Here is a 57671-nt window from a genome sequence, read left to right as displayed (position 1 = left end):
GGGCTCTGCCGTGCCCGTTCGACGAGGAGCGCCAGGCGGGCAAGCGCCTCCCGGTTGCGCAGGTCGAGCACGGGGTCGACGAGCACCTTGGGCAGGAACGTCACCAGGCCCCTCGTCGGGTGCTCCTCCATCGTGACGAGCGTGCCCTCCCCCTCCGGCTCGAGCGTGATGAGCACCCGGCCCTCACCGGACGGCCAGGCCCGGACCGTCAGCTCGAGCAGGCGCGGGCGCTCGCACCGACGGACCGTGGTGACGTCGTCGATGAGCACCGGCCAGGAGCCGACCGAGTGGTGGATCTCCGAGCCTGGTTCCGGCCACGTCTTCGTCACGTCACGGATGCGGGAGGCCCCGACGACCCACTGGCTGTAGTTCCAGCCGTGGGACAGCACGTCGAAGACGTCGTCGGGTGGCCGGGCGATGACGCGGCTCGTGGTGCTCATGGTCGCCTCCAGGGGGCTCGGATGCGGTCGTGCCAGAGGGCGGCGCGTGCGGCGTTGGCCCCGCAGGCGCCGTGGACGCCTCCACCGGGGTGCGCCGACGCGGAGCCGAGGAACAGGCCCGCCACGGGCGTCTCGGCGCGGCCGGAACCCGCCACGGGGCGGAAGACGAGCTGCTGGTGCAGGGAGGCGGTTCCGCCGTTGAGCGCACCCCCGGCGAGGTTGCGGTTGCGCGACTCCAGCTCGTGGGGGCCGAGAACACGCCGGGCACGGATCCGGCTGCGGAAGCCCGGCGCCCGCTCCTCGAGGCGTGCCTCGACGCGCTCGGCGAAGACCTCGAGGTCGGCGTCGTCCCAGACGCCGCGCACGGGCGAGGCGCCGGACCCGGACGCGGCGTCGCCGTGGGTCCGTTGCGGAACATGGGTGTAGGCCCACAGCGACTCGGCTCCCGCGGGGGCGCGGGTGGGGTCGGTCGTCGCCATCTGGCCCACGAGGAGGAACGGCCGGTCCGGGACGAGGCCGGCGCTGATCTGCGCGCCGGTCAGCGTGATCTCGTCGAGCGAGTCCGCGAGGTGCACCGTGCCCGGCGCCACCGCGGGCGCCCCCCGCCACGGGACCGGACCGTCGAGCGCCCAGTCGACCTTGACGGTCGAGGGGTCCCACGTGAACCCGGCCATCCGGCGCCGCAGCCGGGCCGGCAGGTCGTCCCAGGCGACGAGCCCGCCGTAGAGGGCGGGGGCCGACACGTCGGCGACGACCGCGCGTCGCGCGGCCAGCTCACGCGAGCCCGTCCGCACGGCGACGGCGCGCCCGCCCTCGACCCTGATGCTCTCGGCGCGCTCCCCGAGGCAGACGGTGCCGCCGCGCGACTCCAGCCGGCGCACCATGGCCGCCGAGAGCTGCCCGGCTCCGCCCTCCGGGACCGGGAACCCCACCGTCTGGCCGAGGAGGACGAGCAGCAGGCCCATCGTTCCCGACCCCGGGGACTCCATCCCGATGTCGGCATGGGTGGCGTTGCCGGCGACGAGGAGGCTGGCGGCCTCGCCACGGAACAGCTGCTCGGTCAGGGCGCGAGCGGGCATGAGCAGCCGGCGGAACAGCTCGAACCCGCCGTTGCGGAGGGCGCGGGCGCCGAAGCCGAGTCCTCCGCGGACCGGGGGGAACGGCGTCATGAGCGACCGCACGAGGTCCTCGCCGACGCGGTCCCACGTGCGGCACAGCTCGAGCCAGGCGTCCCCGTCACCGGGTGCGTCCTCCTCGAGTGCGGCGGCTGTCTGCTCACGGTCGCGGTACAGCACGGCCCAGCGGCCGTCCGGGAAGGAGTGGCCGACGACGGACGGCGCGTGGACCCACTGCAACCCGTGCTGCTCGAGCTCGAGACCGCGGATCGTCGGCGAACCGACTGCGAGCGGGTAGAACGAGCTGAACGTGTCGTGGACGTAGCCGGGGGCGACGGTGTCGTCGCTGCGGACGGCACCGCCGGGTGTGTCCTGCTCCTCGAGCACGACGACGGACCAGCCCGCGTCGGCGAGCAGGTTGGCAGCCACGAGCCCGTTGGGGCCGCTGCCGATGACGACGGCGTCGGTCGCCGCCACGGTCGTCGTCACGCGCTCTCCTCTCGACGCCTTGCCTCGCCTCTACCCGTCACGGCCGCGACGAAAACGTCGCCACCGACGCGCAGGCGCCGACGCGCAGGCGCCGACGCGCAGGCGCCGGTCAGGTGAGCGCGCGCCGCGAGACCGGGCCGTTCACGAGCCCGCGTCGCACGCCGTCCAGGACGCTCCGGGGGCGCAGGGCACCGGAGCGGCAGCCGCCGGCGCCGTCGGCCATCCCCCGGAGCAGCTCGCCGAGGACGTCGACGCCGGAGTGCAGCGGCCGCCAGCCCAGCGCCTCGCGCGCCCGGCGGGTGTCGACCCACGGCGCCTGCAGCGCCATGTCGACCCAGCCGGGGTCGAGAGGGTGCAGGTGCGCGTGCCACGCGGCGGCGACGGCCGAGCGGGCGACCTCCTGCCTGACCCGCACGGGCCGGGCCCGCAGCGCGGCCGCGACGTCCGCTCCGCGCACGAGCCCGTCTGCGGCGAGGTTGTAGGACCCGTGGGCGCGCTGCTCGACGACGCGCAACACGGCGTCGGCGACGTCGTCGGCATGGACCATCTGCAGGCCGAACCGCTCGTCCACGGGCACCACGGGAACGTGCCGCAGCAGCCCCCCGGGCAGCCACGCCGGCGCACCGCATCGCAGCATCGGACCGCCGGCGTCGTACTGGCCCACGAGGCACGGCCGCAGGACGGCGACGCGACCGGCAGCGTGCCACTGACCGGTCCGCGCCGCGAGGGCGCGCTCGGCCTCGACCTTGAGCCGGCTGTAGGTCGCGCCGGGGATGCCGTCGCGGGGCCAGTCCTCGTCGACGAGCTCCTCGGTGCGCCGTGGGGAGTAGGCCGCGACCGACGACACGTGCACGAACCGGGCGTCGCTGTGCGCCAAGGTGGTCCGCGCCACGAGGTCGAGCACGCCGACGCAGGCGCGCGCGAGGTAGCGCGGGCGCCGCATCGGCTGGAAGGCCCAGGCGAGGTGCACGACCGCGTCGGCGTGGGCCACGAGTGAGCGCAGGAGCGGCTCGCACTGCGGGTGGTCGAGGTCGGCCGTCTCCCAGGTGACCGGTGGCGTCGCCGCCGTCGTCCGGGCCGGTGGACGACGCGCCAGACCCACGACGTCGTGGCCGCGGCCCTGCAGCGCGCGCACGACGGCGCTGCCGATGTTGCCGGTGGCCCCCGTGACGACGACCCGGCTCACGGCTGCTGCCGCACCCGGGCCTCGTGCGGCACCGAGGCGCTCATACGACCAGCGCCTGGGTGGAGCACTCCTTGATCTTGGCGTTGGCCCACTGCGCCTGGCGCTTGGCCTCGGCACCGCAACGTGCCGCCAGCTCCATGAGGCCGTCGTGCACGATCGCCTGGGCGGCCTGGCCGATCATCTCCCAGTCGGCGAGGACGCCCGACGCGCGGAGGTACACGTCGCGCAGGTCGCGGACCATGACCAGCTCGGTGGCCGACGAGCGTCCGGCCCGCGCGGACATCCAACGCCTGGCCTGGTCCACGATGGTCGGCGTCCCGTCCGGTGCCGGGTCCAGGTTCTCGCCGAACTCCTCTGCGGCCGTGGCGATCTGACGGACGTGGCGGCTGGACCACTCCGCGAGGTCACGCGCGACGTGGTAGACCTCGTGGTCCACACGGTGCTCGTCGGACAGGCGCAGCAGGGCGCGGACCAGCTCGTTCTCGTCGTGGTGCAGGTCCTTCAGGACCGTCCCGATCCTCATCGGACCACTCCTTCCCTCGCGGCGTGGCCCGCCGCGGCCGCGGCACCCTCGACCCTGCTGACCACGCACGCCGCCGTCTTGAACAGGGGCTGCTTGGACGCCGGGTCCCAGTCGGTGCGCGTGAGCTCGTTGGCCGCCCGGCCGTGCTCCCCGGGCCGCCACCCCTCGGGCGTGTCCCAGTACCCGTAGTGGAAGGGCAGGAAGACGACGCCCGGACGGATGCCGCCCACCCTGGCCCGTGCCCGCACCGCTCCGCGCGCGGTGCGGACCTCCGCGAGGTCACCGTCGGCCACACCGAGCGCCGACGCGTCGACGTCGGACAGCTCGACCCACACCTCGGGTGCGGCCGCCTGGAAGCGGGGGCCCGGGCCGTCCGCGTCCGCGTGTGGAAGTGGTAGACCGTGCGCCCGGTGATGAGCTGGAGCGGGTGGTCCTCGTCCGGCATCTCGTGCGGCGGGCGGTACTCGGCCGCCTTGACGACGGCCCGGCCGTACGGGTTGAGGGCCCGGTACTCCTGGGCCTCCATCGGCGCCCCCGTCTCGAGGTCGCGGCCGTAGGACTCGCACTCGTCCGGGCCGGCCCAGAAGACGCCGCCGGCGTACAGTCGCTCGGTCCCGTCGGGGCTCTCCTCCGTGCACGGCCACTGGATGCCACCACCGCGGAGCCGGTCGTAGGTCAGGGCGCTGTAGTCGCACGGACGGCCGCGGCTGCACTCACGCCACGCGTCGAACGCCTCCTCCGGTGTCCGGAACGTGACGAGGGGTCCACCGTCCTTGTCCTCCAACCCCATCCGCGTCGCGAAGTCGACGAAGATGTCGAGGTCCGGCCGCGCCTCGCCCGGCGGCTCGACGGCCTTCTCGGACAGGTGCACGGTCCGGTCGGCGTTCGTGAAGGTGCCGGTCTTCTCCCCCGACGCCGCCGCGGGCAGCACGACGTCGGCCAGCTGGGCGGTCTCGCTGAGGAAGATGTCCTGGACGACGAGGAACAGCCGTTCCTGGGACAGGATCGAGCGCATCCGGTCGAGCTCGGGCATCGAGACGACCGGGTTGGTGCCCGACACCCACAGCAGGCGGATCGACCCGTCCTCGACGTACCGCATGATCTGCATCGCGTGGGTCGGCGGGGTGGCGTGCGGGATCTTCTTCGGCTCGAGGTTCCACACGCGGGCCAGGTCGGCGACGTGGTCCGGGTTGCTCCAGTTGCGGAAGCCGGCCATGTCGCCGTCGGCACCGCACTCGCGGGTGTTCTCGGCCGTGGGCTGTCCGTTCATCTGCAGGATGCCGCATCCCGGACGACCGAGCATCCCGCGCAGCAGGTGCACGTTGTTGACCTGCACCGCCGCCGCGGTGGCCTGATGCGACTGGTAGAAGCCCTGAAGCACCGTCGACAGCAGCGCCTCGGCCTCGCCGAGCAGCCGGGCCGCCGCCCTGATGTCCTCGGCGGGCAGGTCGCAGATCGTGCTGACGACGTCCGGCGAGTAGCGCTCGACCGTCGTGGCGAGGTCCTCGTAGCCGACCGTGTGCGCCGCGACCCACGCCTCGTCGACGTACCCCTGCTCGATGATCTCGTGGAGCAGCGCGTTCATCAGCGCGACGTTGGTGCCCGGGCGCGGGGCCAGGTGGACCGTCGCGGCCTGCGCCACCGGTGTGCGCCGCGGGTCCACGCAGAGGAGCCTCGGCGGGTCGTCGCCGGCGAGCCGGTCGAGGATGCGCATCCACAGCACGGTCTGCGTCTCGGCGACGTTGTGCCCGAAGAGCGCGATCGTGTCGGCGTGGTCGACGTCGGTGTAGGACCCGGGCTGCCCGTCGCAGCCGAAGGACTCCTTGAGCGCCTCCGCGGCGGTGGCCGTGCACAGGCGGGTGTTGCCGTCGACGTGGTTGGTGCGGATGCCTCCGTGCGCGACGAGCGCCAGCGCGTAGTACTCCTCGAGGTAGAGCTGCCCGGTCGTGTAGAAGCCGATGGCGCTCGGTCCCTGCTCGTCGAGCAGCTCGCGCGTCCGGCCCACGACGGCCTCCATCGCCTCGTCCCACGAGCACTCGACGAGGCGTCCGTCGCGGCGCAGGAGCGGACGAGTCAGGCGGTCCGGGGACTGGATGGCCTGCCAGCCGTACAGGTCCTTGGGCCCGAGCCGTCCGCGGTTGACGCGGTCGTCGGCCCGGCCGCGGACGCCGACGACGGCGCCCGCGCGCACGGCCAGGTCGAAGGCGTCACCGTTGGAGTGCAGCGTCGACGCCGTGCGCACCCAGCGCTCGACGTCCTGCTCCTGCACGCCGTCGGCCAGGTGCGTGTCGACCCGCTCCGGCCAGCGGCCGCCGCGCGGGTACGGTGTCCGGTCCCCCCAGACGTCGGTGATGCGGTCCTGGGCAGGCATGTCGTCCTCCTCGGGAAGCGGGCCGTCGGCGAGCGGCAGGGCGCGGGCCCGGCGGCCCATCCGTCGCGGGCCCCCTACCCACCCGCGGTCGTGGCGATCACCCGGGCCTCCGCGGCGCGCTCGGTCAACCGGCGCAGCGAGTGTGCCGCGGTGGGCAGCCGGCGTCCGTGGTACCGGACGCCGCCCCGGACCCTGGTGCCGACGGCGAGCCAGACGCACACGCCGCGCTCGAGCAGCCAGAGCGGGGCGGCGAGCGGGACGAGCGCCGGCACGTGGTGACGCCCGATGCGGCGGCGCCCGACCTCGGCGAGGACGACGGAGGCCAGGGCGCCGAGGAGCAGGGGGCGACGTCCGCGTCGTGCCCCCACGACGACGGCCGGCAGCACGAGGAGCTCTGCCGCGAGGCGTCCGGGCTGGGCGAGGTCGTCATAGGCCTGGCGCACGCGCTGGGCCCGGAAGTGTGCCGCCGTCGGCGGCAGCCGCCGGACGACGATGTCGGTGGCCGACCTGGTGCGGGCCCCGTGGGCCTGCATCGTGCGCCAGAGCTCGAGGTTCTCGAAGAGCACCTCGGGGCTCCACCCACCGGCTGCGAGGACCGTCGAGCGGCGCAGTCCGAACACACCGGGCCAGTCGTCGGCCAGGGCGGTGTTGAGCAGCGTGCGCGCGCCGTCCCAGCAGGCGTGCCACGGCCACCGGTCGAAGACGTTGACCGGCTTGACGAGGTCGCAGTCCTCGAGCCGGTGCGCCAGCGCGGCGAGGTCGTCCACGGTGAGGCGGACGTCGTCGTCGGCGATGACCACGCGCTCGCAGCGGGACATCCGGATGCCGGTCATGGCGCCGAGGACCTTGCCGTTGACCGGCCGGTCGGCGGCGGACCCCGGCTCCCCGGCGGGGACGGGACGCCACGCCTCCGCCGGTTCGGGACGGACGTGGCGCACCCCACTCGGCCAGGTCGCGCGATGGCGCCGGAACTGCTCCGGCGCACTGCCGTCTACGACGGTGACGTGGGGGGTCGCCGTGAGCAGCGACGCGAGGTAGGCACCCATCTCGGTCGCCCGCCGCAGGCCGGGACGACCGCCGTCCGACCAGCGCAGCGGGACGACCACCTCCACGTCGACAGGCCCCGTCGGGTGGCCTCCACGCCCGTCCACGACCGCCGCACTACCCCGGCGCCGGGGACCGAAACGGTCCGGGCGACAGCCCTCTCCGGCCGGCGCCGCGTCTGCGGACCCCGTCTGCGGGTACGTCCCCGCCACACGCCCGACCGAGAGGAGGCCCCATGACGACGACCCACCCGCCACCATCCGGTGCCCCCTCCGGAGGCGATCTGGAGGCGACGCTGGCCGCGCTCGCCGGCCTGGACCTGCGACGCCGGCCCGGGCGCGACGTGCGACGCGCCGTCGAGCAGATGGTCACCCACGCCGAGTACCCCTGTCTCGGAGCGAAGTCGGTGTTCCGCCGACGGGGCATGCTGCACCTCGTCCTCGACGACATGGACGAGCCCGAGACCGCCGACGTCCTGCTGCGACACCTCGAGGTCTTCGCCGACGACGAGGTGCCCACCGACGGCTTCCACTCCTTCATCGCCTCGTTCCGGGCTCCCGTGCACCGCGACGAGGCAGCGTTCGAGCGATCCCTGTTCGGACTGCTCCAGCGCCTGCACGACGCCGACGACGCGCCGTGGGCCGACGGCGTCGGCTCCGATCCCGCCGACCCGCACTTCGCCTTCAGCGTCCGCGGGACTGCCTACTTCGTCGTCGGGCTGCACCCCGCCGCCTCCCGCGTGGCCCGGCGTGCGCCACTGCCCACGGTCGTGTTCAACCCGCACGAGCAGTTCGAGCAGCTGCGCGACGAGGGCCGGTACGAGGGGATGCGCTCGCGGATCCGCGCCCGGGACGAGACACTGCAGGGCAGCATCAACCCCATGGTCGCCGACCACGGCGAGTCCAGCGAGGCCCGACAGTACTCGGGGCGGTTCCATGGCCCCGGGTGGGTCCCGCCACTCGACGTCCGGCTCGCCGAGACCCACGAGGAGGACACCGCGTCATGACCGAGAGCGCCACCAGCACCAGCAGCAGCCGAGCACCTGGGATCGCCTCTGCCGCAGACGGATTCGAGCGCCTAGATCCGGAGACCGGGGTCGCCTTCCTGCTGCCCGCCGGCGCCCGTCTCACCGTCGCGGACCCTGCCGGCGAGCAGGTGAGCGACTTCTTCTGCGTCATGGCCGACACCCTCGGCGAGTGGTTCTCCTCGGGCCGCACCATCGACTACGCCAACTCGGTCGCGGTGACGACGGGCACCGTCCTCTACAGCAACCGCAGCCGACCGATGGCCGTGGTCGAGGAGGACACGTGCGGGCGGCACGACATCCTCCTGACGCCGTGCTCGCAGCAGACCTTCGACATCCTCTACCCCCACCTGCAGGGCGCCTCCCACCCGAGCTGTTTCGAGAACCTCGCGACGTCGATGGCGGCCTTCGGGGTCAGGCCCGACACGATCTCCACGACGCTCAACATCTTCATGAACGTGTGGACCGAACGCGACGGCACGCTGCACATCGACCCACCCACCTCGCGCCCCGGCGACCGGATCACGCTGCGGGCGGAGGCCGACCTCGTCGTCGGTCTCACGGCGTGCTCGGCCGAGAAGTCGAACAACGGCACGTGCAAGCCGATCGACTTCCGCGTGGTGCTGGCCGGCTCCGACGCGGCGTGACGCCACCGCCGCCCCCGCTCGAGGGCACGGCGTGCGGACCGCTCGTCGTCGTCGTGCCCGGGCTCGGGCTGACCCACTACGTGCGTCGGCTCGTTCGCGAGGTCGAACGACGTGGTGCATCCGCCGTCGTCCTCGACCTGCCCGGCTACGGCTCGCCGGGTCCGCGCACGACGGCCCCCGACGTCCGGGACGTGGGGCGCGCCGCCGCCTCCTGGCTCGTGCACCACGGGACCGCCCGACCGGTCGTCCTCGTCGGGCACTCGACGGGCGCGCAGGCCGCGCTCGTGGCGGGGCTCGAGGTACAGGCGTCACGCGACGACGTCACCGTCGTGCTCGCCGGGCCGACGTTCGCGCCGGGACAACGCACCCTGCCGGGCGTGCTCGCCCGTGTCCCCCTCGCCTACCGCCACGACGGGCCGTGGCAGCTGGACCCCCGTGAGCTGCTGCGCGCCGGGCCGCGTGACCTCCTCGCACTCGTGCGCTCGGGGCAGCGGGACCGGCCGGAGGACGGTGTCGCCGGCCTCCGCCTGCCGCTCGTGCTCACCGCGGGGCGGCACGACGCGTTCGCGCCCGTCGAGTGGCTCGAGCTGCTGCGCGGGCGCGCGGTCCGCTCCCCCGACGTCAGGGTCCGCATCCTGGGCGGGTCGCACAACAACCCGTGGACGCATGCCGCCGAGCTCGCGACGCTGCTCCTGGGCGGCGTCGCGCACGCCGGCCCCCCGATGTGAGGAGGCGCCGCCGCCCCTGCTGGTTGAAGGGCGACGGCGCCGGTCGGAAGGTCGGTGCGGGCTCCGTGCGCGGCACACACGCCGCGACGCCGGGCAGGCGCGGCCGCAGCGGGCGCGGCGTGACGCAGGCGGCTGCCACGATGTCGGCGACGCCCCTGCTGGGACCCGGCAGGGGCGTCGACGCAGGCCTGGGGCCGCTCGAGGGTCGAAGCCCCGCGTCACGTCGGGCCGCCTGAGGCGAGGGCATGGGTCCTCCTGTCGCTGGAGAGGGCCCCCCGGCCCTCCCCTCACAGGACCGTTACCCCACTCCGAGGCCGCGAGACGACGCGAACCGCCGTGGCGGGTCCGCTGAGGGTCTACGCGCGACCGGTCATTCGCGGACGACGCGGAACGTCGCCAGCTCGGGGTCCGACGCGTCCGGGATCGTCGCGCCGGCCGCCTTGGCCGCCCGCAGGTAGGTGACGACCGGTTCGGTCCAGCGCTCGCCCGGCAGGACCGTCGGCACACCGGGCGGGTAGGGGCTGACCATCTCGGCACTGACGCGTCCGGCCGGGTCGGACACCTGCTCGGTCTCGGCGAAGAAGGCGTCACGGGGGCTCATGACCTGCTCGAGCTGCAGCTGCTCGAGCGGCGGGATCTGCGGGGCAGGCGCCTGCCCGACCGGCGGGTCGGCGGCCAGCGCCTCCATCGCCGAGACGAGCCGGTCCGCCGCCGCCTGGTCGTCGGCGTAGGTGAGCGAGAAGACGAGCCGGCGCGCGTCGCCCAGCTGTGCCGCGATCTGTCGCTCCTCCCGCAGCCACGTCTTGGCGGTGTAGCCGGTGATGCCGAGGCCGCTGACGTCGACGCAGAGCTTGAGCGGGTCCCACTCGTGGACGCCCTCGACGTCCAGGAGGCGCTCGTCGTCGACCCGCAGCCCGTCGACCTTCCCGAGCCGACGGCGCAGCTCGGAGGCCAGCTGCAGCGCGCCGTCGATGAGCTCCTTGCCCTCGAGGGCCAGGTGGCGGCGCCACCCGTCGATGGAGCCGTAGACGAGGGCCGAGGGGCTCGTCGTCGTGATGAGGTCGAGCCGCAGGCGCAGGTCGACCGGATCGACGATGTCGCCGCCGACGAGAATCATCGACGCCTGGCACAGCCCGCCGTCGGCCTTGTGGAGGCTCTGGACGGACAGGTCCGCGCCGGCCTTGACCGCAGCGGTCGGCGGGTCCGGGTGGAACCCGAAGTGCCCGCCCCAGGCCTCGTCGACCATGAGGGGGATGCCGCGCTCGTGGCACAGGTCGGCGACGCCCGCGACGTCGGCCCCGGTGCCGTACTCGGTGGGCGTGATGAGCAGCACCGCCGTGGCCTCGGGGTGGTCCCGCAGGGCCCGTTCCACGGCGGCCGTCGTGGCGGGGTGGGCCACCTGCCGCTCCTCGTCCCAGGCCGGCTCGAGCCACACCGGGTTCGCGCCGGACAGGATGAGCGAGGCGACGACGGACTTGTGGACGTTGCGGTCGACGACGACCGTGCGGCCCGGACCGGTGATGGTCAGCAGCCCGACGTGGATCGAGATGCTCGAGCCGCACGTCGTGAAGACGGCCTGCCTGGCCCCGACGGCCGCAGCGTAGAGCTCCTCGGCCTCCCCCACGGAGGACTTGGCCATGATGACGTCCGCGCCGAACGTGTCACGTGACAGGACGCGGGCCGTGCCCTCGTCGACGCACGCCCCGAACCGGTGGCCCGGCAGGGAGAAGGTGTACGTGTCGATGGCGCGGAGGTGCTCGATCGTCTCGAGCACCGGGGCCCTGGTCTGGTCGACGTCCATGTCGTAGCCCTACCCCCAGGCAGCCCGCTCCACTCGGGTGCCACCACGCACGAACGCGCGAGGGCCCGCGGTCCGAAGCGTTTGGTGGCGGACCGGCCGGGTACCCCGCCGCCGTGGACCACGACCCGGACCGGACGCCCGCGAGGACCGGCGCGCGGCGCGCCGTCGTCACGGGCGGGGCCGGCTTCCTCGGCGGGTGGCTCTGTCGCCGCCTGCTCGGTCGGGGCTGGGAGGTCGTCGCGGTCGACAACCTCCTGACCGGCTCGCGCTCGGTCGTCGAGGAGCTGTCCGCGCACGAGGGGTTCACGTTCCTCGACGCCGATGTCACGCACGTCCTCGACGTACCGGGCGAGGTGGACCTCGTCATGCACCTGGCCTCCCCCGCCTCCCCGGTGCACTACGCCGCGCTGCCCGTCGAGACGATGCTCGTCGGGAGCCAGGGCACCATGCACGCCCTCGACCTGGCGCAGGCCCGCGGGGCGCGTTTCGTCCTCGCGTCGACGTCGGAGGTGTACGGCGACCCACTCGTGCACCCGCAGCCGGAGACGTACTGGGGCAACGTCAACCCCATCGGTCCACGCAGCGTCTACGACGAGTCCAAGCGGTTCGCCGAGGCGCTCACGACGGCCTACCGCACGAGTCGCGGCGTCGACACCGCCATCGCGCGCATCTTCAACACCTACGGGCCGGGGATGCGCACCGACGACGGGCGGATGATCCCCTCGTTCACGACCCAGGCGCTGCGCGGCGAGCCGATCACCGTGGCCGGCGACGGCAGCCAGACGAGGTCGCTGTGCTACGTCACGGACACGACCGACGGCCTGTGCGCGCTTGCCGAGAGCGACCATCCCGGACCGGTCAACCTCGGCGGGCAGGACGAGGTGACGGTCCTCGAGCTCGCCGAGACGGTGCGCCGCTTGACGGGTTCCCGCTCGCGCATCCGGTTCGTGGACCTGCCCGAGGACGACCCTCGGGTGCGACGGCCCGACACCTCACGGGCCGAGCAGCTGCTCGGCTGGCGTCCGACCGTCGGCATCGAGGAGGGCCTGCGCCGCACCATCGACTGGTTCCGGGACCGCCTGCGGGTCGAGACCCACCCGCCGGCTCACCACCTCCGCAGTGTGGCGGCACCCCACGTGGGATCCTGAGCACCGGTGTCCTGCAGGCGATCCCGCACGGCGTCGATGACGTCGGCGACGTCGGTGGCCACCAACGCGGCATCGAGCTCGGTCCCGTGAGGGTCTCCTCGGCCACCACGCGCCTCCCGCGTGCTGCCGCGCCACACGACGGTGTGCGGGCCTGCGGCGGGTGGCCCCCACAGGGCCGGCGCCACCGGGCCGAAGACGACGACGGACGGCGTGCGGTGCGCCGAGGCCAGGTGGGCGACGCCGGTGTCGCCGCAGACCACGAGCTCGGCGCCGGCGACGAGTGCCGACAGGGCCGGTAGGTCCGTGCGCCCCGCCAGCACGCAGCTGCCCGGCAGGCCGGCCGCCTCGGCGACCTCACGGGCGAGCGCGACCTCCTCGGCGGAGCCCGTGACGACGACGTCGTGTCCCTCCGTGCGGAGCCAGTCCGCTACGGCCGCAAAGCGTTCCGCGGGCCAGCGGCGAGACGGGTAGGCCGCGCCCGGGTGGACGACGACCACCCCGGGGGCCGGGTTGGCGACGTCCGCCGGCGGCAGGTGCAGCTCGTCCGGGTCCGCCGGCCAGCCCGCGTCGGCGACGAGGCGGCACCACCGGCGGACCTCGTGCTCGTCGTCGACCCAGGCCGGGCCGTCGACCCTCACCTCTGCGCAGGCATACGCGACGAGCCGGCCGGGCCCCAGCGACGCGAGCAGGCGATGGCTCTGCGGACCCGAGCCGTGGAGGTCGACGGCCACCTCGGGCGCCGGACCCTGCCACGCGAGGGGTCCGAGACCCTCGGTGGGCAGGACCCGGTCGACGAGCCCACCACCGGTGACGAGCGCCCCGATGCCCGCAGGTGCCGCGAGGACGAGCTCGTGGTCGGGCAGCCCCCGCCGCACCGCCCGGAGGGCCGGCACCGCGGTCAGCACGTCGCCGAGACCGAGGGCGCGCAGGACCAGCGCCCGCGGTGTCACGGCCAGGAGCCCTCGACCGACGGCGTGACGACGAGCTCGCGCACCTCGCAGCCACGTGGCTGGCGCAACGCGAACAGCACGGTGGCGGCGACGTCCTCGGGCCGGTTGAGCTTGGCGTCGGGGGCCGGACGGTACTGCTCGGGCCGGCCGTCGAAGAAGGCGGTGTGCATGCCTCCGGGCACCAGCGTCGTGACCCCGATCCGTCCCTGCGTCTCGACCGCGAGGGCGCGGGAGAAGCCGATGACGCCGAACTTGGACGCGCAGTAGGCGGTCGCGTCGCTGAGCACCCGCAGGCCCAGCGTCGAGGCGACGGTGACGACGCGTCCCCCGCGCTCGAGCAGAAACGGGAGCGCGGCGCGGACGACGGCGGCCGTGCCGATGAGGTTGACGTGGACGACCCGGTCCCAGTCGGCCCCGTCCACCTCGTCGAACCGCCCGCACGCGTCCGTGCCGGCACACGTCACGACCGCATCCACGCCGCCGGCGCGGTCCACGAGCCGGCGCACGGCCGCCTCGGCGGCGCGCGCGTCGGCGAGGTCGACGACCTCGAGGTCCGAGTCGGGGACGCCGACCACGTCGGCGTCGGGGGCACGCCGGTCCAGCACGAGCGGCCTCCCGCCCTCCGCCGCCACGGCGCGGGCGACGGCGGCGCCCAGGCCCGAGGCGGCGCCGGTGACGAGGACGGTCCCGGGTGTCGAGGTCGTCATGTGTCTGTCCCTTCGTCGGTTCCAACGGTCTGCGCGGCCGCGGCGGCGCTCGCTCCCACGGCGTGGTGGGAGCCGGACCGGCCGGCCGCCGCCTCGACGAGGGCCGTCGTCGAACGGCCCTCGACGTACGGCAGGACGACCGCCTGCCCGTCCCACTCCTCGAGGACGGCGAGTTCGGGCACGTCCGCACCCGCGTAGTCGCCGCCCTTGGTCCAGATGTCCGGGCGGAGGCGGCGCAGGACCTCGACCGGGGTGTCCTCGTCGAACAGCACCACCTCGTCGACGAACTCGAGTGCCAGGAGCACCTGCGCCCGGTCGCTCGCGGGCACGATCGGACGACCGGGCCCCTTGAGCCGGCGCACCGACGCGTCCGAGTTGAGGCACACGACGAGCCGGTCGCCGAGGGCCCGGGCCGCGCGCAGCGTCTCGACGTGGCCGGCGTGCAGCAGGTCGAAGCAGCCGCCGGTGGCCACGACCACCGGGCGGCGGGTGGTCGCGGGTCCTCCTCCGGTCTCCGGCACCGACCACCGGGAGCGTCCGGCGTCGGCGTCGAGCGCGGCGGGCCCACCGGCGGCGACGAACTCCGCGGCCCGACGGACGCCGTCGCCCACGGCCTCCGCGATGACCCGGCCCTCCCCCAGCGCCAGCGCAGCCGACACCGCGAGCCGGTCGCCGGCCCCGCACGGGTCGATGCACCGGACGTCGGGGGCCGGCACGAGCACGGGCGTGCCCGCGCCGTAGGTCAGCAGGGCTCCGCGGTCCCCCAGCGTCACGGCGACGGCCCGCGCCCGCCACACGCGGGCCAGGGCCTCGGCACGGCGCCGGATGCTGACGAGCGAGTGCCGGGGCCCGTCGACCTCGAACCCCCGCCGGGCGGCCAGCACGGCCGCCTCGTCCTCGTTGGGGGTGACGAGGCGCGCGCCCCGGACCGGCTCACCGCCGCGCGGGTGGGGGTCCCACGTGACGGGCACGTCCCCGGCGGCCGAACCGAGCGCGTCCCTCAGGCCCTCGGCCTCGACGGTGCCCCGACCGTAGTCCGCGACGAGGACGGCGCCCGCCCCACGGACCGCGTCCAGCGCGCGCGCCGGCGCCGGGCCCACCCCGCCGGGCGGCCCACCGGTGTCGAGGCGCACCAGGGACTGTCCCTCCGCGCGCACGCGTCGCTTGACCGGGGTCGCACCCCGCGCGGGGAGGGCGATGACCTCGACGCCGTGCAGCAGCTCGCGCACGCGGGCCGCGGACGCGTCGTCGCCGAGCGCGCTCACCAGGACGACGTCCGCGCCGTCCGCGCGGGCCAGCGCCGCCGCCATCCCCGCACCCCCGGGCCGCGCCCGTTCGACGAGCTCGTCGAGGACGGGCACCGGGGCGTCCGGACACAGCCGGTCGGCGCGACCGTCGAGGTCGACGTCGAGCAGGGCGTCACCGACGACGACGAGCGGACCCTTCATGCCGGCCTCCTCACGGCAGGCACGTCCTCGGTCGTGCGCGCCGGGTGCACGCCGAGCGCGCGGTCGAGGCCGGCGCAGAGGATGTGCACGGCGACGAGGTGCAGCTCCTGGACGGTGGCGGTGTACTCGGCGTCGACGGCGAGCGCCTCGTGGGCGACCGCGGCGAGGGGGTTGGGCGCCGGACCCGTCAGGGCCCAGACGGTGGCGCCGCACTCGCGGCCACGACGCGCGGCCTCGACGACGTTCGGGCTGCGGCCGCTCGTGGAGAGCAGGACGAGCACGTCACCCTCCCGGGCGTGGGCCTCGACCTGCCGCGCGAACAGCTCCTCGCCCGGGTAGTCGTTGCAGATCGCCGTGAGGCTCGACGTCTCGGCGCTCAGGCAGATGGCCGAGAAGGGCCGCCGGTCGAGGCGGTACCTGCCGACGAGCTCGGCGGTGAGGTGCTGCGCCTGGGCGGCGCTGCCGCCGTTGCCGGCGGCGAGCAACCGACCTCCGCGGTCGAGGACGGTCGCGAGCGTGCGTCCCCACCGGTCGGCGAGGTCGACGCACGGCTCGAAGGCGCGGGCCGCGGTGACGAGGGCGTCGAGGTGGGCGTGGTCGCACGGCGTGACGGAGGTCGCCGCGGCGCCCCGACGCGGGTCCACGGCGCCGGTCACGGTGCCACCGCCCGGGTCGCGGCGGCGACGAGCCGGCCGTAGACCTCCTCCGTGGCCTCGGCCACGCAGGACCAGCGGTAGAGGGCGAGGGCCCGGTCGCGGCCGGCCCGGCCGTACGCCGCCCGGCGCTCGGGGTCCCCGAGCAGGCGGTGGACGGCTGCGGCGACCTCGTCGGGCCGCCGCGGCGGCACGAGCTCGCCGGTCACCCCTGGCAGGACGGTGTCGAGGAGCCCACCGACGGCCGAACCGACGACCGGTCGCCCGCACGCCATGGCCTCGACGGGCACGATGCCGAACGGCTCGTACCATGGCACCGCCACGACGACGTCGGCCTCGTTCATCAGCCGGGGCACCTCGGCGCGGCCGACGCCGCCGAGGAAGCGGACGCGCTCCGCGACACCGACGCGTCCGGCCACGTCGCGCAGGCGGCGCACCTCCGGGTCCGTGTCGAGCCGGGCGGGGTCCGGCCCGCCCGCGACGACGAGGTCCACGCCGGGCAGGGACGCGAGGGCCTCGATGACGTTGCCGACGCCCTTGCGCTCGACGAGGCGGCCGATGGACAGCAGCCGGGGGCCGGCGCCGTCCCCGACCGCGAGCGGCCGGAACAGGTCGGTGTCGACGCCGCACGGGACGACGGTCGCCCGCCGCGCGGGCAGGCCCATGGCGCGTAGCTCGTCCACCTCGTCGGTGCACGTGGCGACGACGTGGTCGACGTCCCGGCACAGCCGCCGCTCCAGGCCCAGGCGCTCGGGTGGGCTGGTGTCACGGACGCCCTGCTGGCGCCGCTTGACCGTGCCGAGCGCGTGGAAGGTCTGCACGACCGGGACCCCGACCCGGCGGGCGGCCCGCGTGCTCGCGACCCCGCTCATCCAGAAGTGGGCGTGCACGATGTCGACGGGCTGCTCGGACCACCGAGCCTCGAGGTAGCGCGCGAACGCCGGCATGTACTGCAGCAGGTCGTCCTTGGGGACGTCCTCGGGGGGTCCGACCGGCACGTGCTCGACGACGTACCCCTCGGCCGTCGTGACGCGGGTCGGCACGTCCGCGGCCGTCCACCGGCTGTAGACCGTGACGTCGTGCCCGCGGGCAGCCAGCTGCCCCGCCAGGGCACCGACGTGCACGTTCTGGCCGCCCGCGTCCGCGCCCCCGAGCACGGCGAGGGGGTTGGCGTGCTCGGACACCATCGCGATCCTCATGTGACACCTCCTGGGACTGGGCGGGCGCAGGCCTCGGGTTGGCGACCCTGCTCGGGCTCGACGGGTTGCGTGCCGGCGCGCGGCAGCAGGGACTCGACGGCCGTCACGACCTCCTCGGCCGTGACGGTGGACAGGCACGGGTGCCCCGGCACGGGGCAGGTCGTGGCCCGGCTGCCGCGGCAGGGGGCATCGCCCCGGCCGAGGGCGACGACCGGCACGCCCCAGGGCCGCCAGCACTCGAACGGCACGGTCGGGGCGAAGAGCGACACGACGGGCGTGCCCACCGCGGCGGCGAGGTGCGCCGGACCGGTGTTGGCGGCCACGACGACGGACGCTCCTGCGAGGACCCCGGCCAGGCCGGGGAGCGTGGTGGCGCCACCGAGGTCGAGGACGCGGCCGGCCGGGGCGCCGCCGGACCCGCGGGCCGCCGCGGTCACCGACGCCGTCAGCCTCCGCTCGTCCGGGCCGCCCGTCACGACGACGTGGTGACCGCGCGCCACGAGGGCCGTGGCCAGGGACCTCCAGCCGGGCTCGGGCCAGGCGCGCGCCGGCACCGACGCGCCCGGGTGCAGGGCGACGTAGGGCGGTGGCTGCGAGGACGCCGCGCCGGGCCAGGGCAGCCACCGGCGTGCCTGCGGGCGCACGGCCAGGCGTCCGTCGTCACCGGGGGGCAGCTCGTGCCCGGCAGCCCGGACCAGCGACAGGGCGCGCTCCACCTCGTGCACCCGCGTCGGCACGTGGTGTCGCAGGTCCAGGAGGCTGCCGGGGTAGTCCTCGCTGGCGGCCCCGACCCAGGGGATACCGGCCAGGCGCAGGACGAGTGCCGTCGGCAGGGCCGACTGGTGGAACGACGTGAGCACCAGGGCACGGTCCGGCGCCAGGTCGCGCAGCGTCGAGACGATCCGGCCCACGTCCTCGGCGCCGACCGCCTCGGGGCTCGGGTCGACCCAGGGGCAGCGCCACGTCACGACGGCGTCGACGCCGGGCAGCAGGCGTGCCGCGTCGGCACCCCGGGGCCCGCAGAGCAGGGTCACCCGGTGGCTGCCCGCGGCGACGGCCCGGACGGCGGGCCCCGCGAGGAGCACGTCTCCGGCGCTGTCGAGGCGCACGACGAGAGAGTGGGTCACCAGCGTCCTCCCAGGAGGTCGTCGACGACCGTGCCGAGGTCACGCCCGACCCGCCGGGCGGCGGCCACCTCCTCGGGCCGGGTTGCGCCGTTCGGGACGAGGACGCCGTGGGCCCCGGCCCTCTCGGCGGCTGTGACGTCCGAGCCGATGTCGCCGACGAGGACGGTCCGCGAAGGGTCGACGCCGAGCCGGTCACAGGCCTCGAGGACGAGCTGCGGGCTCGGCTTGCGGCATCCACAGCCCTCCTCCGGAGCGTGCAGGCACTGGCACCACACGTCGAAAGGGCCGAGCAGGTCGGACACGCGCCGGTTGACGGCGTCCAGCTGTGCCGGTGAGATCAGACCACGGCCCACGCCCGACTGGTTGGTCACGACGCCGACGCGGATCCCGTTGCCGCGCAGGCGGTCCAGGGACTCCCGTGCGCCCTCGAACGGTCGCACCGCGGCGGGGTCGGCGTTGTAGGGCACGTCGTGGACGATCGTCCCGTCACGGTCGAGCAGGACGAGGTCCGGCGGTCCGGTCCACGGCGTGGCGCGCCGATGACGCAGGTGGCCACGAGCGCTGTGGACGACGGCCGCGAACGGGATGACCGCGCTCGTGGCGAGCATCGCGCCGATCTCAGAGGTGTCCCGTGGACCGGGCAGCACCCGGGCGAGGGTGAGCTGTGCCGTCAGCCCTGCCCAGGCGAGCGCGGCGACCCCGCCGGCGCGTCGGTGCCTCGTCGCCACCGCTCCCGCCGCCACCACGGCGGTGGCGACCGTGACCGCGTGAAGCCGCAGCCGCCCCCGCGGGGCGTGCGCCCGCGCGCGCCAGTCGGACCCGTGCAGCCGGCGCATCAGCGCGTCGTCGGCGTTGCCGGCCTGGCGACGGACGCTGACCCAGGCGTCCGCGGGACGGACCGGGTGCTCGACGCGGCGACGCCCCCACTCGATGCGCCCACCGGCGGCGCTGACGCGCAGTCCGAGGTCGACGTCCTCTCGGTAGGCGCGCGGGAACCGCTCGTCGAAGCCGCCCACCGCGACGAGGGCCGAACGACGGTAGGACAGGTCGGCCGTGATCCAGCGGGCGCCCTCTAGCCCCCCGGTCGACCGCTCCCAGTCGGTGGGGCGACGGTCCGCCGGAAGCGGCACGGACAGCCGTCCCTGGCTGCCCACGACCTCGGAGGGCGCGTCGCCCAGGTCGACGAGCAGGTCCGCGTACCAGTCCTGCCCGGGCAGCACGTCGTCGTCGAGGAACGACACCCACCCCGTCCGGGCATGGCGCCAGCCGAGGTTGCGGGCCGCCGCCGGTCCGCGTCCACCACTGCGCAGCACCGTCGTCGCGTAGGGCAGCTCCTCGAGCCACCCGGGCAGGCCGCCGGTGCCCCGGCCGCTGTCGTCGACGACGAGGACGGGGGCCGTGACGTGCGTCGACTGCCCGGCCAGGCGCTCGAGGAGCCTGACGAGGCAGGCGCGGCCGACGGTCGGCACGACGATCGTCGTCGGCGCGACGACGGCGTCGGGGCGCCCGGCCACGGCAGCGGTTGCGGTCACGCCGGCCTCTTGACGACGAACGGTCCGAGGGTGAGCAGGTCGACGGGAGCGGAGCCGAAGCACTCCAGGGCGTCACGAGGGCTGTCGACCATCGGCCGCCCGGCGGTGTTGAGACTCGTGTTGACGACGACGGGCAGGCCGGTGCGCTCCTCGAAGGCCGACAGCATCCGGGCCACGAGCGGCTCCTGGACAGGGTCCACCGTCTGCACCCGGGCGGTCCCGTCGACGTGGACGACGGCCGGGATGCGGTCGCGCCACGGCGGCGCGATGTCGTGGACGAAGAGCATGTACGGCGACGGCACGGGCCCGCGCCCGAAGATCTCGTTCGCCCGTTCGAGGAGGACCATCGGGGCGACGGGCCGGAACTGCTCGCGTCCCTTGACGTCGTTGAGGCGCTCGAGGTTCTCGGCCCGACCGGGGTGGGCGAGCAGCGACCGGTGACCGAGGGCTCGCGGCCCGTACTCGCTGCGGCCCTGGAACCAGGCGACGACGCCGTCGGCGGCGAGGCAGGCGGCCGCATCCTGCGCCACGTCGCCCGCCCGCTCGTAGGGCAGGCGCGCCGTGCGCAGCACCTGTTCGAGCTCGGCATCGGTCCACTCGCGCCCGAGGTCGGCACCGGGCATCGGCGTGCACCGGTCGCCGCCGTCGGTGGCGACGGTCAGCGCGGCCCCGAGGGCCGTCCCGGCGTCCCCGGCCGCGGGCTGCACCCAGATGTCCTCGTAGGGGCCGTCGGCGTGCAGCCGGGTGTTGGCCACGCAGTTGAGGGCGACACCGCCGGCGAGGGCGAGCCGTCGCGAACCGGTGCGCTCGTGCAGCCAGTGGACGAGCTCGAGCAGCACCTCCTCGAGACGCTGCTGCACGCTGGCGGCCAGGTCCGCGTGGTCCTGCGTCCACGGGTCGTGCGCGGCGCGACGCTTGGCCAGCGCTGCCCACTCGACCGGGTCGGTGCGGAAGCCGCCGTCCGCCGACGCGACCACGGCCCGGCGCAGCTCGTCGGCGAACTGGGGGGTCCCGTAGGACGCCAGGGCCATCACCTTGTACTCGTCACTGCTGCGGAGGAACCCGAGGTGATCGGTGACCTCCTCGTAGAGGAGGCCGAGCGAGTGCGGAAGCCGTTGTGCCGCAAGGGTCTCCAGCACGCCGCCGGTGTAGGTGCCGGCGAGGTGGCTGGCGCGTTCGCCGCGCCCGTCGAGCACGAGGACGTCGGTGTCGGGTCCGGGCGAGGCGAGGGCTGCCGACGCCGCATGGGCGACGTGGTGCGGGACGAACCGCACGGACGCGGGATCGAGGCCGGGCAGGGCCGAGGCGATGAAGCCCGGGGCGTGTCGTGCGTACGTCTGGCGCAGGTGGTCCCACGGGTCGTCGAGGCCCAGCTGGTCGGCGGGCTCGGCCAGCCGAGGGTCGTAGGAGTAGGCCACCGCGTCGAGGTCGGACGCCTCCAGGCCCGCCCGCTCGAGGCACCACCGGGCGGCCAGCTCGGGCAGCTCCCAGGCGGCGAACGGCACGGGGCGGTGCCCGTGCTTGCGGCGCGTGAGCCGCTCCTCCTCGAGGGCCGCGACCGTGACCCCGTCGACGACGAGCGCGGCCGCAGGGTCGTGGAACAGCGCGTTGACGCCGAGAACCTTCACGAGACCTCCGATGCCGTGGGTGCCTGCTGGACGGAGCGGGAACGGGCCCCTCTGCGAGGCGATGCCCACTTCTCCGCCCGTCAAACGGCTCGGCGTCGGAGAAGTGCTTCCCGGCGCGTGAAATGCCCTGTCTGCGTGCCCCGTCCGGGTGGCCGGGCCTGGTCCGGCCGCGGCCGGCCCGTTTGACGAGCCGGTTCCGGGGCATGGGAGGAGCCGTGCGCACCTCCGTCCTCGGAACCGGCTATCTCGGCGCGACGCATGCCGTGGCGCTGGCCCACTGGGGTCATGACGTCGTCGGCGTCGACGTCGACCCCGGCAGGGTGCAGCGCCTCGCCGCCGCCCTGCCACCGTTCCACGAACCGGGGTTCGCCGACCTCCTCGAGCGGGGGGTGGCTTCGGGGCGCCTCGTCTTCACCACCCAGCCCGGCGCGGCCGCCGACGCCGACGTCCACTTCCTCTGCGTCGGCACGCCCCAGGTCGACGGCGGACGCGGCGCCGACCTGGGTGCCGTCTGGTCGGCGGTCGACGCGATCGCGCCGCGCCTGCGCCCCGGTGCACTCGTCGTGGGGCGCTCGACGGTACCCGTCGGCACGGCGGCGCAGGTGCAGGACCGCCTCGACGCCGCACACGGTGGCCGGCGGGTGGAGGTGGCGTGGAACCCCGAGTTCCTCCGCGAGGCGCACGCCGTCGAGGACTCGCTCCGTCCGGACCGGCTCCTCCTGGGCGTCAGCTCGGACGTGGCCGAGGGGCGTCTCCGGGAGGTCTACGCCGCCCTCGTCGAGGCCGGTGTGCCGGTCGTGCGCACCGACCCCCGCACCGCCGAGCTCGCCAAGGCCTCGGCCAACGTCGTCCTCGCGAGCCGCATCTCGGTCGTCAACGTCCTGGCCGAGGTCTGCGAGGCCGCCGGCGCCGACATCGAGCGTCTCACCGAGGTGCTCGGGCTCGACCCGCGGATCGGCCCGCACTACCTGTCCCCCGGCCTCGGCTTCGGCGGCGGTTGCCTGCCCAAGGACCTGCGCGCCTTCGCGACGCGGGCCGCCGAGCTCGGCGTCGACGCCGCGGCTTCGCTGCTCGCCGCGGTCGACGACGTCAACACCCACCAGCGCACGCGCACCGTCGAGCTGGCGGCGGCGCTGCTGGGCGGCAGCCCCCGGGGACGACGCATCGCGGTGCTCGGGGCCGCCTTCAAGGCCGGTTCGGACGACGTGCGCGACTCGCCGGCGCTCGCCGTCGCGTCGACCCTGGCGGCCCGGGGCGCCCACGTCCGCGTGCACGACCCCGAGGCCGGCCACCACCTGGCCCACCGTCCGGACCTGGAGCTCGCAGACGGTGTCGAATCCGCTTGTGCCGCAGCCGAGCTCACCATGGTCCTCACCGACTGGCCCACGTTCGCCCGCATCGACCCGGGCGCGCTCGCCGGCGTCGTGCGGCGCCGCACCGTCCTCGACGCACGCCTCGTCCTCGACCCCGACACGTGGCGTCGGGCCGGCTGGGACCTCCACGCCCTCGGGCGCACGCGCCGCGCGCCTGAGACGGACCTCGACACCGACCTCGGCCCGGCGTCCGAGGCCGGACGCCGGGCCGGGTGACCGGCGTGCGCGTCCTCCTCTGGCACGTCCACGGCTCGTGGACCACCGGCTTCGTCCAGGGCCCGCACGAGTACCTCCTCCCGGTGCTGCCGGGTCGGGGGCCCGACGGCGTCGGGCGGGCCACGTCGTGGGACTGGCCGGACTCGGTCCGGGAGCGGTCGCCCGACCAGCTGCGCGAGGAGCCGTTCGACGTCGTCGTCCTCCAGCGCCCGCACGAGGGCGAGCTGGTGCACGAGTGGACGGGTCGCCGGCCCGGGCTCGACGTGCCCGCGGTCTACCTCGAGCACAACGTGCCGGGAGGACGGGTCCCGTTCGACCGGCACCCGATGGCCGACCAGACCCGCGTCCTCGTCGTCCACGTGACGCCCTTCAACGCCCTCATGTGGGACACCGGGTCGGCGCCCACCACCGTCGTCGACCACGGGGTCGTCGACCCGGGCCACCGGTACACGGGCGAGCTGGAGCGGGCCGCCGTCGTCGTCAACGAGCCGCTGCGGCGAGGGCGGGCGGTGGGTACCGACCTCGTCCTCCACCTGGCGGAGGCCGTCCCGGTCGACGTCTTCGGCATCGACGCCCACGCCCTGCGCTCGCTGCCGGCGGTGCCCCGCGGCCTGCGCACGGTGGAGGGTCTGGACCAGGAGCGCCTGCACCGGCAGATGGCCCGGCGCCGGGTCTACCTGCACCCGAACCGCTGGACGTCGCTCGGGCTCTCGCTCGTCGAGGCGATGCTGCTCGGCCTGCCCGTCGTCGCCGTCGCCAGCACCGAGGTGCCCCTGGCCGTACCGCCCGAGGCCGGTGTCGTCTCGACCCGACCGGACCGGCTCGCCGACGCCGTCCGGGAGCTCTGCGCGGACGGTGACCGTGCCCGCGCCGCCGGCGAGGCCGCCCGCGCGCACGCGCTGCGCCGGTTCGGTCTGCAGCGGTTCCTCGACGACTGGGACGCGGTGCTCGAGCGCGCCGTCGCCGAGCACGCGCCGGCGCCCAAGGTGGCCGGGGCGTGAGCGGGGCGCCCGACCGCGCGGAGCGCGTGACCGTCGTCGTCATGACGCGCGACCGCTGGCCCGACCTCGAGCGCTCGCTTCCACGGCACCCCCGGCCGGTGGTCCTGGTGGACAACGCGTCCCGCGACGGGACCCCAGCGCGGGTGTCCGCCACCTTCCCGGACGTCGAGGTCGTCCCGCTGCGCCGCAACGTCGGGGCGGCGGCCCGCAACGTGGGCGTCCGCCGGGCCGGTACCCCCTACGTGGCCTTCGCCGACGACGACTCGTGGTGGGAGGCGGGTGCCCTCGACCGCGCCGCCGACCTGCTCGATGCCCATCCGCGGCTCGGTCTCGTGGCCGGGAGCGTCCTCGTCGGTGAGGAGGGCACCCTTGACGGGGTCTGCCTCGAGATGGCCCGCTCACCGCTCGGGACCCGGCCCGGTGAGCCCGGACCGCGCGTCCTCGGGTTCATCGCCTGCGGCGCGGTCGTGCGCCGGTCGGCGTTCCTCGAGGCGGGGGGCTTCGACCCGGTCGTCTTCTTCCCCGGCGAGGAGGAGCGCCTCGCCCTCGACCTCGCGGCCCGCGGCTGGGCGCTGTGCTACGTGCCCGAGGTCGTCGCACGGCACGTGCCCTCGAGGTCACGCGAGCACAGCGAGGCGCGTCGGGTCCTCATCGCCCGCAACCGGCTCCTCACGGCAGTGCTGCGGCGCCCGACGCGCGCGGTGCTGGTCACGGCCTGCCACCTGGCCGCGGACCCGGCAGGCCGGCGCGGGATCCTGGCGGCGGTGCCACGGCTCGTCGCGGCGGTCCGGGCCCGCCGGGTCGTGCCCGCCCCCGTCGAGGCCGAGCGCCGGCTCCTCGACGCCCCGTGACCGCGAGGCCTCATCGGCGCGGTCACCGATGCCGATGGTGTCGCGCCGGGTTTGAATGGGCCGGCCGTGGGCACGGGATCGCCACAGCCCGGGCACCGGGCGGAGAGGAGCACCGATGTCCACCCGACCGGATCGACCCACGACCGACCGTGCACCGACGCGCCGCAGGACGGCCGTACAGGGCGCGGCGCTCGTCGTCGGGCTCGTCTTCCTCCTCGTCGGCATCGCCGGCTTCGTGCCGGGCGTGACGTCCGACTACTCCGACCTCGGCGTGGCCGGCCACCACTCCGGCGCGATGCTGCTCGGGCTCTTCCAGGTCTCGGTGCTGCACAACGTCGTGCACCTGCTCTACGGGGCCGCCGGTCTGCTCGCGGCCCGGACGTGGGGAGCCTCGAGGGCCTTCCTCGTCGGCGGCGGCGTCGTCTACCTCGTCCTGTGGCTCTACGGGCTGCTCGTGGACAAGACGTCCGCCGCCAACTTCGTGCCGGTCAACCGTGCCGACGACTGGCTGCACCTGGTGCTCGGCCTCGGCATGGTCCTGCTCGGCATCGTCCTCGGCCGGCACCGCGAAGCCCAGGGGCCCGCCGGTCACGACGCCGCGTTCGGCGACTGGCGTCGCGACAGCGCGTCCTCCTGAACCGCAGCGGCTCGGTCCGCGCGCCGCAGGACACCGTTGGCCCTGACCGCCTCGACCGACAGCGTCCGGTAGCCGAAGCGCTCGAACAGCACGGTCACCCGGTCCTCCTCCACGTCCATGACGGTCCCGGGGCCCCACTCGTCGTGCTCGACCGCTGCGCCGAGCCGGAAGCCACCACGTCGGGTCGGACGGGTGCGCGCGGTCCCCGCCTCGCACGTGTCGCAGTTGCCGCACGGCTCGGCGAGGCGCTCCCCGAAGTAGCCGAGCAGCAGCTGCCGCCGGCACCCGGTGGACTCGGCGTAGGTGCGGACCATCTCGACGCGGGACCGGATCAGCTGCTGGTGCTCCTCGGAGCGCTCCACGGCGGCGGCCACGGCGTCCTCAGGGGTGACGCCGTCCCTGAGCCCGACGCGTCCGCGGCGCACCAGGCGGACGGCACCGACCTGTTCGAGGAGGTTGAGCACCCTCGTGCGCCGCGCGCGGGAGAGCCCGAGCTCGGCGTCGAGGGCCGTCGCACGGACCGGTCCGGAGGCCGCGTGCAGTGCGGCCGTCACGGCATGGAGGTCCTCCTCGGGGGCGCTCACGGCGGTGAGGAAGGTCTGCAGGTGCAGGTCCTCGGGCCGGTGCACGAGGAGCGCCTCGGCAGGGTCACCGTCCCGGCCGGCACGCCCGACCTGCTGGTAGTAGGAGTCGAGCGACTCGGGCGCGGCCGCGTGCACGACGAACCGGATGTCCGGCTTGTCGATGCCCATGCCGAACGCCGAGGTGGCGACGACGACGTGCAGGCCCCCGTCACGGAAGGCCCGGTGCACCTCGTCACGCCGGGCCCCGCGCACCCCGGCGTGGTAGGCCGCGCACCGGACCCCCGACCCCGCGAGCGGCGCGGCCACCTCGTCGGCCGCCCGGCGGCTCGCGGTGTAGACGAGACCGGCAGCGCTGTCGCCGTGCAGCTCCGCGGCGCGCTCGAGGACGGTCCGACGCTGGTCCTGTGCGTCGGTGGCCCGTCGCACCTCGAGGTGGATGTTCGGGCGGTCGAAGCTCGTCACGACCGATGCAGGCTCGCGCAGGCCCAGTCTGGCCACGATGTCGTCGCGCACGGGAGGTGCGGCGGTGGCCGTCAACGCTGCGACGGGTGGGTGGCCGAGGCGCTCGACGACCTGCCGCAGCCTGAGGTAGTCGGGCCGGAAGTCATGGCCCCACGAGGAGACGCAGTGCGCCTCGTCGATGACGAGCAGCCCCACCCCGGCGTCCGCCAGCCGCCGCAGCGCGTCCTCGTTCGCCAGCTGCTCCGGCGACGTGAAAACGTACCTGGCCTCGCCCCGACGGACCAGCTCCCAGGCCTCCTTCCGTTGCCTCGTCGTCTGCTGCGAGTTGACGAGGACGCCGGTCGGCGCGCCCGCCTGCCGCAGCCCGTCGAGCTGGTCGCGCTGCAGGGCGAGCAACGGCGAGACGACGAGCGTGGGGCCGGGCACGAGCAACGCCGGCACCTGGTAGATGGCCGACTTGCCCGCACCGGTCGGCAGCACCGCCAGCACGTCCCGGCCCTCGAGCAGGTGCTCCATCGCCGCGAGCTGGTACGGGTGCAACGGGTGCCACCCGAAGGTGGTACGCGCCACCTCCTCGAGTCTCGCCGTCAGCTGCGTGGACACGAGCCTCACCTACCCCGGGCGAACCCGCGTGCACCGCCCGCAGACCTCGACCCGTCCCCGGTGAGCCCGGTCAGGGGTGGGTAGGGGCCGGAGGCAGCGCACCGACGACGGGAGGAGGCCGACATGCGACGGGTGGCGACGGCCCAGGGGATGTTCAACGTGGCGGGCGGGCTGTGGCCGCTGGTCAGCGTCCGCAGCTTCGAGGCCGTCTACGGCCGGAAGACGGACCGCTGGCTGCAGCTCACCGTCGCAGGGCTGCTGACGACCGTGGGCGCCGCCCAGCTGCTGTGCCGCGACGAGTCGCGCCTGCCGGTCGCGCGCGCCCTGGGCGTCGGCACGGCGGCGACGCTGCTGGCCGTCGACGCCGTCAACGTGCCGCGCGGTCGCATCAGCCGCAGGTACCTGCAGGACGCGGCGTGCGAGGCTGCGTTCCTGGCCGCCTGGGCGTGGGTGTCCCGTCCCGGGACGGCATCGTCGTCGGACACCGACGAGGTCGTGCCGCGCGCCGCGGCGGACCCGGCCGGGGCCCCGTCGCCCGCGGGGCCCCTCAACCCGGCCTGACGACTCGGTCGCGCGACGCACCGCGCGAGCGGGTAGGAGCCGGATGTCCTCGATCGAAGGAGCCACCACCATGAGCGGAACGTTGACCCGCATCGCCGTCGTGACCGGAGCCGACTCCGGCATCGGGCGCGCCACCGCCCTGCTGCTCGCCGACGAGGGGTTCGACGTCGGCATCACCATGCACGAGGACTCCGAGGGCGCAGAACGAACGGCCGACGACATCCGGCAACGCGGGCAACGTTGTGCCATCGAGAGGTTCGACGCCTCATCGCCCGACGCCGGGTCCGTCGTCGACCGGCTCGCCGACGCGCTGGGCGGCATCGGCGTGCTCGTCAACGTGGCCGGCACCGGCCACTCGACCCCCGCCCTCGACCTCGACCTCGAGACGTGGAACGGCGTCGTGGGCACGGACCTCACCGGGCCGTTCCTCTGCTCGAGGCAGGCCGCTCGTCGCATGGTCGCGGCGGGACAGGGGGGACGCATCGTCAACGTCACGAGCGTCCACGAGCACGTGCCACGCGTCGGCTCCGCCGCCTACTGCGCGGCGAAGGCCGGTCTGGGGATGCTGACGAAGGTCCTCGCCCTCGAGCTGGCCGAGCACGGCATCACGGTCAACGCCGTCGCGCCCGGCGAGATCGCCACCGAGATGACCGGGCAGGACGAGCAGGCCGCGTACCGGACCGACCGACCCGGCAACCCGCTCGGGCGACCGGGCCACGTCAATGAGGTGGCCTCCGTGATCGCCTTCCTCGCCTCGCCGCGAGCCTCGTACGTCACCGGGTCGTCGTACGCCGTCGACGGTGGCCTGATGCTCATGAGCGCCCACGGCCACGACGACGCCGGCCCCTCGTGGCGCCGGCCGTGACCGGACCCCGGGAGACCGCACGGAGAGCGGCCCCCGTGGTCCGGGTGGTCGCCGCCGGGGCGAGGGAGTGACGGCGTGCCGATCTGGGTCCAGGCCGGTCTCTGGGGGCTGCTCGCGGGTGCGGCGCTCGTCGTCGGTGCGGCGGTGGCGTGGCGGGTCTCCGTGCCACGCCGCGTCGTCGCGGGCGTCATGGCGTTCGGCGCCGGCGTCCTCATCTCGGCCCTCGCCTTCGACCTCATCGACGAGGCGGAGTCGACCGGAGGCCTGCTGCCCACGCTCGTCGGTGCGCTGGGCGGCTCGCTCGTCTACGTGGCCGCCAACATCGCGCTCGCGCGCCGGGGTGCCCGGCACCGCAAGCGTTCCGGGGACCAACAGCCCTCGGAGTCCGAGCAGCAGGGCAGCGGTGCGGCCATCGCGGTCGGGGCCCTGCTCGACGGCGTCCCCGAGTCGGTGGTCCTCGGCCTGTCCCTGCTGTCCGGCAACGGCGTCGGCGTCGCCGTGCTCGCCGCGATCTTCATCTCCAACGTGCCCGAGGGACTGTCGAGCGCGGCGGGCATGAAGCGTGCCGGACGGCCCGCCGCGTACGTCTTCGGCGTGTGGGTCGGGATAGCGGTGGTCAGCGGGCTCGCCGGCCTGCTCGGCTGCCTGCTGCTGCAGGGTGCCTCCCCGGAGGTGGTCGCCGTCATCACCGCCACCGCAGCGGGCGCGATCCTCGCCATGATCGCCGACACGATGATCCCCGAGGCCTTCGAGCAGACCCACCTCTACGCAGGGCTGCTCGCGACGCTCGGCTTCCTCACCGCGTTCACCATCTCGCGCGCGGGCGGGTGAGGCGTCCTGCGCCGTCGACGCCGCGCCCGCTCGCCGGTCGGCGTGCCGACCACTGCCGCCCGGACGCTCAGCCGCGTCGGTCCACCGCCCAACGGGAGGCGTCCGCGTGCAGTCGCAGGCCGTGACCGGGCAGGTCGTCGCGCAGCGGCAGGCCACCGTCGACGAGGTCGGGCACACCGTCGAGGAGCCGGCTCTCGACCCGCACGTGGTCATGGAAGTACTCGAGGTGGCGCAGGCCCGGGACGGCCGAGAACGCCGACGCGCTGAGGTGCGGGGCGCAGTGCGCGGACACCTCGAGGTAGTGGGCCTGGGCGACGGCGGCCGCGCGGTAGAGCGCCGTGATGCCGCCGACCCGGGTGACGTCGAGCTGCAGGCAGTCGACCGAGCAGGCCACGCAGAGCGCGCGCACGGCGTCGAGCGAGTCGGCGTACTCCCCCGCGGCGACGTCCGCGCGGACCCGCTCGCGCACCGTGCGCAGGCCCGACAGGTCGTCGCTGCTCACCGGTTCCTCGAACCACGTGACCCCGAGCGCGTCGAGCTGCTGCCCGACGCGCACCGCCTGGCCGACCGAGTACGCGCCGTTGGCGTCGACGAACACCTCGACCTCCGGTCCCACCGCCTCGGTCACCCGGGCGGTGCGGGCGAGGTCCCGGTCGACGCACGTGCCCCGGGACTCGCCGATCTTCAGCTTGACCCAGCGCGCACCGCGGGCCGCCCAACCGGTCAGCTGCTCGACGGTCCGCTCCTCGGTGTAGGTGGTGAACCCGCCTGAGCCGTAGACGGGTACGGTGTCGCGCCCCGACCCGAGGAGGCGGTGCAGGGGCAGGCCGAGCAGGCGGGCCCGCAGGTCCCACAGGGCCGTGTCGACCGCCGAGAGCGCCATGGCCCCACCGCTGCGGGCGCCGACGTTGCGCAGCGCCCGGACCTGGTCGCGCCAGCGGTCGGCGACCGCGAGGGCATCGCCGCCCCGGACGACCGGCCCGAGGACACCGCGCACGAGGTCGGCCAGCGACGCCGCGCCGTAGGTCCAGCCGGTCCCCGTCACGCCGTCGGCGTCGACCTCGACGACGACGCACGTCGTCGAGTCCCAGGCGATGGTGCCGTCGGCCTCGGGACCGTCGGTCGGCACGGTGAACGCGGTGGCCCGGACCGCCTCGACCGAGGCGGCGCCGGAGCGGTCCCGGGAGCGCTCCCCGTCGGGCATGCCCGGGTCACCCCTCGTGGCCGGGGAGCACCTCGGCGAGCTTGCTGCGGATCCCCTCCTTGACGACGTCGGCCCGGTCGGGGTCGCCGCGCAGCACCGACTCGGCCGCCTTCTTCAGCTGGTCCCACGTCGCGTGCGGCGGGATCGGCGGCACCGCCGGGTCAGTCTCGAAGACGATGACGCACGGCCGGTCGCAGGCCAGCGCTCGCTGCCACGACGCCGCGACGTCGGCAGGGTCGTCGACGTGGATGCCCTCGAGGCCGAGGCTGCGGGCGAACCCGGCGAAGTCGACGACGGGCAGGTGCTGCGAGGGCAGGAACTGCGGCGAGCCGCCCATGGCGCGCAGCTCCCACGTGACCTGGTTGAGGTCACCGTTCTGCAGGACCATGACGACGAGCCGGGGGTCGGCCCAGTCCTCCCAGTACTTGGCGATGGTGACGAGCTCGCCCATGCCGTTCATCTGCATCGCGCCGTCGCCGACGGTCGCGAGGACCGGACGGTCGGGGTGCGCGAACTTCGCGCCGATGGCGTACGGCACGCCGCACCCCATCGTCGCCAGGGTGCCCGACAGGGTGCCGCGCATCGTGCCGCGCATCCTGATGTGACGGGCGTACCAGTTGGTGCCCGACCCGGAGTCGGCCGTGATGATCGAGTCCTCCGGCAGCAGCGGCGACAGCTCCTCGAAGACGTGCTCGGGGTTGATCGGGTCCGCCTCGACCCGGCCGCGGGCCGCCATCACCTCCCACCACCGCTGCACGTTCGACTCCACGGTCTCGCGCCAGCCGCGGTCGGTCTTGCGGGTCAGCAGCGGCAGCAGCGCACGGAGCGTCCGTGCCGCATCGCCGACGAGGTTGACCTCGAAGGGGTAGCGCAGGCCAACCATGGTGGGGTCGGCGTCGACCTGCACCGCGCGCACCGCGGGCCTGCCCTCCTCGAAACCCGGCAGGAACTGGGTGTACGGGAAGTTCGAGCCCACGACGAGCAGCGTGTCGGAGTCGGTCATCAGCTCGTAGGACGGACGCGTCCCGAGCAGCCCGATGGAGCCGGTCACCCACGGCAGCTCGTCGGAGAGCACGTCCTTGCCGAGCAGCGCCTTGGCCACTCCCGCCCCGAGCGCGTCGGCGACCTCGGTGACCTCTGCGACCGCGGCCCGGGCCCCCTGCCCGACGAGCATCGCGACCCTCTCCCCCGCGTTGAGCACCTCGGCCGCCCGCTGCAGGTCCGCGTCACCGGGCACCGGCAGGGCGAAGGTCTGGTCGAGGCTGGAGGGCACCATCTTGAAGGCGTGCTGCGGCGGTGCGTACTCGAGCTCCTGCACGTCGCTCGGGATGATGACGGCGGTCACAGTGCGCCGGGAGGCGGCGATGCGGATCGCGCGGTCGAGGACGTTGGGCAGCTGCTCGGGCACCGTCACCATCTGGCAGTACTCGTTGGCGACGTCCTTGAAGAGGCTGAGCAGGTCGACCTCCTGCTGGTAGCTGCCGCCCATGGCCGAACGGGCCGTCTGGCCGACGATCGCGACGACCGGGACGTGGTCGAGCTTGGCGTCGTAGAGGCCGTTGAGCAGGTGGATGGCGCCCGGGCCGCTCGTGGCCGTGCAGACGCCGACGCGTCCGCTCATCTTGGCGTAGCCGACGGCCTCGAAGGCGGCCATCTCCTCGTGCCGGGCCTGGATGAAGCGGGGCTGGTCCTCGGCGCGCTCCCACGCGGCGAGCAGGCCGTTGATGCCGTCACCGGCGTAGCCGAACACCTGCTCGACGCCCCACTCGCGCAGTCGCTCGAGGACGTGGTCACCGACGGTCATGGTCGTCATCTCAGTTCTCCTCGGATCGGGGATGGTCGTGCCGGTCGGGGTGCGCGCCGTCGTGCGGCGGGCGGTCGTCCAGGCCGCGGGCGAGCAGCTCGGCGAGGTGCACGGCGTGGCGCCCGGTCTCCTGCTCCACCTGGGTGCGGCAGGAGAAACCGTCGGCGAGCACCACCGTCGACGCGTCCGCGTCCCGTACCCGCGGTAGGAGCACCCGCTCGCCCGCCCCGACGGACACCTCGTAGTGCCCGCGCTCGAAGCCGAAGTTGCCGGCGAGGCCGCAGCAGCCGGAGCCGAGCCGGTCGGCACGGACCCCGGCGGCCTCGAGCAGCTCGTCGTCGGGCGCCGTTCCCATGACGGCGTGCTGGTGGCAGTGCGTCTGGACGATGGCCTCGACGTCGACCCGCGGCGGCGTCCAGTCCGGTGCGCGGGTGCGCAGGAGCTCGGCGAGCGTCATCGTCTGGTGCGCCAGGCGTCGGACGTCCTCGTCGCCGGTGAGCAGCTCCGGGCCGTCGGACCGGAACACCGCGGTGCACGACGGCTCGAGGCCGACGACCGGGGTCCCGGCGCGCAGCTCGTCGCGCAGCACCGACACGGTGTGCCGCAGCATGCGCTTGGCCGTGCGCAGCTGCCCGGTCGAGATCCACGTCAGACCGCAGCAGACCGGTTCGGGTGGGAGCGCGACCGTGAAGCCGGCGTCCTCGAGCACCTGGACCGCCGAGCCCAGGACGGCGGGGTGGAAGTAGTTGGAGAAGGTGTCCGGCCAGAGGACGACGCGGCCCCGGCCGCCCGCGCGACCCGGTGCGTCGCCGGTCGGGCTCGGGCCCAGCATCCGCGACCGCCCCGGCTCGGACGCCGTGAACGGCTCCTCGGCGAAGGCCGGCAGACGGCGTTCGGGCGCGATGCCACCGAGGCGCTTGAGCACCGGCGCGGTGAGGCGGGACTGCGTCAACCGGTTCACCGCGCGCGGGGCACGTGCCGCCGCCCTCGCCGTCAGCGGGAGCCAGCCCATCGAGTAGTGCGCCGCGGGTCGGACGCGGTGCCGGTAGTGGTGGGAGAGGAACTCCACCTTGTACGTCGCCATGTCGACGCCGACCGGGCAGTCGGACTTGCAGCCCTTGCACGCCAGGCAGAGGTCGAGCGCGTCGCGCACCTCCGTGGACCGCCAGCCGTCGGTGATCGCGTCGCCGCGCATCATCTCGAAGAGCAGCCGGGACCGGCCGCGCGTCGAGTGCACCTCGTCGCGGGTCACCATGTACGACGGGCACATCACCTGGTTCTCGCTCGAGGAGCTGCGGCAGCTGCCGATGCCGGCGCACCGCAGGACGGCCCGGGAGAAGCGGCCGTCGTCGTGCGGGAAGCCGAACTCGGTGCGGGGCTCCGGGTGCGCGTAGTCGGTGCCGAGCCGCAGGTGGGTGTCGCGCGGGTTCGGGCGCACGACCTTGCCCGGGTTCATCCGGTTGTCCGGGTCGAACAGGTCCTTGACCTCCTCGAAGAGACCGACGACCTCGTCGCCGAACATGATCCGCAGCAGGTCGCCGCGCGCCTGTCCGTCACCGTGCTCGCCGGACAGCGACCCGCCGTACCGCACCACGAGCCTCGCTGCCCGAGAGGTGAACTCGTGGTAGTTCGCGATTCCGTCGGCCGTGCGCAGCTCGAAGGGGATGCTGCAGTGGACGCAGCCCTGGCCGAAGTGTCCGTAGATCGACGTCTCGTCCTCGCGGTAGCCGTACTCGTCGAAGAGCCGGCGCAGGTCGCGAAGGTAGTCCCCGAGCCGGTCGGGCGGCACGGCCGAGTCCTCCCAACCGGGCCACGTGTCGTGCCGTGCCGACGGGTGGGCGGTGGCGCCGAGCCCCGCCTCGCGGACCCGGACCAGCTCCTCGATGTGGCTCGAGTCGTCGTAGAAGCGGGTCGTCGGGGGGTGCTCGTTGCGCTCGACGTCGTGCACGAGCCCCTTGGCGCGCTCGTCCGCCTCCTGCCTGGTGTCGGCCGCGAACTGGACGACGAGCCAGCCGCGGCCCCTGGGCAGGTCGTCGACGGCGTCACCGGCCAGGGCCGTCTCGCGCTCGAGGTTGATGAGCACGTCGTCGAGCCCCTCGAGCAGCCAGGGCTCGTGCGCGACGACCTGCGGGACGGCGTCTCCGGCGTCGGCGATGTCGGGGAACCCGAGGACGACCATCGCCGTGGCCTTGGGCACCTCGACGAGCACGAGCTCCGCGCGCAGCACGGTGACGAGGGTGCCCTCGGAACCGACGAGCGCCCTGGCGAGGTCGAAGTGGTCCTCGGGCAGCAGGGAGTCGAGGTTGTAGCCCGAGACCCGGCGCGGGATCTTCGGGTAGCGGGTGCGCAGGAGCTCCAGGTTCTCGTCGCGCAGGCCGCGCAGCGCCCGGTGGATCTCGCCGCGCCGGCCGCCGGCGTCGAGGGCTGCGGCGTACTCCTCCTCGCTCGTCGGCCCCACCCACATCCGCTCACCGTCGAACGTGAGCACCTCGAGCCGGGCGACGTTGTCGACGGTCTTGCCGTAGGCCTGCGCCGTCGAGCCGCACGAGTTGTTGCCGATCATCCCGCCGATGGTGCAGGTGCGGTGCGTCGACGGCTTGGGCCCGAACATCAGGCCGTACCGCGAGAGCTCGCGGTTGAGGTCGTCGAGCGCGATGCCCGGCTGGACGACGCAGCGGCGTCGGGCGACGTCGACCGACTCCACCCGGGTGCAGTGGCGCGACCAGTCGAGGACCACGCCCGGCCCGGTGGTCTGGCCCGCCAGGCTGGTCCCACCGCCGCGGGAGACGATCGACGCGTCGTGCTCCCGGCAGACCGCCACGGCCGCCTCCGCGTCGTCGGGGTCGAGCGGGTTGACGACCACCGTGGGGACGTACCGGTAGTTGGAGGAGTCGACGGCGTAGGCTCCCCGGCTCGCCAGGTCGGGGCGGACCTCGCCGCGTACCCGGGAGCGCAGAGCCGTGACGAGCCGGGCCTCCGACGTCGGGGCCGGCGCAAGGTTCTCCGTCAGGGTCATCGCGATCTCCTCTCCTTCCGGGCGCGCCTCTCAGGTGCCGCTGCCCGTGTCGGTGTCGGGCTCGCCGCCGAGACGCTGGGCGCACTCGAGCAGGAGGGCGTGGACGAAGCCCTGGGGCAGGTTGCCGCGCAGCTGCTGCTGCTCGACGTCGAACTCCTCGGCGAACAGTCCCGCCGGCCCGGCGGCGGCGCGCTGGCGCTCGAACCACCGGAAGGCCTCGACGTCGTGGCCCGCACCCCAGTGGGCGAGGCTCATCGCGAAGCCGCAGAGGAGGAAGGCACCCTCGGCCTGCCCGAGGGGCCGGTCGTCGGGCCGGTTGCGGTAGAGGTAGCCGTCGGCGGACAGGTCCTTCTCGAGGGCGGCGATCGTCGCGAGGGTGCGGGGGTCCTGCGGCGACAGGGCGCCGCGGACGCCGGGAAGCAGCAGCGACGCGTCGAGCTCGTGCCGCCCGGGTCGGCGCTGCCACACGCCCTCGGGCGAGAGGCACCGTCGGCTCGTCTCGGCGAGGATCACGTCGGCGAGGTGGTCGGCCCGGTCGGCGACCGGACCGGACAGCTGCTCCGCGGTGCGACGCAGCCCGCCGACGCAGGCCAGCCGGGAGTGGGTCCACCAGTCGGGGTCGAGCTCCCAGATCCCGGCGTCCGGCTCCTGCCAGCGACGGGCGATGACGTCGACGAGCAGGTCGGCGGCGCGCGCGTCGTCGGCCGTCAGGAGGTCGTGACGCGCAGCGGCGGCGTAGAGCTGGAGGATCTCACCGGGCGTGTCGAGCTGGAACTGTCCCCGGACCCAGTTGCCCACGACGTCGGCCCCACCCGGATACGCCGGCAGGTCCAGCGTGCTCTCGTGCGGAGGCAGGGCCCCGGTCACCGAGTACGCCGGCGCGAGGTCACCACCGTGCTCGAGGACGCGGGCCGTCGTCACGTCGACGAACTCCGACAGCAGCGGGAGCGGTTCGCGCACCGAGACGGCGAGGCCGGCGTAGGCCTGGTCGCGCAGCCAGACGTAGCGGTAGTCGTAGTTGCGTCCGGCCTCCGCGCGCTCGGGCAGCCCGAGCGTCGGCGCGGCGACCATCCCGCCGCCCGGAGCCGTGAGGCCGCGCAGGACCGCGTACGCCACGCGGGCGTCACGCCGGCCGACGACGTCCTCGAAGTCGGGCACCTGCTCGTGCCACCACTGTTCGGTCAGGCGCCAGGCGGCATCGGGGTCCACGGGGTCACCGAGCGGGTGGTCCGACACCTCGAGGACGAGGTCGCGGTGCGCGCCCCGGCCGAGGTAGAGCTCGGCCCGCAGGACGCCGTCGGAGTCCACGGTCGCCTCGGGCACGCCGCTCCACCGGGCCCGCACGTCTCCGGCGTCGAGGAGCCAGTGACCGGCCTCGTCGCGTCGCACGTCCGCGGCTCTGCGCCCGAAGTCCGGGCGCAGGTCGAGGGAGACGGCCACGCGCGCCCCGTCGTCCTCCGGCATCTCGACCCGTCGCAGCAGCACCGCGCGATGCGGGTCGGCCGGGACGGCGAGGGCCTCCCGACACTCGACCGTCGTGGTGTTCGTCACCCAGTGGCTGCGCCAGACGAGGCTGCCGGGCTCGTACGCGCCGCCCCACACGTACGGGTCGACCGGGGTGACCGTGTAGCCGCCCCGGCCCCCGATGAGGGTGGCGAAGGCCGCCGGCGAGTCCCAGCGCGGTACGCACAGCCACGCGACGTCACCGCGTGGCCCGATGAGGGCGCCCCGGTGGCCGTCCGCCACGAAGGAGTAGTCGCGCAGGACGTGGAACGGCTGGCCCGTCGAGGTGCTCGTCGCCGCCGAGGTGGAGGCCGCTCGATCCGTCATGTCCGTTCCCGGCGGATGCCGGTGAGCACGGCTGCCGCCAGTGCCACGGCGGTGGAGGTGAGGGCGGGGCGCGCGTAGCGGGGTCGCCAGCCGGCGAGGGCGACCATCGACAGACCGTGGGTCAGGTCGGTGGCGACGGCAGGGCCACGCACCGCTCCCGGTGCGGCCACCAGCGCGAGCCCCTGGACGACGTGCCGCAAGCCGAGGAGCTGGGTCACCAGCTGCTCGTCCGCGTCGCAGGCGCGACCCAGCATCCGTTGCCAGACCGTCTCAGGGTAGGTGAACAACATTGCACCCCAAACGATCCCGGTGACCCCGGCCAGTCGGGCCCGGCGCCGTGAGCTCATCGCCGTCGCCCCGCCAGCGCCGCCGCGAGGCCCGCCGCCGCGACGCCGGCGACACCTGCCAGCTGCGGGTACCGGTGCGCCAGCCACTGCTGCCTGCTCGTCGACTTCGACCGGCTGTCGAAGGCCCCGTGCGCACCGAAGTCGCGGCCGCCGTCACCGTCCGCGGGCTCCCAGAGGTTGGCGGGCTGGTCCTCGGGACGGGGCTCGCTCGTCTGCTGCGAGTCGAAGCCGGTGCGGGCGAGGTACCGGTCGAGCAGCCCCGGGGCCACGGCGTTGGCCAGGAGCGTCGCGGCCGTCGTGGCCCCGACCCAGTACTCCCGTCGGCGCGGGTGCTCGGACGCGTAGACGATCGCCCGTGCCGCGACCTCGGGCTGGTAGATGGGCGGCACCGGCTGCGCCTTGCGGGGCAGGCGCGACAGGACCCACGAGAACTGCGGCGTGTTGAGGGCCGGCATCTGGACCATCGTCACGTGGACGTTGCTCTTCTCGTGGAGCAGCTCGACCCGCAGCGCCTCGTGGAAGCCCTGGATCGCGTGCTTGGCGCCGCAGTAGGCGGTCTGGAGCGGGATGCCCCGGTAGGCGAGCGCCGACCCGACCTGCACGATGGTGCCGGCGTCTCGCTCGCGCATCCGGGCGAGGACCGCACGGGTCGCGTAGACGAACCCGAGGTAGCTGACCTCGGTGACCCGCTTGAACTCCTCGGGCGCGATGTCCTCGAAGCGCGCGAACACCGACGTGAAGGCGTCGTTGACCCAGACGGAGATCGGTCCGAGCTCGCGCTCGATCCGGGCGACCGCGGCCTCCACGGCGTCGGCGTCGGCGACGTCGACCGGCACGACGAGGGCCCGCCGCCCGTGCGCCCGGACCTCCTCGGCCGCCGCCTCGAGCCCTCGGGTCCCGCGGGCGATGAGCGCGACATCGCTTCCGCGGCGGGCGAACTCGCGGGCGGTGGCTCTGCCGATGCCCCCGCTGGCGCCGGTGATGGCGACGACTGGTCCATGCGTCCTCCTCGATCGCTCTCTTACGTGTATAACTGCAACAGTTGCAGCAATGCAAGAGTCGCCTACGCTGTTCACGTGGCGACGACACCGGATTCGTACCCTCAGCCGCGCACCTCGGACGTCGAGTCCCTGCTGCGGGCCTCGCGCGTCGTCACGGCCGTCGTCACCAGCTCGCTCCCCGAAGCCGGCGAGGGGTCTCTGACGCTCCCCCAGCTGCGCGGTCTCGTCCTGGTCGCGAGCGGACGCGCAACGTCGACGACCGAGCTCGCCGCAGCCCTCGAGGTCCACGCGTCCTCGGCAAGCCGCCTCGTCGACCGCCTCGTGGCGGCGGGGCTCGTGCGTCGCGCCCCGAGCCCGCGGGACCGCAGGCAGGTGGTGCTCGCGACGACCGCCGCCGGCCGGCGCACCCTCGATGCGGTCATGGAGCACCGCAGGCAGCGCTTCCGCGCACTGCTCGCGCGGCTGGACGAGCCGACGCGTCGGTCACTGTCCGCCGCCCTCGACGCGCTCTCGGACGCTGCCGGCGAGCCCGAGGGCGTGCCGCACCTGCCCTGACCCGATACGTGGGTCGTCCCTCGGCGATAGCCCGGCCCGCCTCGTGGGTACGAGGCTGCCGTCCGCCCCGGCGGCGCCGTGGAGGGAGCCGGCGGGGCGGACGATCCCAGGACCGGCTGCAGGCCGGTACGTCAGTACGGTCCGCCGCGCCCCCGGGTCGCCCGGGACGACGGGCTCAGTCCAGCTCGGGCAGCGTCCCGGTCCGGACGACCTCCGCAGCCAGGTCCCGCACCTTGACGTTGCGGTTCTGCGAGGCGCGGCTCAGCGCCGCGAACGCCTCGTCGGCCGTCAGGACGAACCGGCTCATGAGGATGCCGCAGGCCTGGCCGATGCGTTCCCGGCTCGCCACGGCGACGGTGAGGTCCGCGACGAGCCGGTGCTGCTCCACCACGAGCGCGGCCTGTGCGGCCAGGGCCTCCGCGAGCTCCAGCATCGACAGGTCGACCTCCGTGTCGACCGTCGTGCACACGCTCAGCGCGCCGACGGCCTGACCACCCTGCAGCAGCGGCACGGCCAGCTGGGTGCGGACCCCGAGCACCGTCGCGGCCGCGAGGACCTCGGGGAAGCGGTCGGCGCGATCGGCAGCGGCGACGATGACGGGCAGACCGGTGCGCACCGCCTCGTACAGCGCGCCCCCGTGGACGCTCAGCTGCTCCCGAGCCATCCTCGAGGCGAGCCGGCTCGACGCGGCCAGCGGTTGGTCCTGGTCGAGGTGCAGGTGGGCGACGGCGACGTGCCGGAACCTGGGCTCGACCGCGGCGACGGCGGCGAGCAGCGTCTGCAGCGTGTCCGACGGCCCCGACGGGGCGCTCGGGACCTCGACCGGGTTCGTGAAGGGAGCGACGCGGGCGCTCGGCGGGATCGGGCGCGTGACGGACATGGAACCTCCAGCACGTTTCGCCGGCGGGAGACCCTCACTGTCGAAGGTGGGGGCCCGGTGGCGACCCCCACCACACGAGCCGACCTGACCGGTTGTCGTATCCCCAAGGTACAACGCGGCTCCGTCCGCCGAGTCTTTGGGAACCTGCGGGTTTCACCTCGGCGTCGGCGGCCGGCGCCGGGGGCGTAACGACGCCGGTGGCGGCGCCGATGTAAGGGTCGGCGTGGTGGTGGTCGGTCCCCCGAGCGACTGCCACCACGCTCCTTCCTCGCGGCGCCGAGAGCAGGCGCCGAGCCCAGGGTGCACCGGCTACTCGGGCGCCTCGCCGGTGGCACCGTCGATCAGCTCCCGTGCGATGTCCAGGTGGCCGGCGTGCCGCGCATACTCCTGGATGAGGTGCAGCAGGATCCACTGCAGCTGTGGGGCCGAGGAGGCGACGGTGAACCGACCTCCGACCCGCGCGGGCTCGGCCAGGTCATGGGCCTCGACGACGGCTCGGGTGCGGCGCCCGGCCGCCGCGAGCAGGGCGGTGAGCCGGTCGGCCGGCAGGTCGGGTGACACCCATCCGGTCCCTTCGCTGTCGGCCCAGGGGTCCGTGAGCTCTTCGGCCATGAATCCCCAACGGATCCAACGCCGCTCGACGTTGGCGAGGTGGTTGACCAGTCCAGCGGGCGTCCAGCCGGACGGCACCGTCGCCCGCTGGAGGTCATCAGGCGCCAGCCCGTCAAGCTTGCTGGCGATCACGGCCCGGTAGTAGTCCAGGTACTGCAGCAGCAGGGCGCGCAGGTCGGGTGTCGAGGACGGTTCGGGAAACGCTGAGGTCGGCATGACCGGCATCCTCCCGGTAGGACGCGTCCCGCGCACGAGGTGGGGCATGCGGGTCCGGGGGCCCACCTCAGCGGCGTCGGTCCTCAGCGGCGTCGGGCAAGGAGCACGTACGTGCCGCGCGCCACGGTCACCGTGCCGCCGTGTCGCCCGATGACGTCGGCGAGGGCGGAGGTCAGGCGCCCCAGGTGTTCCGGTCCGAGGCGTCGATGGTCGCCGAAGGTACCGACGAGACCTGCCCACTGGGCGCCTGTCAGGCGCCGGTGCCACCGGTAGGTCCGCGGGCGCGAGACCGTGAAGTCACCGTGCACGGCGAACGGGTCCGGGGCGTCGGCGGCGGTGCTCGGGTCGCGCCCGATGACGGTGAGCCCGGGGGCGATGTCGGCGTAGACGGCCTCGAGCTCCGCGAGCACGTCCGCCGGCACGGCGTGGTAGTTCCAGAACCTGGCGATCCGGCCGCCCGGCTCGAGCAGCCGGGCGGCCTTGTCGGGACCTGTGGCGGGATCCACCCAGTGCCAGGCGTGCCCGCAGGTGATGAGCTCGAAGCGGCGCCCGGCGTCGTCCCAGCTCTCGAACCGGTCGACCTCGACGTCGACACCGTGCGCCCGGGCCACGGCAGCCATCCGCGGGTCGGGGTCGACGCCGAGCGTCGCGACCCCACGACGTGCCAGCTCGACGGCCACCTTGCCGGTCCCGCAGCCGACGTCCAGGGCGGAGCGGACGGGGTGGGCGAGCAGGTCGTCGAACAGTGCCGCAGGGTAGCCCGGGCGAAACCGGTCGTACGCCTCGGCGCCCGACCCGAACGACTCCGCCCGTTCGCGATCCGGCTGCAGATGCTCCAGTGGCACGAGGCAAGTATGAGCCGGCCCGCCCCCCAGCCGCCCTTCCGGCCCGGAGTCGGTGCCGGCGTGCCACCGCGGGACGTGCGGCCGCTCGAGCAGGTGGTCACCCGGCGAGGTGGCCCCACCGCGGGGAGAGCTCGCGCCAGGGTGCGGTCTCGACGACGCGACCCCCGTCGAGCACGACGACGCGGTCGGCCTGCGCCAGCGCGGCTGCCTTGCTCGTGGCGCCGATGACGGTCGCCCCGCCCGAGCGAAGCGCGGCCCACAGCTCGATCTCGGTGGCCGCATCGAGCGCCGAGGACACGTCGTCGGCCAGCAGCAGGTCGGCCTCGCAGGCGAGCGCGCGGGCCAGGGCGAGCCGCTGGACCTGCCCGCCGGAGAGCCGGACCCCACGGTGGCCGACCAGCGCGTCGGGTCCGCCCGCCTCGGCGACGTCGCGCTCCATCCGGGCGGTGGCCAGGGCCGGCTCGACCTGCCGGCCCGCGTGGTCCAGGGCGACGTTGCCGGTGAAGGTGCCCGACAGCACGCGCGGCACCTGGGCGATGTGGGAGACGCGACCCGGCCGGAGCTCGACCTCGGGCTCCGTCAGCGCCCGGCCGTTCCACAGCACCTGACCGGTGTGGTGCGTCAGCCCGGCCAGCGAGGAGAGCAGGCTGGACTTGCCGGAGCCGACCTGGCCGAGCAGGAGCACGAGCTCCCCGCGTGGACCGTCAGGTCGACGTCCTGGACACCGATGGTGCCGTCGTCGTGGACGGCCGTCAGGCCGCGGAGGCTGAGGGTTCGCAGGGGTTCCCGAGCGCCGGCCTGCGGGTCGTCGGCGGTGCCGTGGACGAGGTCCATGCCCGGCGGCACCTCCATGAGGTCACCGCCGCCCGCGAGCCGGCTCGTGGCGTTCATCCACGCCCGCACGCCCGGCGCCTCGGTGACGACCGAGCCGGCGACACGGCCGAACCAGTCGAAGCCGCTGACCGCGTTTGCGACGAGCAGGGTGATGGCGAGCGGCCACGTGCCGTGGAGGAAGCCGGCCCAGGCGGCCACGACGCCGCACTGGACCATGACGATCGGCACGCCGTCGAGCAGGGCCTGGACACGGTGTTCGCGCACGGCCGCGTCCACCCGGCCGCCGTCCACGCGACGCAGGTGCGCGTGGACCTGTGGGGTCGCGGCGGCGAGCTTGACCGTGCGGATCGACTCGAGGGCCGACACCAGCGACCGCCCGAAGCTGGCCCGCGCCGTCGAGGCAGCCGCGGCCGAGCGCCCCGCCACCGGCCGTCCGAGCGTGGAGGCCAGCGCCGAGGTCACCATCACGACGAGCAGGACCGCGCCCGCGAGCCAGGTGCCCGCGATGAGGGCCGTCATCGAGGCGACGACGAGGCCGTTGACGAAGTCGACCCACCGGTCGGTGTAGCGCGCCAGGCGGTCGGCGTCCATCGTGCGGGCCACGACCTCGCCGGGCGGGGTGCGGACCAGGCGTCGTTGTGCGGTCTGTCCGGCCAGCACCGCGGCGCGGACCCGCAGGCGCACCTCCACCCACCAGTGGGGGTAGGTGCGGAAGGCCTGGGACAGGACGATCGGACCGGTCACGAGCGAGACGACGAGGGCCGCGGTGAGCGGTCCGGGGTTCTGCCCGGCCTCCAGGTCGGTCACGACGAGGCCCCAGATCCAGCCGGTGACGGCGCCGAACGCGCCCGTCAGCGAGGCCAGCAGGAACAGCGCGGCGCCGAGCAGGCCCCACTGCGGCTGGATGCGGACGGTGTGGAACACCTGGCGCGCCAGGCTCGGGGTGGGCGCGAGGACCGGGGGCGGCGGCGGGGTGGTGCTGCGGCGCACCGAGCCGATCGCGGCGTCCTCGTGGTGGTGCTGCTCCACGGCCACCTCGTGGGCCGCTGCCTCGAGCAACCGGCGGAACGGACCGTCGACGGCGGCCAGCCGGCCGCGCGGACCCTGCTGCACGACGCGACCGGACTCGAGCACGGCCACCTGCTCGGCGCGCTCGGTCGTCGAGAGGCGGTGGGCGACGAGGATGCCGGTACGCCCGGAGATGAGCCGGTCGGCGGCCCGGACCACCCGCGCCTCGGTGACGGGATCCATCCGGGCGGTGGCCTCGTCGAGCACGACGACACGCACGTCGCGCACGAGCAGCCGGGCGAACGCGACCAGCTGCTCCTCCCCCGCCGAGAGGGTGGTGCCGCCCGGACCGAGCATCGTGTCGAGCCCGTCGGGCAGGCCGGCCACCCACTCGGTGAGACCGAGCTCGGCGACCGCGGCCTCGACCCGCGCTCGCGGAACGGCGCCGAAGAGCGTCATGTTCTCGGCGAGGGTTCCGGCGAGCACCTCGGTGCGCTGGGTGACCACGCCGACCGCCGCCCGCAGCTGTTGCAGGTCGAGGTCGCGCACGTCGGTACCACCGAGCAGCACGGTGCCCGGCGGCGGCTCGACCGCCCGGGACAGGAGCGAGGCCAGCGTGGACTTGCCGGAGCCGGTGCGTCCGACGAGGGCGCAGGTGTGGCCGGCGGGAACGACGAGGTTGACCTCGCGCAGTGCGAAGGTGCCTGTGCCGTAGGTGAACTCGAGGTCGCGGAACTCGACGTCGAGGGGCCCGTCGCGCAGCGGCAGCCCACCGGTCGGCTCGGCCGGGGAGTCGAGCATGGCCCGCAGCCGAAGGACCGCACCGAAGCCCTCCTGCAGGTCCGGCAGGTGGCGTGCCAGCATGTCGACGCCGCCGACGAACATCGTCGTGACGAGGAAGAGGGTGACCAGCCGCGCGGTCGACAGGTCGCCGGCGAGCACCAGGGCGGCGCCGACGACGGCGACGGCGGCCAGCGCGCCGTGCAGGAGCCCTCCGCTGCGTCGCGTGATCCGGGCCTCGACCTCGAGCACCCGGTCCAGCGCCGCGTGGACGCGGGCGGCCATCCGGGCGTTGCGGCGCAGCACGTGCGCCTGGCCGAGCGCCGTGCGCAGGTCGTCGCGGGCGGCGACGCCCTCCTCGGTGGACGCCGCGTGGTCGGTCCACGCGGCTTCCTCGACGACCTTGCGCTCGGCGACCTGCGGCAGGAGTCTGCGGACCACCCAGTAGGTCGCGAACCCGGTCAGCGGGAAGAGGACGGCGGCGGGCCACCACGCGAGGCTCGCGACCACCCACAGCGGCCCCGACGCGAGGAGCGTGCGCACGGCCTGCCACACGCCCCAGCGCATCAGCTGGCCGACCTCCCACGTGTCGTCGTCGATGCGGTCGAGCACCTCCCCGACGGCCTGCTCGGACAGCTCGGACAGCGGCTGGGCCATCGCGGCGTCGAGCAGGTCGGCCCGCAGCCGGCCCTCCGCCCGGTCGCAGACCGTCGCCCAGATCATCTTGGCGACCGTGTCGATGACGGCACCGCCGACGACGCACAGGGCGAGCAGCATCACCAGCGTCGAGGTGGCGTGCTCGGCGAGCCGGCCGGCGACCATCGAGCCGAGGGACGCCGCGACGGCACCGAGCAACGACATCGAGAAGCACACGACCGTGAGCGGGCGACGGATCCGGCGCCAGTCGACGGGGACGCGGTCCGCGGGCACGCCGGAGCGGCGAGAGGACGCGCCCTGCCCCGTGCCACGCGCCTCGTCGTACCCCAGCCTCGTCATCGTCACAGTCACCAAACGCTACCGACGACCACCGACGGTCCGCCTCCGGTTTTCCGGGCCCCGGGGCCCCTGGTCGACCCGCGGAGCGGAGAACGGGTGAGGGCGGGCGCGGAGCGGGACCTGTACGGGCACGGGCACCTCGTCACCGATGACACCGGAGCCTTCGTCGACGTCGTCACGCAGGTGCTCGACGGCGAGGTGCACGCCCGCGTCGTGACCGAGGACGGCTCGATCGGCCACGGTGAGATCACCGCCGGCGACACCGTCGTCCCGGCCTTCGACCGCAGGCCGGAGTGGCCGGTGATGCCGGGCCTGCTGCGCGTGTTCGTCCCCGACGCCGACGTCGCCTTCGCCGGGGCTGCCGCTGCGCGTGCCTCGTGGTCACCGAGCTCGCCGACAGCGCCCTCGGGCAACATGGGGCCGCATCGAGGACCCGCTCGGCACCATCTCGTGGGTCGTCAGCCACGTCGAGGACGTCCCCGCGTGGACGCGGCACGCACCGGTCCGCTGAACCGGCGCTCGAGACCTGCCGGAGGCACCGGGCCACGGAGGTGGCGCCCGTAGGTCTCTTCATGGGTCACGCGCCTCGCCGGCGGGTATGCAGCCGGGGACAGGGAGCACCACGCGAGGAGGACACATGACCAACCCAGCTGGCACCTCCGGCAGCGGCGGCATTCCCGTCGCAGGCGCTGCGGCGGCATCCGGCGCCTTCGACGACCGCGGCGACGAGCAGCAGACCGACCAGGGCGTGCCCGTCGGCCGCGCGGACGTCGAGGCGGACCGTGAGCGCGCCGCCGGCGACGGCGATGCGGATGACGGCGAGGACGCAACCGACGGCCTGACGGGCGTCGCGGGCAGCACGGACGCCGAGACGGACGACGGGGTGCCCGTCGGCAGCGCGGACGCCGAGGAGGACCGACGCCGCGCGGCGGCAGCCGGTGACGAGCCCGACGACGCCCCATGAGCCCAAGGCTCCTGTAGGCCCGCCGGGGAACGGGCCGGCGTCAGCGGCTGCCCGTCACCGAATCGTGAGGCCGGTCGAGGGCCGACTTCACGCGAACCGCTGAGCCGGCACCCGACCTGCTGCCACGCTCTAGTCACCGCCGCGCGTGACCCCAGCCTGCGCGTCGAGGCCTCGGTCCCCCACGAGGCGGCTGAGGTCAGGCCGTCGCTCCAACCTTCCCTCGAGTGGCGGCCTGACTTCACGGCTCCGGCCCGGCCGCGCCAGCCGGCTTGCCCGGCAGGCCCCGCTCGGCCGCGTGCGCCGTTCCTTTCCGTGAGATGAATGTCCCGACTTCCGCCGAGGCCGCCAGAATGACTGTCGACAGACGACAGTCGGTAAGCGGAGGTGCGCAGCTCATGTCGAAGAACGGGCCCGTTGATGCGGCCGCTCTCCCCCCGGCGGCCGACAACCGCTGGTCGAGGAGCCTGTGGCTCGACGGGGTGGTCCAGGACCTGACCCCGCGACAGCAGCTGTCCGGTGACCACACCTGCGACGTCGCGATCGTCGGAGCGGGGTTCGCCGGCCTGTGGACGGCGTACTACCTCAAGAAGGCCGACCCGTCCCTGCGGGTCACGGTCGTCGAGGCCGAGATCGCGGGGTTCGGCGCTGCCGGTCGCAACGGCGGCTTCGTGTCCGCCGGGATCGCCGGCAGCGGCGCACGCTACGCCCGCGACCACGGGTGGGACAACGTCCTGCGGGCCGAGCGCGAGACCCAGCACGGGGTCGACGAGATCGGCCGCGTCGTGGCGGCCGAAGGCATCGACTGCGGCTACCGGAAGGAGGGGGCGCTGAACCTCGCGACGACCGATCCGCAGGTGCAGCGTCTGCGCGCCAGGGCCGAGGCGAAGCACCGCTTCGGGCTCGGGACCGAGGACTACCGGATGCTGACGCCCGAGGAGTGCGCCGAGCTCGTCCGGGGGGCGGAAGGCGTCCTCGCCGGGTCGTTCACGCCGCACTGCGCGCGCGTCGACCCCGCCCGGCTGGCCCGCGGACTGGCCGATGCCTGCGAGCGCCTCGGGGTGACGATCTACGAGCAGAGTGCAGCGGAACGCTTGGGCCCCAAGGTGGTCCAGTGCCGGAACGGACGAGTGCTGGCCGATGTCGTGGTTCGGGCCACGGAGTCCTACACGATCCGCGAGCGCGGACAGCGACGCAGGTTCCTGCCCCTCTACTCCCTGATGATCGCCACCGAACCCCTCCCCCAGCAGACCTGGGACGACCTCGGTTGGCGGGACGGTCTCGGGGTCTCGGACGTGAGGCACCTGTACTTCTACGCCCAGCGCACGGTCGACGGCCGGGTCGCCCTGGGCGGCCGAGGGGCGCCGTACCGGCTGACCAACCCCATCTCCCCCGAGAACGAGCGCGACGCCGGGGTCTTCCAGAGGCTCACCGAGACCCTGCGCGAGGCGTTCCCGGCGGTGTCGCAGGCTCGCATCACCCACCACTGGGGCGGGCCCCTGGCGGTCCCGCGCGACTGGTGCATGCGGACGACGTTCGACCGCACGACGGGACTCGGGTTCGTCGGTGCCTTCGGTGGCCACGGCGTCACGGCCGCCAACATCTCCGGCCGCACCATGCGCGACCTGATCCTGGGCGACAGCACGGACCTGACCACGCTGCCGTGGGTCGGGCACCACACCCGCAACTGGGAACCCGAGCCCATCCGGTTCATCGCCTCGAGGCTCATCGCCAAGACGCTCGACGCGTCCGACGCCTACGAGGAGCGGACCGGCAAGCCGGCGAAGCGGGCCCGGCTGGTCGCACCGTTCCTGCCACCGAGCTAGGCGAGCCGTCGGGCGCGTCCAGCTCGGTGGCCGACCGGCGGACCGGGCCCGGACGGCCGCTGCCTCGGCTCCGTCACCCAGGTGCGGTGCTGGGCTCGAGCCTGACGACGACGGACTTGGACGTGGGCGTGTTGCTGTGCTCGGCGACGGACGCGAGCGGCACCAGCGGGTTGGTCTCGGGGTAGTACGCCGCGGCGGACCCCCGCGGGGTGTCGTACTCGACGACCCGGAAGTTGCGGACGCGGCGGTCGACGTCGTCGCCGGCCCAGTGCGCCACGATGTCGACGTGGTCGCCCGCCCGCAACCCGTGGGCCTCGATGTCGCGACGGTTGAGCAGGACCACCTGACGCCCGCCCTCGATGCCGCGGTAGCGGTCGGACAGGCCGTAGATCGTGGTGTTGAACTGGTCGTGGCTGCGCATCGTCTGCAGCACGAGGTGGCCCGCCGGCACCTCGAGCAGGTCGAGGTCCGACGTCGTGAACTGGGCCCGGCCCGACGGGGTGTCGAACGCGCGCCGGTCGCGCGGCGGGTGCGGCAGCACGAAGCCGGTCCTGGTCAGGACCCGGGCCTCGTAGTCGTCGAAGCCCGGGACGACGCGCTCGATGTGCGCGCGGATCCGTCCGTAGTCAGCCCGCAACGCCGCCCAGTCGATGCTCGTGCCGTCGGCGTGGCTCGTCCCCGCGCCCAGGGTGGCCTCGGCCAGCCCGCAGACGATGGCCACCTCCGAGCGCAGCTGCTCGCCGGCGGGTGCCAGGCGGCCACGCGAGGCGTGGACCACCGACATCGAGTCCTCGACCGTCACGAACTGCGGCCCGCTCTCCCGGTCGTCGCGCTCGGTGCGCCCGAGCGTGGGCAGGATGAGGGCGGTCTCCCCGGTCACGAGGTGGGAGCGGTTGAGCTTGGTCGACACCTGCACGGTCAGCGCCGTACGCCGCAGCGCCTCCGCCGTGACGCCGGTGTCCGGCGCGGCGTGGAGGAAGTTGCCGCCGAGCCCGACGAAGACCCCGACCTTGCCGGCGAGCATGGCTTCGATCGTCTCCACGGTGTCGTAGCCGTGCCGCCGCGGCGGCTCGAACCCGAACTCGGCCGCCAGGGCGTCCAGGAAGGAGGCCGGCGGCTTCTCCCAGATGCCCATGGTTCGGTCGCCCTGCACGTTGGAGTGGCCCCGGACCGGGCACAGGCCCGCCCCCGGCTTGCCGATGTCGCCGCGGGCCAGCGCGAGGTTGACGACCTCCTTGATGGTGGCCACCGAGTTGCGGTGCTGGGTCAGGCCCATCGCCCAGCACCAGACCGTGGCGCCGGAGCTTCGCGACCATCCTGGCCGCCTCGACGACCAGGTCGCGCTCGAGGCCGGTCGCCTGCCCGACCCGCTCCCAGTCGACGTCGGCCACGTGTTCCCGCCACGCGGCGAACCCGTCGGTGTGGGCGTCGACGAAGGCGTGGTCGATCGCATCCCACTCGACGAGCAGCGACCCGATCGCCTGGAAGAGTGCCTGGTCCCCGCCGAGACGGATCGGCAGGTGCAGGTCGGTCAGGTCGGTGCCGTGGCCCACGACGCCGCGGGCGTGCTGCGGGTTGCGGAAGTTGACCAGGCCCGCTTCGCGCAGCGGGTTGATGCTGATGATCCGCGCCCCGCGCCGCTTCGCGGTCTCGAGCGCCGAGAGCATCCGCGGATGGTTCGTGCCCGGGTTCTGCCCGGCCAGCACGATGAGCTCGGCCCGGTACAGGTCCTCGAGGCTGACGCTGCCCTTGCCGATGCCGATCGTGTCGATGAGCGCCACGCCGCTCGACTCGTGGCACATGTTCGAGCAGTCCGGGAGGTTGTTGGTCCCGAACGCGCGGACGAACAGCTGGTAGACGAACGCCGCCTCGTTCGAGGCGCGCCCGGACGTGTAGAACGCCGCCTCGTCCGGCGTCCCCAACCCGTTCAGGTGCGACGCGGCCAGCGTGAACGCCTCGTCCCACGCGATCGGCTCGTAGTGCGTGCCACCCGGACGGCGCACCATCGGGTGGGTCAGCCGCCCCTGCTTGCCCAGCCAGTGGTCCGGGCGCGCAGCCAGCTCGGCGATGCTGTGCCGAGCGAAGAACTCCGGCCCCACCCGGGCCGTCGTCGCCTCCTCGGCCACGGCCTTGGCGCCGTTCTCGCAGAACTCGGCGGTGTGGCGATGATCGGGATCCGGGTCGGGCCACGCGCAGGACATGCAGTCGAACCCGTCGACCTGGTTGAGGCGCAGCAGCGTCCGGGCGGCGCGCGAGGGTCCCATCTCCCCCAGGGCCCGGCCCATGGCCACCGCCACCGCCTCGACACCCGCCGCGTGTTCGCGTGGGGTCCGGACCCTCAGGCGAGACTCGTCGGGCGTCCCCAGCAACTCGTGCTCGGCCATGGCGTGTGATAGCTCCTCGGTCACGGGACGCGGACGCCCCTTCGGTTCGTTTCAGGGCCGGGCGGCCCGGCGGCCCACGCCTTCATGGCAGCCGATGTCCCCGGTCGTGCCGGCCGCACGCCAGGACATCGGCGTGCGACCGGCCACCGTCGGGTTCCGGGGGCCCGGTTCACGGGTCAGGGCGTGGGGCGCTGCCTCGGGACGATCATGACCGGGACCGGTGCGTGCCGCAGGATCTTCGCGGCCGCCGAACCGAGGAAGACCTGCGCCATCGGGCCGGCCGCCCCGGATCCGAGCACGAGCAGGTCACCGCGCCTCCACGGGATGTTCTCCACTGCTTCGCGCCACTCGGTGCCGATCCCGGTCACCACGTCCACGTTCGAGACAGGGTCGTGCACCTCGCCCAGCTGCTTGACCGCCTCGTCCATGGTCCTGCGCCTCCATCGCTCGACGACCAGGTCCTCGGCAGACCGCTCGATCGAGCCGCCGAACATGGTGAACGGCCGCGACGTGAAGGATGCGATCCGCAGCCGCACCTTCCACCGGTCGGCCAGCCGGGCACTGGTCGCGATGAGGCCTCCGTCGTCCGGGGCGCCGCCGAAGGCCGCCGTCAGCCGCCCGATCGGAATGCGACCCGGTGGGTAGCCACGGGGGGCGATCGCGACCGGCACCTTCGAGGTGTGCACGAGACGCTCGGTCACACTACCCAGGTCGACCCTGCCGAGCAGACCCGCCGACGACGACCCGACCACCACGAGGTCGGCGTCGTGCTCGCCCACCAGCTCCATCAGACCGTTGGGTGTCGAGGTCGACGGGTGGACCTTCACGCAGATGTCGACGTCGCTGCACGCCTGCTCGACTACCCGCTCGAGGGACGCTGTCACCTGGGACACGAGGTGGCGCCGGTACTCGTCCTCGATCCGGTCGGCGCCCGCGCGCGGCCCCCGCTCCACGACCGCCGCGGCGACGATCTTCTGCCCGGTCGTCCGCGCCAGCTGAGCGGCCAGGTTGAGCGGAGCGCTGCCCTGCCTGCTCGAGCTGAACCCAGCGATGATCGTCATGCGACCGTCGCTCCGACGGGCACGGGAGCCGCCACGACATGGGTGACCGGCAGCTCGGGGTACTCCGCCCGCGCTCGGTCGACGACCTCGAAGCGGTGCCACACGGAGCTTCTCGAGCGGCAGGGTCGCGATGACGATCTGGTCCGGACGGAAGGTGGCGACACCGTTCGCCAGTGCTCGCAGCGGCCGGTAGTCCCCCAGCGCGCCGTCGGCGTCCAGACCCTCCGAGCGAAGCGTCCCCAGGGTGTGGTCGAGCCGTGCCGTGGCGGCCTCGCGGGTCGCCTGCATCACGTCCAGCGGGCCGTGCGTGGCCGCCACACCGGTCTCGACGGGGCTGGCGGGCACGACGACGTAGTAGCTGGCGTCGTGCTCGGCGCCGATGCCGCGCAGCTCGTCGAGCAGCTCGGTGGAGTTGGCCGTCTCGTTGGCCAGCACGAGGACCCGGTGCGGAGCCACCGTCCGAGCAGGTGCCTCGGCCACGGGACGACGGGCGATGAACCACCGGTTCGCGAAGAAGAACGCGATGACGACGGCCCACGACAGCAGGCTGAGGATCAGCTGCGACCGGGAGTCCTCCTTGATGCCCATCTGCGCCAGGATCGCGGCGATCGCCAGGACCGTCCCGATCGACAGGAACGGGAAGAGCCACATCTTCACCTTCAACGACTGGCTCCCTGAGCGGAACCGCAGCACCACCTGCGAGATGCCGATGAGGCAGTAGACGAACAGGATGATCGCGCCGCTGGAGTTCAACAGGAAGGCGAAGACCGTGTCGGGCGAGACGGCGGCGGCGATGACGCACAGGAAGCCGACGACGGACGACGCCAGGATCGCCACGGCGGGCACCCCGCGGCTGGTCACGCTGACCAGCTGCAGCGGAGCCTCACGGCGCGCGGCGAGCACGAAGAGCATGCGGGAGGCGGTGTACATCCCGGAGTTCAGACAGCTCAGCACCGCCGTGAGCACGACCGCGTTCATGATGTGGTCGGCGTAGGGAATCCCCATCTGGGTGAACGCGGCGACGAACGGCGAAGCGGCCACCGTCTTGTCGTTCCACGGCAGGATGACGGTCAGCAGGAAGATCGAGCCGATGAAGAAGACCGCGATGCGCATGATCACCGAGTTCGCGGCCTTGGCCACCGCCCTCTCAGGGTCCTTCGACTCGGCGGCGGCGATGGTGGCGACCTCGGCGCCGGTCATCGAGAAGATCACCGTCACGATCGCGGCGGTGACGCCGAGCGCGCCATGGGGCAGGAACCCCCCATGAGCCGTCAGGTTGGAGAAGTCCATCGACTTGCCGGGCCAGAATCCGAACGCGTACGCCGCACCGAGAGCCAGGAAGATGATGATGGCCGCCACCTTGATGCCGGCGAACCAGAACTCGAACTCCCCGAAGGAGGACACCGAGAACAGGTTCGTGGCGGTCATCGCGCTGAGCAGGATCAGCGAGACCAGCCACAGCGGGGCGTTCGGCACCCAGTACTGGACGATCTTCGCGCCCGCGATCGCCTCGAACCCGACGATGATCACCCAGAAGTACCAGTACAGCCATCCGACCGAGAACCCGGCCCAACCGCCGAGGGCGTTGCGCGCGTAGTCCGCGAACGAGCCTGTCGAAGGGTTCGCGACCGCCATCTCGGCCAGCATGCGCATGACCATGATGACCACGAAGCCGCACAGGGCGTACGCGATGAACGATCCGGGCCCCGTGCTGCCGATGACCACGCCCGAGCCGACGAACAGGCCCGCTCCGATCACGCCGCCGATGGCGATCATCCTCAGCTGACGGTCGCTGAGACCCTTTTGTAACGTCGTTGAAGCCATGCCGTTTCCTTTCAGACGTGAACCGGGAGGTGCTCACCGTTCTGTGGGGTTGCTGTGCTCGAACGTCATCGCGGCAGCATCGGCGCAGGACCCTTCGTCGGGTCCGGCACGCCGATCACGGGCCTCCGAGGGTCTCGGCCATCTCCACGACGTTGGTGAGCAGCATCGCTCGCGTCATGGGCCCGACCCCCCCGGTTGCTCCGCTGACCTTGCCTGCCACGCTGTCCACGGCCGGATGCACGTCGCCCAAGATGCCTTCGATGGTGCGGGTGATGCCGACGGACAGCACCGTCGCACCTGGCCTGACCCAGTCCGGCTGCACGAGGTGTGCCACGCCTGCGGCCGCGACGACGACGTCGGCGACGCGCGTGTGCGCCGCGACGTCGACGGTCGCCTCGTGGCACAGCGTCACCGTCGCATGCTCACTGCGCCGCGTCAGCATCAGTCCCAGCGGACGGCCGACGGTCAGGCCGCAGCCGATGACGCAGAAGCGTGCCCCGGTGATGGGGACGTCATGGTGTCGCAGCAGCTCGATGATCCCCCTCGGCGTGCACGGCAGCGGGGCCGGCATGCCGAGGACCAACCGCCCGAGGTTGACCGGATGGAGGCCGTCGGCGTCCTTGTCCGGGTCGATGAGCTCGAGCACGCGGTGGGTGTCGATGTGCGCCGGCAGCGGCAGCTGGACGATGAACCCGGTACAGGCCGGGTCCGCGTTCAGCCGGAGGACGGCCGCCTCGATCTCCTCCTGGGAGGCGGTCTGCGGCAGCTCGACCCGGATGGAGTGCAGCCCGACCTCGCGGCAGTCCCGGTGCTTGCCGTTGACGTAGGAACGGCTCCCCGGGTCGTCTCCGACGAGGATCGTCCCCAGACCCGGCCGGATGTCCTGCAGCTGCAGCATGGAGACGCGCTCTGCCAGGTCGCGCTTGACCGTCTCGGCGATCCGCTTGCCGTCGATCAGTGTTGCGGTCGCCATGCCCGCTCCTTCCGTGAGCGCCGAGGCCGGCCGGGTGTCCGGGCGGGTGGGTGGAGGTGGAGCTGCACCGCTAGCCGGCGGTCGGGCCGACGGCGCCCGCGAGCTTGGCCTGGACCCACTCGTGGAACTCGCCGATGTGGTGCTCGCTGGGGACCAGGACTCCCCCGTCGGCGTAGACGCGCGAGCTCATCGCCGGCTGGCACCGCTCGCAGGCGTCGAAGTCCTGCTGGTTGACCCGGTGGAACAGCTCCACCGACGCGCTGACGTCCTTGCCGCTCTCGACCACACCGGGCAGGTAGAGCCAGTCGCACTCGACGATGGTGTGGTCGGCCGCCAGGGGGTACATCCGGTGGAAGATCACATGGTCGGGCACCAGGTTGATGAAGACCTGCGGCTTGACGGTGATCGCGTAGTAGCGACGGTCCTGGTCGTCGGAGACGCCCGGGATACGGTCCAGCCCCTCGGAGCCGTCGACGGTGAACCCCTTGATCTCCTCACCGAAGACGGCGCCGTGGCCCACGAAGTACTGGGCGGCGAACCCGTCGGCGAACTCGGGCAGAACCTCGGTGAGCTCGGGGTGGATCGTCGCGCAGTGGTAGCACTCCATGAAGTTCTCGATGATGAGCTTCCAGTTGGCCTTGACGTCGTAGACGATGCGGCGCCCGACGGCGAGGTTGGCGACGTCGTAGTGCTCGATCGACTCGAGGTCACCGAGGCGCTCGATGACGGCGTGGCGGACGGTCTCGTCGAACGAGGGGGGCTCCGGCGCCAGGCACACCCAGATGTAGCCGAGCCACTCCTGCACCGAGATGGTGCGCAGCCCGTACTCGACGCGGTCGATGTCAGGCATCTTCGTCAGGTTCGGCGCTGCGACGAGCTTGCCGTCGAAGTCGTACGTCCAGGCGTGGTAGGGGCACTGGAACGAGCGCTGGGCCTGGCCCGACTCCTCGGTGCACAGCTGGGCGCCGCGGTGGCGGCAGATGTTGAAGAAGGCCCGGGCCTCGCCCTTGCGGTTGCGGGTGATCAGCACGCTCTCGCGGCCGACCTGCACCGTCTTGAACGAGCCGGGCCCCGTCAGGTCGCTCGAGCGGGCGGCGCAGAACCACATCGCCTCGAAGATCCGCTCCTGCTCGGCGGCGAACACGGCCTCATCGGTGTACGTGTGACCGGGCAGGGTGGCGATGAGGCTGGGCGAGGTCTCGATGACGGACATAAGAGCTCCTGGACGACGGGCGGGGGTGGTGAGGTTTTTTATGACGCAACGTTAAGTGTGATACGCAACAGCGTGCTGGCAGACGCCGGCGCTGTCAAGGGTTGTCCGGCCTTCAGGCGGGAGCCGGAACGGTGGGGGCGCCGAGCATCCGGCGCCACCGGGTGAAGGGTCTGGTCTGGTTCAGGCCGAGGACCCCGACCGGCTCCTGGGCGCGTCGGTAGACCGCCAGGAAGCAGTGCTCGGCAGGGTCGCCCTCCTCGATGGTCACGCTGTCGGCGGACCGGGCGTCGCCGGCGAACTGCAGGCGCACGCCGTACTGGTCCGACCAGAAGTAGGGCGGGGCCACATCCGGTCCCGCGCCGTCGCCGGACAGCAGCGTGGCCACCGCGCGCTTCGGCCGGTCGAGCGCTCCGGTCCAGTGCTCGACTCGGTGGTGACGACCCAACCGTCGGTCGTACCAGGCCGCGCAGTCACCGACGGCCACGACGCCGGGAGAAGCTCGTCAGGCCGCCGGCGTCGCAGCGGACGCCGTTGTCGAGCTCCAACCCGGAGCCCTGCAGCCAGTCGACGTTGGGCTGGGCCCCGACACCGACGAGCACGAGGTCGGCCGGCAGCAGCCGGCCGTCGTCGAGCTCGACACCGTCCACCCTTCCGGCACCGGTGAACCGCCGCACCCCGGTGCCGCAGATGAGCCGGACACCGTGGTTGGCGTGCAAGCTGCTGACGATGCGGCCCATGTCCGTGCCGAGCGGCCCGGCGAGGGGGGTCGCCATCGCCTCGACGACGGTGACCTCGAGGCCGAGGGAACGCGCCGTGGACGCGACCTCGGCACCGATGAAGCCGGCGCCGATGACGACGAGCCGCCGCCCGGGCTCGATCTCGGCCCTCAGTGCCACGGCATCGTCGAGCGTCCGCAGGGTGTGGACACCCGCCAGCCCTTCCGTGCCCGGCAGCGTCCGCGCACGGGCACCCGTCGCGACGACGACCCCGTCGGCCCGGATCCGCGTGCCGTCGCCGAGCACCACGCTGCGCTCGGTCAGGTCGAGGCTGGCTGCGCGGACGCCGAGCAGCCACTCGACATCCAGGTCCTCGTCGTCGTCCTCGAGGGCGATGTCCTCCTGCGCGACCTTTCCGGCCAGGAACTCCTTGGACAGGGGCGGCCGGTCGTAGGGCCGGTGCAGCTCGTCACCGATGACGACGAGCCGCCCGTCGAACCCCTGGCTGCGCAGCGCCCTGGCCGAGGAGAGCCCGGCCAGCGAGGCGCCGACGACCGCGACGGTCCTCATCCCCGACCACCCGCACCCTGGCTGCTCGCGCTGACCCCGGGCGGCAGGTTGGGCTCCTCGGAGGACAGCTCGACGTAGATGTGGCCGTCCTCCACGACGACGCGGTGGGTTCGCACGGGCTTCTTGGCCGGCGGTGCGTCGACCTGGCCGGTGCGCAGGTCGAAGCGGGAGGCGTGCAACGGGCATTCGATCTCGCAGCCCTCCAGCCAGCCGTCGGCGAGCGACGCGTCCTGGTGGGTGCAGGTGTCATCGAGCGCGAACACCTCGCCGTCCTCGGTGTGGAACACCGCGATCGGCGGCTCGGCCTGAACGCGCAGCGCCTCCCCCGGCGCGAGTGAGGACAGCGGACAGACTGACAACATAGGAACCACCTCGATGCGAATAACACAACTCAAAGCACGATGCGCAACAGTCTGAGACCACGACAAAGCCGTGTCAAGAGACTCGCCCGCGAAGCCTGAGGGCTTCGCG

Annotated in this window: 47 protein-coding genes and 2 pseudogenes (1 of these 49 running past the window's edge); 15 read left to right on the top strand and 34 right to left on the bottom strand. The window is 73.9% G+C overall.

The features are described 5' to 3' along the window. The 6 genes and pseudogenes from AC1VM9_RS16300 to AC1VM9_RS16275 form a co-directional block, all read right to left on the bottom strand. On the bottom strand, positions 1-440 hold the 5' portion of the coding sequence (locus tag AC1VM9_RS16300; protein ID WP_481338768.1) for an SRPBCC family protein. It extends 13 nt beyond the left edge of the window; only the first 440 of its 453 coding nucleotides appear in the window; its start codon is at positions 438-440; its stop codon lies beyond the left edge, outside the window. Continuing rightward, positions 437-2044: a phytoene desaturase family protein gene (locus AC1VM9_RS16295; RefSeq protein WP_481346145.1), complete on the bottom strand. Its 1608-nt coding sequence runs from the start codon at positions 2042-2044 to the stop codon at positions 437-439. The genes AC1VM9_RS16300 and AC1VM9_RS16295 overlap by 4 nt, the downstream gene beginning before the upstream one ends. Before the next feature lie 109 nt (positions 2045-2153). Further along, on the bottom strand, positions 2154-3230 hold the full coding sequence (locus AC1VM9_RS16290) for an NAD-dependent epimerase/dehydratase family protein (protein ID WP_483123388.1): 1077 nt from the start codon (positions 3228-3230) through the stop codon (positions 2154-2156). A 40-nt stretch (positions 3231-3270) separates the two neighbouring features. Beyond that, positions 3271-3753: a hypothetical protein gene (locus AC1VM9_RS16285; protein ID WP_481338774.1), complete on the bottom strand. Its 483-nt coding sequence runs from the start codon at positions 3751-3753 to the stop codon at positions 3271-3273. Further along, positions 3750-6124: pseudogene (locus AC1VM9_RS16280) on the bottom strand (molybdopterin oxidoreductase family protein). Before AC1VM9_RS16280 ends, AC1VM9_RS16285 begins: the two are co-directional and overlap by 4 nt. 74 nt (positions 6125-6198) lie before the next feature. Continuing rightward, entirely contained in the window at positions 6199-7236 is a 1038-nt protein-coding gene (locus AC1VM9_RS16275; RefSeq protein ID WP_483123386.1) for a glycosyltransferase family 2 protein, read from the bottom strand. A gap of 167 nt (positions 7237-7403) precedes the next feature. On the opposite strand from AC1VM9_RS16275, the gene gntA reads away from it, so the two are divergent. From gntA to AC1VM9_RS16260, 3 genes are read left to right on the top strand one after another with little or no spacing between them, the layout of a single operon-like run. After that, positions 7404-8174 (top strand): guanitoxin biosynthesis heme-dependent pre-guanitoxin N-hydroxylase GntA, encoded by a 771-nt coding sequence (gene gntA / locus AC1VM9_RS16270; RefSeq protein WP_483123385.1) that lies wholly within the window; start codon positions 7404-7406, stop codon positions 8172-8174. After that, complete coding sequence (locus tag AC1VM9_RS16265) at positions 8171-8839, top strand: DUF1989 domain-containing protein (protein ID WP_483123384.1); 669 nt, start codon at positions 8171-8173, stop codon at positions 8837-8839. The genes gntA and AC1VM9_RS16265 overlap by 4 nt, the downstream gene beginning before the upstream one ends. Next, on the top strand, positions 8836-9567 hold the full coding sequence (locus tag AC1VM9_RS16260) for an alpha/beta fold hydrolase (protein ID WP_483123383.1): 732 nt from the start codon (positions 8836-8838) through the stop codon (positions 9565-9567). Before AC1VM9_RS16265 ends, AC1VM9_RS16260 begins: the two co-directional genes overlap by 4 nt. A 370-nt stretch (positions 9568-9937) precedes the next feature. On the opposite strand, the gene AC1VM9_RS16255 is transcribed toward AC1VM9_RS16260, so the two are convergent. Next, positions 9938-11368 (bottom strand): aminotransferase class I/II-fold pyridoxal phosphate-dependent enzyme, encoded by a 1431-nt coding sequence (locus tag AC1VM9_RS16255; RefSeq protein ID WP_483123381.1) that lies wholly within the window; start codon positions 11366-11368, stop codon positions 9938-9940. Positions 11369-11481: 113 nt separating this feature from the next. On the opposite strand from AC1VM9_RS16255, the gene AC1VM9_RS16250 reads away from it, so the two are divergent. Further along, positions 11482-12516, top strand: coding sequence for a UDP-glucuronic acid decarboxylase family protein (locus tag AC1VM9_RS16250; RefSeq protein WP_483123380.1), 1035 nt, complete (start codon positions 11482-11484; stop codon positions 12514-12516). On the opposite strand, the gene AC1VM9_RS16245 is transcribed toward AC1VM9_RS16250, so the two are convergent. The 8 genes from AC1VM9_RS16245 to AC1VM9_RS16210 are packed head-to-tail and all read right to left on the bottom strand — an operon-like array spanning position 12474 to position 21760. Further along, a complete protein-coding gene (locus tag AC1VM9_RS16245) occupies positions 12474-13466 on the bottom strand; it encodes a glycosyltransferase family 9 protein (RefSeq protein ID WP_481346154.1) in 993 nt (330 codons plus the stop codon). The genes AC1VM9_RS16250 and AC1VM9_RS16245 overlap by 43 nt on opposite strands. After that, positions 13463-14173 (bottom strand): SDR family oxidoreductase, encoded by a 711-nt coding sequence (locus tag AC1VM9_RS16240; RefSeq protein WP_483123378.1) that lies wholly within the window; start codon positions 14171-14173, stop codon positions 13463-13465. Before AC1VM9_RS16240 ends, AC1VM9_RS16245 begins: the two co-directional genes overlap by 4 nt. Next, positions 14170-15621 (bottom strand): PfkB family carbohydrate kinase, encoded by a 1452-nt coding sequence (locus tag AC1VM9_RS16235; protein WP_483123377.1) that lies wholly within the window; start codon positions 15619-15621, stop codon positions 14170-14172. The genes AC1VM9_RS16240 and AC1VM9_RS16235 overlap by 4 nt, the downstream gene beginning before the upstream one ends. Further along, positions 15618-16277, bottom strand: a complete 660-nt coding sequence (locus AC1VM9_RS16230; RefSeq protein ID WP_483123376.1) for a D-sedoheptulose-7-phosphate isomerase — start codon at positions 16275-16277, stop codon at positions 15618-15620. The genes AC1VM9_RS16235 and AC1VM9_RS16230 overlap by 4 nt, the downstream gene beginning before the upstream one ends. Continuing rightward, positions 16274-17473 carry a glycosyltransferase gene (locus AC1VM9_RS16225; RefSeq protein ID WP_483123374.1) on the bottom strand — a complete coding sequence of 400 codons (1200 nt, stop codon included), beginning with the start codon at positions 17471-17473 and terminating at the stop codon, positions 16274-16276. Before AC1VM9_RS16225 ends, AC1VM9_RS16230 begins: the two co-directional genes overlap by 4 nt. Further along, positions 17470-18600 (bottom strand): glycosyltransferase family 9 protein, encoded by a 1131-nt coding sequence (locus tag AC1VM9_RS16220; RefSeq protein ID WP_483123373.1) that lies wholly within the window; start codon positions 18598-18600, stop codon positions 17470-17472. The genes AC1VM9_RS16225 and AC1VM9_RS16220 overlap by 4 nt, the downstream gene beginning before the upstream one ends. Continuing rightward, positions 18597-20132 carry an HAD-IIIA family hydrolase gene (locus tag AC1VM9_RS16215; RefSeq protein WP_483123372.1) on the bottom strand — a complete coding sequence of 512 codons (1536 nt, stop codon included), beginning with the start codon at positions 20130-20132 and terminating at the stop codon, positions 18597-18599. Before AC1VM9_RS16215 ends, AC1VM9_RS16220 begins: the two co-directional genes overlap by 4 nt. Then, complete coding sequence (locus tag AC1VM9_RS16210) at positions 20129-21760, bottom strand: carbamoyltransferase family protein (protein ID WP_483123370.1); 1632 nt, start codon at positions 21758-21760, stop codon at positions 20129-20131. Before AC1VM9_RS16210 ends, AC1VM9_RS16215 begins: the two co-directional genes overlap by 4 nt. A 215-nt stretch (positions 21761-21975) precedes the next feature. Between AC1VM9_RS16210 and AC1VM9_RS16205 the strand changes: the two genes are divergently transcribed. From AC1VM9_RS16205 to AC1VM9_RS16190, 4 genes are all read left to right on the top strand, one after another. Continuing rightward, positions 21976-23349 (top strand): UDP-glucose dehydrogenase family protein, encoded by a 1374-nt coding sequence (locus AC1VM9_RS16205; protein ID WP_483123369.1) that lies wholly within the window; start codon positions 21976-21978, stop codon positions 23347-23349. A 5-nt stretch (positions 23350-23354) separates the two neighbouring features. Beyond that, on the top strand, positions 23355-24350 hold the full coding sequence (locus tag AC1VM9_RS16200; RefSeq protein ID WP_483123368.1) for a glycosyltransferase: 996 nt from the start codon (positions 23355-23357) through the stop codon (positions 24348-24350). Next, the gene (locus tag AC1VM9_RS16195) at positions 24347-25201 is read left to right on the top strand and encodes a glycosyltransferase family 2 protein (RefSeq protein ID WP_481338812.1); all 855 of its coding nucleotides are present in this window, start codon (positions 24347-24349) and stop codon (positions 25199-25201) included. Before AC1VM9_RS16200 ends, AC1VM9_RS16195 begins: the two co-directional genes overlap by 4 nt. 115 nt (positions 25202-25316) lie before the next feature. Then, entirely contained in the window at positions 25317-25838 is a 522-nt protein-coding gene (locus tag AC1VM9_RS16190; protein ID WP_481338814.1) for a DUF4383 domain-containing protein, read from the top strand. Here the strand turns inward: AC1VM9_RS16190 and AC1VM9_RS16185 are convergent. Continuing rightward, complete coding sequence (locus AC1VM9_RS16185) at positions 25790-27487, bottom strand: RecQ family ATP-dependent DNA helicase (protein ID WP_483123365.1); 1698 nt, start codon at positions 27485-27487, stop codon at positions 25790-25792. The two genes, AC1VM9_RS16190 and AC1VM9_RS16185, sit on opposite strands and share 49 nt — an antisense overlap. A 123-nt stretch (positions 27488-27610) precedes the next feature. Here AC1VM9_RS16185 and AC1VM9_RS16180 point away from each other — a divergent pair, with 123 nt between their 5' ends. The 3 genes from AC1VM9_RS16180 to AC1VM9_RS16170 all read left to right on the top strand — a co-directional run bounded on the left by AC1VM9_RS16180 (position 27611) and on the right by AC1VM9_RS16170 (position 29744). Further along, positions 27611-28048: a hypothetical protein gene (locus tag AC1VM9_RS16180; protein WP_483123364.1), complete on the top strand. Its 438-nt coding sequence runs from the start codon at positions 27611-27613 to the stop codon at positions 28046-28048. A 70-nt stretch (positions 28049-28118) separates the two neighbouring features. Then, positions 28119-28913: an SDR family oxidoreductase gene (locus AC1VM9_RS16175; RefSeq protein ID WP_483123362.1), complete on the top strand. Its 795-nt coding sequence runs from the start codon at positions 28119-28121 to the stop codon at positions 28911-28913. Between the two features lie 75 nt (positions 28914-28988). Beyond that, positions 28989-29744, top strand: a complete 756-nt coding sequence (locus tag AC1VM9_RS16170; protein ID WP_481338822.1) for a ZIP family metal transporter — start codon at positions 28989-28991, stop codon at positions 29742-29744. A gap of 67 nt (positions 29745-29811) precedes the next feature. Here the strand turns inward: AC1VM9_RS16170 and AC1VM9_RS16165 are convergent, their stop codons facing one another. From AC1VM9_RS16165 to AC1VM9_RS16140, 6 genes are read right to left on the bottom strand one after another with little or no spacing between them, the layout of a single operon-like run. Then, positions 29812-30948 (bottom strand): enolase C-terminal domain-like protein, encoded by a 1137-nt coding sequence (locus tag AC1VM9_RS16165; protein ID WP_483123360.1) that lies wholly within the window; start codon positions 30946-30948, stop codon positions 29812-29814. 7 nt (positions 30949-30955) lie between these two features. Further along, positions 30956-32761: a thiamine pyrophosphate-requiring protein gene (locus AC1VM9_RS16160; RefSeq protein ID WP_483123358.1), complete on the bottom strand. Its 1806-nt coding sequence runs from the start codon at positions 32759-32761 to the stop codon at positions 30956-30958. Between the two features lies 1 nt (position 32762). Beyond that, positions 32763-35768, bottom strand: coding sequence for an FAD-binding and (Fe-S)-binding domain-containing protein (locus AC1VM9_RS16155; RefSeq protein ID WP_483123356.1), 3006 nt, complete (start codon positions 35766-35768; stop codon positions 32763-32765). A gap of 30 nt (positions 35769-35798) precedes the next feature. Beyond that, positions 35799-37598, bottom strand: a complete 1800-nt coding sequence (locus AC1VM9_RS16150) for a glycoside hydrolase family 15 protein (protein ID WP_481338830.1) — start codon at positions 37596-37598, stop codon at positions 35799-35801. Beyond that, positions 37595-37885 (bottom strand): hypothetical protein, encoded by a 291-nt coding sequence (locus AC1VM9_RS16145; RefSeq protein WP_481345189.1) that lies wholly within the window; start codon positions 37883-37885, stop codon positions 37595-37597. Before AC1VM9_RS16145 ends, AC1VM9_RS16150 begins: the two co-directional genes overlap by 4 nt. A gap of 56 nt (positions 37886-37941) precedes the next feature. Further along, on the bottom strand, positions 37942-38976 hold the full coding sequence (locus tag AC1VM9_RS16140; RefSeq protein WP_483124037.1) for an SDR family oxidoreductase: 1035 nt from the start codon (positions 38974-38976) through the stop codon (positions 37942-37944). A 45-nt stretch (positions 38977-39021) separates the two neighbouring features. Here AC1VM9_RS16140 and AC1VM9_RS16135 point away from each other — a divergent pair, with 45 nt between their 5' ends. Next, positions 39022-39501, top strand: coding sequence for a MarR family winged helix-turn-helix transcriptional regulator (locus AC1VM9_RS16135; protein ID WP_481338836.1), 480 nt, complete (start codon positions 39022-39024; stop codon positions 39499-39501). 175 nt (positions 39502-39676) lie between these two features. Here the strand turns inward: AC1VM9_RS16135 and AC1VM9_RS16130 are convergent, their stop codons facing one another. The 5 genes from AC1VM9_RS16130 to AC1VM9_RS16110 all read right to left on the bottom strand — a co-directional run bounded on the left by AC1VM9_RS16130 (position 39677) and on the right by AC1VM9_RS16110 (position 45672). Next, on the bottom strand, positions 39677-40381 hold the full coding sequence (locus AC1VM9_RS16130) for a GAF and ANTAR domain-containing protein (protein WP_483123353.1): 705 nt from the start codon (positions 40379-40381) through the stop codon (positions 39677-39679). A gap of 309 nt (positions 40382-40690) precedes the next feature. Further along, a complete protein-coding gene (locus AC1VM9_RS16125) occupies positions 40691-41209 on the bottom strand; it encodes a DinB family protein (RefSeq protein WP_483123351.1) in 519 nt (172 codons plus the stop codon). Positions 41210-41292: 83 nt separating this feature from the next. Next, positions 41293-42054: a class I SAM-dependent methyltransferase gene (locus tag AC1VM9_RS16120; protein WP_481338842.1), complete on the bottom strand. Its 762-nt coding sequence runs from the start codon at positions 42052-42054 to the stop codon at positions 41293-41295. A 97-nt stretch (positions 42055-42151) separates the two neighbouring features. Next, positions 42152-42739 (bottom strand): ATP-binding cassette domain-containing protein, encoded by a 588-nt coding sequence (locus AC1VM9_RS16115; protein ID WP_483123349.1) that lies wholly within the window; start codon positions 42737-42739, stop codon positions 42152-42154. Continuing rightward, positions 42676-45672 carry an ATP-binding cassette domain-containing protein gene (locus AC1VM9_RS16110; protein WP_483123347.1) on the bottom strand — a complete coding sequence of 999 codons (2997 nt, stop codon included), beginning with the start codon at positions 45670-45672 and terminating at the stop codon, positions 42676-42678. Before AC1VM9_RS16110 ends, AC1VM9_RS16115 begins: the two co-directional genes overlap by 64 nt. A gap of 96 nt (positions 45673-45768) precedes the next feature. Here AC1VM9_RS16110 and AC1VM9_RS16105 point away from each other — a divergent pair, with 96 nt between their 5' ends. The 3 genes from AC1VM9_RS16105 (at position 45769) to AC1VM9_RS16095 (ending at position 48459) form a co-directional block, all read left to right on the top strand. Then, complete coding sequence (locus tag AC1VM9_RS16105) at positions 45769-46236, top strand: VOC family protein (protein WP_481345184.1); 468 nt, start codon at positions 45769-45771, stop codon at positions 46234-46236. Positions 46237-46309: 73 nt separating this feature from the next. After that, on the top strand, positions 46310-46636 hold the full coding sequence (locus tag AC1VM9_RS16100; RefSeq protein WP_481338844.1) for a hypothetical protein: 327 nt from the start codon (positions 46310-46312) through the stop codon (positions 46634-46636). A 395-nt stretch (positions 46637-47031) separates the two neighbouring features. Continuing rightward, complete coding sequence (locus AC1VM9_RS16095; RefSeq protein WP_481345183.1) at positions 47032-48459, top strand: NAD(P)/FAD-dependent oxidoreductase; 1428 nt, start codon at positions 47032-47034, stop codon at positions 48457-48459. Between the two features lie 73 nt (positions 48460-48532). Here the strand turns inward: AC1VM9_RS16095 and AC1VM9_RS16090 are convergent. The 7 genes and pseudogenes from AC1VM9_RS16090 to AC1VM9_RS16060 all read right to left on the bottom strand — a co-directional run bounded on the left by AC1VM9_RS16090 (position 48533) and on the right by AC1VM9_RS16060 (position 57562). Next, a pseudogene (locus AC1VM9_RS16090) lies at positions 48533-50843 on the bottom strand (FdhF/YdeP family oxidoreductase). Positions 50844-51019: 176 nt separating this feature from the next. Continuing rightward, positions 51020-53728, bottom strand: coding sequence for an amino acid permease (locus AC1VM9_RS16085; RefSeq protein WP_483123344.1), 2709 nt, complete (start codon positions 53726-53728; stop codon positions 51020-51022). A gap of 115 nt (positions 53729-53843) precedes the next feature. Further along, a complete protein-coding gene (locus tag AC1VM9_RS16080; RefSeq protein ID WP_481345178.1) occupies positions 53844-54701 on the bottom strand; it encodes a bifunctional methylenetetrahydrofolate dehydrogenase/methenyltetrahydrofolate cyclohydrolase in 858 nt (285 codons plus the stop codon). Positions 54702-54771: 70 nt separating this feature from the next. After that, complete coding sequence (locus tag AC1VM9_RS16075) at positions 54772-55914, bottom strand: aromatic ring-hydroxylating oxygenase subunit alpha (RefSeq protein ID WP_481338856.1); 1143 nt, start codon at positions 55912-55914, stop codon at positions 54772-54774. Positions 55915-56026: 112 nt separating this feature from the next. Further along, complete coding sequence (locus AC1VM9_RS16070) at positions 56027-56359, bottom strand: oxidoreductase C-terminal domain-containing protein (protein ID WP_483123341.1); 333 nt, start codon at positions 56357-56359, stop codon at positions 56027-56029. Between the two features lie 25 nt (positions 56360-56384). Further along, positions 56385-57200, bottom strand: a complete 816-nt coding sequence (locus AC1VM9_RS16065) for an NAD(P)/FAD-dependent oxidoreductase (RefSeq protein ID WP_483123339.1) — start codon at positions 57198-57200, stop codon at positions 56385-56387. After that, positions 57197-57562 carry a bifunctional 3-phenylpropionate/cinnamic acid dioxygenase ferredoxin subunit gene (locus AC1VM9_RS16060; protein WP_481338860.1) on the bottom strand — a complete coding sequence of 122 codons (366 nt, stop codon included), beginning with the start codon at positions 57560-57562 and terminating at the stop codon, positions 57197-57199. Before AC1VM9_RS16060 ends, AC1VM9_RS16065 begins: the two co-directional genes overlap by 4 nt. Positions 57563-57671: the final 109 nt, after the last annotated feature.

This window comes from Monashia sp. HAY1-11D, assembly GCF_056868035.1.
The sequence above is the reverse complement of the archived record's forward strand: the minus strand, read 5'-3'. Positions and strand labels throughout refer to the sequence as shown.

Coding starts and splice junctions, on each gene's coding strand:
- AC1VM9_RS16285 (WP_481338774.1), bottom strand. CDS start 3,753: ATGAGGATCGGGACGGTCCTGAAGGACCTGCACCACGACGAGAACGAG.
- gntA (WP_483123385.1), top strand. CDS start 7,404: ATGACGACGACCCACCCGCCACCATCCGGTGCCCCCTCCGGAGGCGAT.
- AC1VM9_RS16265 (WP_483123384.1), top strand. CDS start 8,171: ATGACCGAGAGCGCCACCAGCACCAGCAGCAGCCGAGCACCTGGGATC.
- AC1VM9_RS16255 (WP_483123381.1), bottom strand. CDS start 11,368: ATGGACGTCGACCAGACCAGGGCCCCGGTGCTCGAGACGATCGAGCAC.
- AC1VM9_RS16240 (WP_483123378.1), bottom strand. CDS start 14,173: ATGACGACCTCGACACCCGGGACCGTCCTCGTCACCGGCGCCGCCTCG.
- AC1VM9_RS16235 (WP_483123377.1), bottom strand. CDS start 15,621: ATGAAGGGTCCGCTCGTCGTCGTCGGTGACGCCCTGCTCGACGTCGAC.
- AC1VM9_RS16225 (WP_483123374.1), bottom strand. CDS start 17,473: ATGAGGATCGCGATGGTGTCCGAGCACGCCAACCCCCTCGCCGTGCTC.
- AC1VM9_RS16190 (WP_481338814.1), top strand. CDS start 25,317: ATGTCCACCCGACCGGATCGACCCACGACCGACCGTGCACCGACGCGC.
- AC1VM9_RS16180 (WP_483123364.1), top strand. CDS start 27,611: ATGCGACGGGTGGCGACGGCCCAGGGGATGTTCAACGTGGCGGGCGGG.
- AC1VM9_RS16175 (WP_483123362.1), top strand. CDS start 28,119: ATGAGCGGAACGTTGACCCGCATCGCCGTCGTGACCGGAGCCGACTCC.
- AC1VM9_RS16165 (WP_483123360.1), bottom strand. CDS start 30,948: ATGCCCGACGGGGAGCGCTCCCGGGACCGCTCCGGCGCCGCCTCGGTC.
- AC1VM9_RS16160 (WP_483123358.1), bottom strand. CDS start 32,761: ATGACGACCATGACCGTCGGTGACCACGTCCTCGAGCGACTGCGCGAG.
- AC1VM9_RS16155 (WP_483123356.1), bottom strand. CDS start 35,768: ATGACCCTGACGGAGAACCTTGCGCCGGCCCCGACGTCGGAGGCCCGG.
- AC1VM9_RS16150 (WP_481338830.1), bottom strand. CDS start 37,598: ATGACGGATCGAGCGGCCTCCACCTCGGCGGCGACGAGCACCTCGACG.
- AC1VM9_RS16130 (WP_483123353.1), bottom strand. CDS start 40,381: ATGTCCGTCACGCGCCCGATCCCGCCGAGCGCCCGCGTCGCTCCCTTC.
- AC1VM9_RS16125 (WP_483123351.1), bottom strand. CDS start 41,209: ATGCCGACCTCAGCGTTTCCCGAACCGTCCTCGACACCCGACCTGCGC.
- AC1VM9_RS16110 (WP_483123347.1), bottom strand. CDS start 45,672: ATGACGAGGCTGGGGTACGACGAGGCGCGTGGCACGGGGCAGGGCGCG.
- AC1VM9_RS16100 (WP_481338844.1), top strand. CDS start 46,310: ATGACCAACCCAGCTGGCACCTCCGGCAGCGGCGGCATTCCCGTCGCA.
- AC1VM9_RS16095 (WP_481345183.1), top strand. CDS start 47,032: ATGTCGAAGAACGGGCCCGTTGATGCGGCCGCTCTCCCCCCGGCGGCC.
- AC1VM9_RS16085 (WP_483123344.1), bottom strand. CDS start 53,728: ATGGCTTCAACGACGTTACAAAAGGGTCTCAGCGACCGTCAGCTGAGG.
- AC1VM9_RS16080 (WP_481345178.1), bottom strand. CDS start 54,701: ATGGCGACCGCAACACTGATCGACGGCAAGCGGATCGCCGAGACGGTC.
- AC1VM9_RS16075 (WP_481338856.1), bottom strand. CDS start 55,914: ATGTCCGTCATCGAGACCTCGCCCAGCCTCATCGCCACCCTGCCCGGT.
- AC1VM9_RS16065 (WP_483123339.1), bottom strand. CDS start 57,200: ATGAGGACCGTCGCGGTCGTCGGCGCCTCGCTGGCCGGGCTCTCCTCG.
- AC1VM9_RS16060 (WP_481338860.1), bottom strand. CDS start 57,562: ATGTTGTCAGTCTGTCCGCTGTCCTCACTCGCGCCGGGGGAGGCGCTG.